Source organism: Nocardia sp. NPDC049190, from assembly GCF_040648115.1.
Taxonomy (GTDB): Bacteria; Actinomycetota; Actinomycetes; order Mycobacteriales; family Mycobacteriaceae; genus Nocardia.
The window spans coordinates 230,686-288,356 of sequence record NZ_JBEZDE010000005.1; the positions used below are offsets into that span (position 1 = coordinate 230,686).

Annotated in this window: 1 protein-coding gene (running past both ends of the window); it reads right to left on the reverse strand. The window is 67.2% G+C overall.

All 57,671 nt of this window come from inside a single coding sequence — locus tag AB0B25_RS07320, alpha/beta fold hydrolase (RefSeq protein WP_357176029.1), on the reverse strand. Of the gene's 151,173 coding nucleotides, 1,575 precede the window and 91,927 follow it; the stretch shown corresponds to coding positions 1,576–59,246, spanning codon 526 (complete) through codon 19,749 (partial); reading right to left, the first codon wholly in view occupies positions 57,669 to 57,671. Both codon boundaries (start and stop) fall beyond the window edges.

Genomic DNA, 57,671 nt, shown 5'->3' on the forward strand with positions numbered 1-57,671 from the left:
ATGATCAGCAGATGACCGCTGGTGGAATCCAGCAAAGCGTTCCGCAGGACATCGGAGACCTCGAGATCCGAATCGCCCCTGTTCGGTCGGCAGTAGCTGTTCGGCGAGTTGCGATAGAACTCCACCGGCCGGTCCTGGACCGCACCAGCGAGTATCGACTGTGCCTCGGCGACATCGACCAGTTCCCCGTCGGCGAACCAATACTCGGTGTATTTGGTTCCGTCCTGACAGGTCACCTCCGTTCGCCGGTGCATCGTGGTATTCACGTCATTGTCGCGCTTGGCCCCGGAGTCGAGTCCGTCGCGGATTCGCTGCGCGAATGTGCGGTTGTCGACGATCCGGTTCACCAGACCGCCTGTTTCCGAGCCGAGGTAATGGTCCCACCCGGAATTGGCTTGGGGGTCGGGATGTTCAGGGTTGCCAGTCAGCTCCTCGATCTGCCGTGCGCCGTACCGGTCGACCCAAGCCTGCTTATAGCGGATCGTAATGCCCCGTGCGGCAAGTTCCTCGGGGCTCAGACCGAGCTGCCGACGGACCAGCAGCACCAAGTCCGCGGGCTTCCCGGCGATGATCAGCTGCCCACGCAGCGCGTCGAACCCGACGCATTCGTTGAGCGGGACCGCGCGCTCGGCGGCCAGCTGATTGCGGGAAACAACGAGTCCGGCCGCGTCGAGCAGCGCGGTCAGCTCCTTCTCGGCCGCCGCACCGATTCGCCACACCTCATCCGAATCAACACGGTTCGCCAGGGCTTCGACACGTTTTATCTCTTGCCAGTCAGAGTGATTCGAGATGTCCCGATAGATCTCGAGGACCTTTTGTTGCACGACATCCCGAACCTGGTCCTGGTCCATCCCGGTCGCGTCGACATCGAGTTCGGCGCACCACCGTGCGATGTCGGCATGGAATTCCCCGACCGCGCGCACGGCAGCATCGATCCGCGTGCGCGCACTCGCCGGAAGCTCGCCGGTCGGGGTCGCGGGATCCAGTCGCCAGGTCCGCCAGCCGGGCAGCTCCGCGACACGCTGGTCGAGCTTCTCTTGCAGCTCCCGGCTGAAGTCGACAGCTTCCAGTTCCAGTGCGGACGTGTCTGTTTCGATACCCAGATCCGCGGTGCCGTCGCTCAGCAGCGCCTTGATGTCGTCGACGAGTTTGCGGGGGCTGTCGGCTTCCCGGCCACCGAACCGGCCCGACACGACACCGCCCGGATCGCGGGCGATGCCAGGCGTTTTCGCGATCGCGTAGCGAGATGGCCCGAGCTTCACCATCTGGAGTTGGAACTCGAATTCATCGAGTTCGACCACCCGAGAAAGCACCGCGACAGGTGTGACCGTCGCCGCGTCTGCGTCTTCGGCGGAGTCGACGTCATAGTGCAGGTCCGCGAGGGTGAATTCCTTGTCGACTATTTTGCGCGCGGCCTCCTTCGCACCGAAGATGTCCAGCACATCGTCCGGATCGGCGTCGGCAACGGCCCGCGCCAGGTCGTCGAAGGTGGGATCGGGACCGAATCCGCCGCGCGACAGCCACTCCGGGAATCCGATCGGCTCCGGCAGCAGCCCGGCGGAGCGCGCCTGGAGATACAGTTTCAGGAAGGCCGCTGTGATCTCGGTCGAACTCAGCTGGTAGTGGCCACCGACCGGAGTGACCGGGTTCGAGTTGGCCTCGGCCACCGCACCGTCGGGACCCAGCTCCACCGCGACCCGGATGATCCGGTACCGCTGCGGCCGCCGCGGAGTCGGCGGCAGATGCACATCGGCGAATTCCGCCGGATCCCGATGCGCCAAGTCGATCATGGCGCGCTCGTGCCTGCCCGCCAACGCCACCACATACAGCGCGGGAATCTCCGCGCCCGGCGTCTCGACCACAACGGCATGCGCACCCACCTGCGTGCCACCTGCGAACCGCGCCGCGATGTAGCGGTTGGACACCTCGTCGTCGAGTGCCGCGACGGCGCGGTGCAGTTCGTCGACCCGCGCAACCAGCTCGCCGATCAGGTGGTCGCGCCGGACGATCTCCGCGCGCCGGGCCTTCCACGCCGAGAAATGTTGCGCCCATCGGTGCAACGGGTCATCCGCGGCCATCTCGTCCGGATCGCCGAACACATCCAGCATGGCATTCGAGACGTCCGCCGCATCGACGCGCAGCTCGTCGGCCAGTCCCAGCCAGTCACGCCGCACCTCGTGGAAAAGCTGGTCGAACACCGGCGCACCGGGCGCCAGACCAGCCGGGTCCGTGAGGTCCAGCTGCGCGGCCAGATCATCTCGCCGCTGTTCCAGATCGCGGATTTCGGCGACGGCGGCAACGATTTCCGACTGGTCGACCAGCCGGGTCCCGGCCAGCACCTCGGGCTGCGCGATAGCGGGCTGTTCCTCCGGGCGCGGCACAGTGCGGCGCTCGATTCGGTATTTCTGCCCGTCGTGTCTGGGCGTGGCATCCCGCACACCCGCGAATCCTTCGTGCTCCATCGCCAATCGCATCAGCGCGCGCTCATGCCCGCCGTCGAAGGCGACCACGATCAGACGCCGCTGCACCGGGAACCAGACGATCTGGTTGCCGCGGGGCTCACCGTCCGGGCTGCCGGTCAGTGCCGCGTCCCGGATGATCCGTTCGACCACCGGACCGCAGGCCCGCGCCTCCGCGTCATCGGCCGCCCGCACCATGGCCGCGGTGTCGGCATCGGTCAACTCGGCGGTCAACTCGCGATGGCGTTCCACCACCGCCGCCAGCAGTGGCAGGCGTTCTTCCCGGTTCAGGACATCCGTGCGGCGGTCGTCCAGCACCCAGAACGCGGCAAGCTCGCGGGGCAGCGTCAGGCGCTTCAGATCGATCTGCTCGGGTTGGACACCCAACTCGGTCGCGAGGTCATCGAGCAGCCGCTGTCGATCGTCGGCGACCCCCTGTTGGAGATTCGCGAGTGCACCGTCGACCGTCCACGGTTGCTGGTCCGCGTCCAACCGGCTCGGATCGGACACTCGCAGTTCGCGCGCCAACTCGTCACGCCGCTGCTCCAGGTCGCGAGTTTCCTTCAATACCGCGACCGCATCCGCGGGTACTCCCGCGATTTCACCCTGGAGGCGAACACCGTGCGCCTCGCTGTCGCCGACTCCGCCCTCGCTGCCCCCGGCCGCGACGTTGCCGGCACGCTCCGGATCGACGGCCTCGCGACCGTTCTGCCGCAGCACATCGGACCGGGACTTGTTCGGCGCCAACGGATCAGGACGCCCGCGAGGCGGCGCGAACGCGTGCGCCCCATCCTCCGGTGACATCCCAGGGGTAGCCGCGAACACCACTTCCGGCCCATACCGCCGACTCGCCCGACTACCGCGCGGCGCAAGTCCCAATGCCACACGCTCATTCACCGGCTCCCAGAGCGCGTCGGGATCATGTCCCGGACGACCGGTCGATGGTCCGCCCGCGCCACCGCCACCCGACGAATCCTGGGGAGACTTCCGTAGCGAGCGCAGAAACTCTCGGTCGACGCCCTTCAGTTCTCCAGTGGGACTGCGCAGCTCCTCGGCAGTCGCGGGCAACTCGCGCCGGTCGATCGTTCCAACCAGCGCAGGTCTGCCACCGTCTGTGGGCCTATCGGCTGTCGGCGGGAAGAAACGTGACTGCCATGGTGCCCGGTGCGGGTCCGGCTCGGAAACCGGCCCGGTGCCGTTGCGGATCCCGATCGCCCAGGTCGCCAACTCCTGATAGGAGATCCCCCACCGCACCGCGTCTATTACGAACGCTGGATGAGTCGGATCGTCCAAGTGCTCGTACTCGATCTGGACCGGGGCCTCCGACCTGGCTTCGTCCTCGTTGACCAGAAGGTGCGTATTCTCCGCCCCCTTGTCTCGGCTATAGGGGCTGAGCAGACCCACCCAATCCTCTATGGAGCAGGTCACCAGACCACGGTCGACGAAATGCTCGTACGCCTCCCTCAACCAGAAGTTGATGTTGACGTAGGCGCGTTCGGAATCGGTGGCGTAGGTGAAGGTGTGATTGACCTCATGTTTGGCCAGGGCCTCGAGCAGGTTGTCGAGGCCTCCCGCGCGGACTGCTCTGCCCTGCGCTTCTAGCCGACGGCGCCACCGCTCCAGCCCTCGACGGGTGAAGTACCAGCTATTGACAATGACCGCCGGACCCGTAGCTTCGGCAACCGCCTCCTCTGGGCCCAGGTACTGGACATTGATGCTCCGCAATATGACGTCGAGCGACGGCCGGAACCGCCTGACAATGGAGAGCTCCTCATCGATCTTGCCAATGAAACGCAGTACCGCCCTGAACGAGATCGACTCGTCATCGCACCCAACGACATCGATACCGGTTCGCGCGGTGAAGTCCGCGAGATAGGCAGCCTTCGGCGCTTGCTCTTGCGCCGCCGCAGCTCGCTCGGTCCGCAGCATCCTGGCGGTACGGCCCGCCGTGGCATCATGCAGGGCTACTCCGACGGCGTCCGCGTCGCCCCGTACCGACTCCGGGACGATCGTTCGCACCGCGATCGACGTACCCGTGTCGGGGTCGAGCACCTCCATCCGCAGCGTCGGAATGCGCCCTGTCCTCCGCGACCAGGAAGCGGTCAACACCACCCGTCCGGATGGCATGCCGTCGAACGCCTCCGTGAGCACCGTCGACAGTGCTGGTTCCCACCCCGGAGCCACCGACATGACAGCAGACCCGTCGTCTCTGTTGCGGGCGACGTAGCGCGTAACTCCCTCGACTACGGCCCGTGCAATCGGCTGGACTGCTCCTCGCTGAGCATCCGTGCGAACGGGGAATTCCACCCGCAACACCCCTGCTAACGGCTGACCGAAGGAGTGCGCGTCCACGACAAGCTCCGAATTCTCGCCATCGCTCAGCACCGCCCGGAAATCGTCCCGGGATTCGTCGCTGGTGGACACCGTCAACCGCGCCGGTGCTGCGGACTGCGCATGACGCAGGTACGCGGCCAGCACGCCGTCTGCTATCCCCTGCGGCGAATCATCGAATGGCTGACGGCCGATGGTGAAATCGTTGACTGGCGTCCCGAGATTCTTTCGGTCGACCGGCACCACCACCGTGCTGGTATCGGGGCTGAACAAGAAGAAACCCGACCCTCGGGGACCGCCCGACACCCGGCCTCGGCAGCTCCCGTCGGCTGACCGGAGCGTCATTTCCACCGGGCGGCCTGCGCCCAGGAAACCGACCATGTTGCCTGCAAGCAGACCCATCCAGACGCCAGCGAAACCCTTCTTCCAGTTGTCCTTCCACTTGTCGTCCGCCCAGACCGCGACAACGGATCCGAATACCTCCCGGAGTCGGTTTTCGACCTCCCAGGGGTCCTCGCCCGCATCGAAACGTTCCACCACCGTCGGTGACCCGACCTCCACAGACCTCGCAGGACGAACATCCTCGACCGGTGGCTGCTCCGTGGCGGCGAACGTGCGCTCGTGGATCGGTACACCGCTGTCGTCGACCGCGGTCGCCCGGAAGATGGCCTGCGCGCTGTCATAGACGAACAGCACCGTGCCGGTTCGGATCGCACGTGGACCACCATCTACAGCGAATACGTCATCCAGGAAGTCGCGGGCCTCGACCGCGCAGGTGCCTGCTCTGAATTCCGGGTCATCCTGCCGGAATCCTCGCTCCAAGCCCACGCGGGCCCGCCATCCGGCCTCCACCGCCGTCTGAACGACCCTCAGATCCGCACCCTGCTCGACCGGCACCGCCACCTGCCACACCGACGTTCCCGCCACAGCAGAACCGTCCGACACTTGCGCCGACAGCTCGACCGTGACTGCCGTTCCCAGGCGAGGATCTGCCACCGCGGCCCGGAATCCGGTCACCCCGGTGCCCCGCCGATACGACTCCATCACCAATCGCACCGGCGACGTGCACAATTCGTCGCGCACACCGACCGTCGACGCCGTCTCGAAAGCCGTCGCCAGCACGTACGCCGCCGCCTCGTCCGCGCGCTGATGACCTGCCAACTCCTGCACCAACCACTGCAGCAGCGCGGACCGGCACTCCGGCATCGCGCCCGTCGCGGACAGCACCACAGCCGCGTCGAGTTCGGCGCCCTCGGGATCAGCGCCCTCCGGCACGCGAAATTCGACGGCAGCCACGTCGTTCGCATGACCACATATCTCGATCCGGATGCCCCCGGTCGGCAGTGGCAGGGCACAGATCGCCCCAACCGGATCACCGACCATCTCGCCATGCACGAAGCGGGCCAGCAATGCGGTGATCTCACGCGCCGCAGCACGCCGATCCGCTGACCATTCCGACATCGCTTCGTCGACCGTCTCGTCCGCGTACACCATCGCGCTCACCGGCTCCGCGCCAGCGGACGTCGGCTGCCGGTCGGTCTCCATATTTCGCTCGAAGGCCCTGTCCAACGGCAACTTCGGCGTGCGGATATCAGCAGCCAGCCGGACGGCGCCCATGCCACTCGAGGCCTGCGGGGGCGCTGCCGGAGTGGTGCCGGCGACCACATCCGTCGGTACCTCCGCGATTTCACCGCCGGGCAGGACGGTGGTCGCGTCGTTGACACGGTTCGGTCCGGCGGTGAAGGCGACGGTCCAGATGCGCCGCAGGGTCCGCGCCGACTCGACTTCCCTCGGCGCGCCGATGCGGCCGTTGCCCACATCTTCTTCCAGGATCGTCCCGTTGCGGCCCTCGCTGTCGCAGATGAATTTCCACAACCGGACGTGGGCGTTGACGCGGCCGCGGGCCTGGTGCAGGCCGTCGATGACCAGCAACGCCGCACCATTGCGCGCGGTCGGAGCCAAGCCGTTCACCCAGGCCAGGAAATCCGCTTCGACCTGCTGGTGCGGCTGCTCCGGGTCGACCTCGAACTGCTGTGCGGTCCACCCGTGCTCCTGCACGGCTTGCCACACCGGGGTGCCGCCGAGTCCGTTGTTGCGCGCCGGGAAACCGAGCATGCCCAGGGCAATCGCCCAGCACTGGTTCCGGGGGTCGCCCACTTCCGCGAGCACATCAGCCTGGTCGATGGGTCGGTGGTAGGCGCTGTCGCCGTCCGTTGGGGAGATCTCGCGCCGGTTGCTGACGAACCGGGTGTCATCGAGGGCGATGGTGACGACCGGTCTGCCGGCGAGTTCGCCGTGCTCCACGATCGCACCGGTCGCTTCGGGTTCGACCGGTGGCGCAGGTGTATTCGCGCCTGCCACGGCCTGATCCGGGATTCCCGCCGCCCGGTCCCGCAAGACCTTCTCATTCGCGAAGAGTCCATCGTGCCGGGCGAGGCAAGTGCGGATGTCGTCGCGCACCGAGTCGTCGGACACCTGCTCGGCATGCTCGCGCAACGTCTTCAGCGGCGTCGCCACGTCGACATCGAACCGCTGTCCGCGCAGCAACTCGACAACTCTGTGGCGCAGCTCGATTCGCTCCGCGATCAGCGCCGCGATCTCGGCGCGCAGCTGCGCCGGCTGCGCTTGATCCGGCGACTCCGATCTGCCGTCCCCATTGCCACCGCCGACGGCGGGCGCTGGTACGGGCGGCGCGACCCCTTCGGCGGCATCCGCGAGATCGGCCACATGATCCGGACCCGGCTTCCGACCACTGCCGCGTTCGCCGCTGCCCGGCTCATGGCCCGGTAGGGCGTTCGCCCACACCGCACCGTCGACGCGGACGCGGCCGCGTCGGAACACACCGAACGGATCGGCCACGGCCAGATCCCGCACCCGTGCCGGGTAGTCCAGTGCCGCACCCAAATCCGTCGGCATGGCGGGCACACCCGCGGACAGCCACGGCGGCCGCCGTTCACCGCTGCCCTCGCTGGGCACCGGGTCCAGCGCCGGACCCGCCTCGGCGGTTTCGGCCATGACGTACCAGATCACTTTGCCTTCGGGCACGTGGTACCAACCCCAGCGCCCGTTGGTGTACCCGTCGGTGACCCGTCTGCCGCGCCTGCCGTCGGGCCAGTTCAGCTCCCACTCCACCGGGTCGACGCCGGGTGGGCATGGCGGCCGCGGCTCCAAGGGGGCTTTGCGACTGGTGTCCTTGATCCTGACCAACACCCAGCGCGAGCCCAGGGCTTTGTCGTGCAGGTCCACCGTGACGGTCACCGGGCCCTCGGTGTATTTGAGCCCATTTCCGATGTTCTCCGAGCCGACGACTACCGTTTCGTAGATCATCGTGGCAGGCAACCCCATTGCGGCCAGACGCGCGTTCAACCAGCTCGTTCCGACCTGGTTGTCGGCCGCACGGGCCTCGGGATCGGCAGGCTCGATCAGGCCGAGGGTCAGCTCCGGCCGCCGGACGCCGCCGCGCTGGAAGAATTCCAGCCGGACCGTCTTGCCATCGTTCAAGGGCTCCACGCCCCAGTTGCCGGTCAGCACTTCCAGCTGCGCAATCCCCTTGTCGAGGTTGCGCTGCAACTCCAGTGCCACATCAGGATCCGGGCTGGTGGCGACGACGTCGATCTGCAAGCACTGCGCGTCGATATCGCCGTCCACCTGGGCGGTCAACTGCACCCGGACGTCGCCGAGCCGGAAAGCCTTGTTGACCAGGGCTTTGATCAGTCGCGCCGCATACCGCTGCTGACGCGGATCGCGCCAACCGTGCCAGCGCATCAGATCGCCGATCTCCTGGCGCAGTCCGCCCTTGCGTCGTCCCCAGTCCTCGCGGGTCATCGCGGTCGGGTCGACGTCGTGATCCGCTTCTGCCGCGCCGGCATCGGCCTGAGCGCGTTCCTGGGCGCGGATATGGGAGTACACGGCCGCGATGGCGGGACGAGCCCAGATCTTGTTCTTTTCCTGATTGAGCTTGTCGAGGCCGTCGCCCAGCGGATCGTCATAGTTGCCGCGCTGTTCCGGCAGCACCTGTCCGCCCCGCACGGGCAGCAGCCAGGCCTCGTGCACCATGGCGGCGACGTACTCGACCGCCAGGAAGTTGCCCAGGTCGACCCCGTGGTCGTGGGCGTGCGCGGCGGCCTGCAACGCGGTTCTCGCGCTGGCCCGGCACTGCGCCTTCCAGTACGGCGGCAGGTCCCAGAAGGTCCTACGGCTGTTGATATCGAAGCGCTTGTGCGTGGGAGTCTCGTCGGTCACCGGCAGACCGTCGATATGCTTTTCCAGCGGCGTATACGTGCCGTCGGGCCCGCGGTACAGCTCGCGATACCGGGCATAACCTTCGGCAGCGACCGGGTCGATATCCGTCCGGAGGACGGTTTCCAGCGCCGTGGGGCCCAGCAACCCCGCGACTTCATTGCGGAGTTGCTCACCCGCCGGTTCGATACCACCACGGCCGAGCGGCCTTTCGGTGAACACCATCGGTTCGACGAAAGTCGAATCAAGCGGACCGCGGTTGTAGACCGGATCGGATCCGGTGGCCAAGTCGACGATCAACCGCCGGGTCCCGACCACACCACTCACCTGCGCACGGAGCACGCCATTTCCGTCGGTCAGGCGATCGGAAATCTTCCGGAACAACTCCGAGAGCACCCGGTCGTGCTCTTCGGCGGGCCAATCACCCATCATTTCCGACAGCGCCCGCATCGCCAAGCCGACTCGCCACGGATCTTCTTGCCGCAGTGGCGCTTCCATGCGAACCCGGGGGATCAGCTCATCATCGATGGTCACCGACAACAGGTCGATCTCAGAAACGTGCGCCACCCGCAGCGTTTGCACCGGGAAATCCTGGTCATCGATGAATTCCGGTTCCAGCCAGGCATCCTCGGCGTCGTCCAGCACGACCCCGACCGTCGCGGCGACCACGTTCGCGGTGGCGTCGTCGATATGCGGGAACAGTTCCACGACCTCGTGCACCGCGACGGCCTCATGCACCGGTTCGTGGTTCTCGTCGTCACGTTTCGTGCCGACCCGCACCCACATCACATAGCGGCTGCCGCGCGGTTCCCAGCCTTCCCAGGCGGGGGTCCTTTCCGGCATGCTCCGCACCATGGGCCGAGCCACGACCGGCGGCTTGTCGACCTCGGCTTCCAGTACGAACATCGCACTGTCCGGCGGCCCGTCGGTTGTCGCCCGCAATTTCAGCGGACCGTTGGTCAGCCGCAATACCTTGGTTACGAACGGAATACAGGTCGCGATCGCATGGTCGATGTGACTCACCGGCCAACCGTCGCGGTCCAACTTCTCGGCCACCAACGCGCTCACCTGATCGAGATCACCCCGACGGCGGAGGAAAGGCAGCACCCCGACGTACCACGGCCGATCGATCGTCCACGACTCTGTCCGTCGAGTCGGCGACGGCTCACCGGACGGCGGCGGCAGTTGCTCCTGGTGGATCGGCGCCTCGTCGACTGGCGTCGGGTCCAGCAGCTCGGCGACTTCTTCGCGGAGTTCCGCGCCCGCCGGTTCGACGCGCCTGCGGCCGACCAGCTTCTCGGCGAACACCATCGGTTCGACGACAGTCCGATGCAGCCGACCGCGATCGTCGGACGCACCGCCCTCGGCCGCCAACTCGACGATCAACCGCCGGGCCCCCGCCACACCACGCATCTGCGCCCGGATCATGCCATTGCCGACGGCCAGCAAATCAGAAATACGCTGGGACACCATGCCGAGCGCCCGGTCGCGCTCTTCGGTGGGCCATTCGCCCATCAGCTCCGACAGCACGTGCACGATCAAGCCTGTCGGTGCCGAATTCTCCTGCTGAAGTGGCGCTTCCAGGAAGACGCTGGGGATCAGATCATCGCCGACGGTCACCGACAACAGCTCGACGCCCGAAGCGTGCGCCACCCGCAGAGTTTGCACCGGGAAGTTCCGGTCATCGGTGAATTCCGGCTCCAGCACGGCATCGTCGACGCCGTTCAGCACGATGCCGACCATCGCGACGACCAACTCCGCGGTGGCTTCGTCGATATGCGGGAACAGCGCTTCGACGCCGCTGCGACCGACCAGCCTTTCGGTGAACACCATCGGTTCGGCGACAGTCTCGTCCTGCGGACTGTGGTCATCGACCGGATCGGCATCGCTGTCCAACTCGACGATCAACTGGCGAGTCGGCATCACACCACTCACCTGCGCATGGAGCGCGCCATTGCCGTTGGCCAGCCGACCGGAGATCTTCTGGAACAGCGCGCCCAGCACCCGGTCCTGCTCTTGGGCGGGCCAATCACCTATCAGCGCCGACAGCGCCCGGACAGCCAACCCGGCTCGCCACGAATCGCCCTGCCGCAGTGGCACATCCATGTAAACCCGAGGGGTCAGATCATCGAAGACCGTCAGCGTCACCAGATCGAGGCCAGAAACGTGCTGCACCCGCAGCGTGTGCACCGGGAAATCCGGGTCATCGCTGAATTCCGTTTTCAGCCCCGCGTCATCGGCGCCGTCCAGCACGATCCCGACCGTCGCAGCGACCAAGTCTGCGGTGGTTTCGTCGATATGCTGGAACAACTCCAGGACCTGGTGCACCGCGACGGCCTCGTGCACCAGTTCGTAGTTCTCGTCACGTTCGGTACCGACCCGCACCCACACCACGAAGCCGTTGCCGCGCGGATACCACCCTTCCCAGGCAGGGGTCTGTTCCGGCGCGAACTGCACCGACGGTCGAGCGATAACAGGCAGCTCATCCACCACGGCTTCCAGCACAAACGTCGGATGCTCCGACGACCCGCCCATGGTCGCCCGCAATTGCAACGGACCATGTGTCCACCGGAATGCCCTGGCCGCGAACGCGGCACAGATGATCACCGCATCCTCGACCCAGTGCTTCGGCCAACCCTGGGTGTGCAGCATCTTGGTTATCGGCGCGCTCGCCGGGTCCGCGCCGCCCGGGCGGATCAAGGAGGACACCCGCAGCCACTTCAACCAGGATCGCCGATCGATCGTCCACGACACCGCGAGATCCGATACCAACCGCAGGTGTCGCCGCGCTGCCGGTCCGTCCTGTGGCGATACGCCGCGGATCGCGCCGTCCAAAACCGCACCGACGGTCCGCACGCGCCCCTCGACGTCGCGGATACCGGCGAGCGCCTCCGCACGGTCTTCGACACGATCCCGCAACACCCGCCCCTGAGCATCGCGGCCAGCGGCGACCACCTCCACCACACCGGCATCCAGCCCCGCCACCCCCGCGGCCAGATCCGCGCCCGCGAACTCCCGCCACACCCCGTTCTCGTCGACATGCCGCAGCACGACCACGAACCGGTCATCGTCATCGGCATGCCGGAGGAACTCACCGTCCGCACCGCGGGCGCACTCCAACCCGACCGCGTGCCCACCCGATTCGCCGCGCCCCACCACCAGCATCCGTGACCCACCACGCCGCTCCAGGTTCGCGACCGCCTCGGCCACCGATTCGAACCACAGCGCCCACTCCCCCGCCCGCGCGGCTTCGACCAGTGCCAGCTCATCCACTTCACCCCGCAGCGCACGGTGATTCACGTCCAGCCAGGCCGCTTCATCCAGCGACTCTCCTGCCCTCGCGGGGTCGTGCGCCGCCATCATCCACGCCACCGGCGGGGCACAGAACCCTACGCCCACTGGATCATTCGGCCGGACATAGCGCACATAGGCGGCCATGCCTTCGGCAGCGGCGCGCTCGTCCTCGCTGTTGTGGTGGCGGTCGAGTTCAGCGCGAATCTCGCGGTCGAAGCGAGTCAGCCATTTCTGGTAGGAGTCTTCGACCGGGTTGCGTTCGACGACAGCGGGTGGCACGGGCGCGCTCTGATTCGTCAGCGGCCGTTCCGAATCCGGCAGGCTATGTCCGACGTCACCTTCACCGACCGGGTCGAGGGCTTTCTTACGCCAGATCCGACGCAAGAACCTGCCGGCCGGTCCCGCGCTCGACTCGCCTCGGATTACGGGTGCGGCCGGTCCCGCGCTCGGCTCGGCTCGGCCCTGGGTTTGGGTGTGTGCGCGAGCGCGCCCTCCTTGGACGCGCGGGATGAGTGGGCCCTTCTCCCTGATGGCGAAGTAGGCGACCCAGGCCGCGCTGACGCCTTCGTCATTTTCGCCGTATTCCGCTCCGTCGAGGGTGCGTACGCGGGGGTTGTCGGGGTTCTCGATGATGAGGCCGAATTCGGCGCCGTCCTTCTGGACGACCAGCATGATGAGGTCGATGAAGTTTTCTGGGTCGCCGACGGTTTCGACGGCAACGGCGATAGGGCCTTTCCCGTTGGTCGAGATGGGTCGGAGGTGAGCGCGCAGAAGGGTCTCGATGTAGTCGGATTCGAATGAGATGTCGCCTCGTGCTCGTATATGGGCGAGTTTGTTGGCGCCGTTCCTGACAACGACGGGGTCGGGCGTGCCGGCGTCGGGGTGCCTTGTCGATGCACCGGCTGCCGGTGGCAGTCCCTTTTCCTGCTTACGGATGGAAACCCCGAGCGCAGCCGCTCCGGCGGTCAGCAAACCGAACATTCCGGCGGTTGCCATCCCGATCCCATAAGTACCCAGCACCGGCAGCACAGCGAAGGCGGCCACGCCGGCGGATATTCTGCCGGCAGATTGGAATATGGTGAGCGCCGATTGCGCACCACCGAGGGCATTTTCCGGAATTACGCGGCTCAGATGCCCCTGGTATGCAATGTTGTTGACATAGTTGGACGAACCGACGGCAGCCATGGATCCCAAAAGGACATACTCGTTCGTTGTGTTCGCATACGCGAGCAGAAGGCCCGCCGACGTTGCTACCGAGGCCGGGAATGTCCATGACAGTTTGGCGCTTTCAACCCACTTCCTCGGCACCAGGAACTTTGTCGCCACCATCCCGGTGGCGATCCCTGACGCGAGAAGCCCCGCGGTGGGTATCGAATAATCCCCGTTGCCGATTACGTCGGCCAGAAGTAAGAGCCCTACCGCCGATCCAGCGTTCGTCAAGGGGCTCAGCAACAGGTAATACTTCATGAACCGGTCATTGAACATATAGCGGGGCCCATCGAGCAGAGCGGGCTGGCCCGCCTTATCCGGCGGCATCGAGGGAAGCCCGCGCAGCACCGCTAGATTCACAAGGTGGGATGTACCACTCACGCCGAGCGAGAACGGCCCGAGAGCGGGGCCCGCCGATTTGCCGACTGCGCTGGCGAGCGCGCCCTGCAGTACCGTGTATCGGTTGGCGGCTTTGATGTCTTCCGCTATTCCAGCCGCCAATTTCTTACTGTAGGCGGGACCGGTGTTATCGATAATGGCTTTGGTCATCTCAGCGACGACAGTCGCTGAGATGAGGACCATTGTGGCTCCGGGCAGCTCGAACAGGAAAAAGGCGCCTGCGGTGTACATAGCCGCGACCTGGGCTCCCGACGCCAGTTTCAGCGTCGTAAGATTATTGCCCCTGTCTGTAATCGGTCCGGCCGCCAATCCGGCTACCAGCGCGCCCACCTGGGCTGCAGATGTCGCCAGGGCGATTTCTCCCAACGGAACACCCATGTGGACCAACATCAGCGGCGCAAAGGACGCCACGGAGCCGTCAGCGACGGCGGCCAAGATACTGGCTTGGCCCCTCCTGGCGATATCCGGGTTCGTGGACTTATTGCGCCTTGGGCGGAGCCATTTCCAGAAGGATTTCGAGGGTTCGTCGGGTTGCGCGGGCTCGTCCGTGCCGCGGAGCTTGCCTTGTAGCGCCTTGGCGTTACGGATCGCCTTCGCCCGGTCGTCCTCGAGCACCGGCGCCAACTTGTCCCCGTTGCCGTCGACACCCGCGACGATCACCTCGGTCGCATCCCGGTCCAGGCGCTCGACCTCGTCGATCAGGTCCGCGCCCTTGAACTCCCGCCACCAGCCGTCGTCGTCGACGTGTCGCAGCACCACCGTGTAATTGCCTTTGCGGCCCAGGCGTTCCAGCCCGACGACATGCCCACCCTTGTCACCGAAACCGACAACCAGCGCCCGCACACCACCGTTGTGCAGCACCTCCTCGACCGCCTCGGCAAGCGGCCCGCCCGCCTGCGTCGAGTCCGCGCCGCGCTTCGTAAACCACAGCGCCCAATCGCCCACCATCGCCGCGGAGAGGAACACATCCTCGGTCACATTTTCCTTAGCGGCAGCATCCTCGAGCACCACCTGCGGCAGCACGGACAGCAACGACCCGGTGTCCGCCCCGACATAACGTCGGGTCATCACTGCCACCGGCGGAGCGCACTGTCCGACTCCGACAAATGTATTCGGCGCGATCACGGCGCCGTTGTCCGTTGCTGCCTGCTCGGTGGTGGCGGTATCGGGATCGGTAGCCACTTCGGCGAACAGGCCGGGCAGCGCTGCAAGCCGCTCGTCCAGGTCCTCGATGAGCCGGCCGACCTCCGCGTGCCGCGTGACCCGGGTCCTCGCCACCGTGGTCATCGCGCCGAGCACTAGCAGCTGCTCCGACCGTTCCCGAGCAGTCCGCCGCTCCAGCTCGGCGACCAGCTCCTGGCCGTCACCCAGCCCGCCCAAAGACATCTCGGCCTCGTCGGCGAGATCTGCCAACTCGGTCCCGGTCGCGTTGAACGCTGCCACGGCGGCCTGCAACTCCTTGACCGCCGTGACGATTTCGTCGCGCTGGACATGGAGCAGGCCCATGCGTACGGCCCAGCGACTCGCTGCACGCGAGTCGGCGGGCAATGTCCGGATCTGCGCATATGTCTCGCGCAGACCATTTTCCAGCAGATCGACGGCGATGATGTGTGCGTTGGCGCGGACCAGCGAGATCAGCTCGGCATTGGCGATATCGAGGTCGTGCAGCGCCAACGCGTCCGCCAGCAGTTCCTGGTCCGGTACGTGCTCTTGCCGCAGATGCTCGACCAAGAGCGTCACCTCGTCCGGCGACAGCGATTGCTCCGGCTTCGGGATCGACCGTTGTCGATACAGCAGGTCGGAGAAGGCCTCTGCCAGCTGCACGCGTCGGACCAGCAGGTCCTGGATGGTGGCGTCGGTCACCGCTTCCGCGGCGACACCGACCCGCGCCATGACATCGCGCCGGGCTTCGCGATGCCGCAACGCGTCATTGCGCAGCCGAACCAGCCACTCGCCCAACACGATATCGGTGCCGGTCGGGTACTGCTCCGGCAGTGTCGCGGTGGCGGCCCGCACCGCCTCGGCGAACGCTTTGCGGCGCGCGGCGAGGGTGGTCTCGCGGGCGTGGATCCGGTCGATCGCGGCTTTGAGCTGGCGGGTCTCCTCGAAGGCCACTCCCAGCGTGGCGAGGGTCAGCTCCACCCCACCCGCGTGTTCCGGCCGTACCTCGACGTTCCCGGTCCGCCGGGCAAGTTCCATCGGGTCGAGGTATGCCGGATCGGTGCCGAGCGCCGCGGTGAGTTTCTCCCGGGCATCGGCGAAGACCTCCCGAATGTGGAGTTCGGTATCCGGTTGCGGCAATTCGTCGTCGGGATCCCAACCGTAGGCGCTCATGACGCTCTCGATGGTCATCCCGCGCACCTCTGCGGGCCGTTCGCTCTCGTGCTCGACATCGAGTACCGCGGCGGCCATTCGGTTCAGCCGCGCCACCTCGGCGTGCACCTGGTCCAGTTCCGCCTGGTTGGCGAGACCGTGCCGCACCCGCGCCCGGGTGTAGTGCGCCAGCGCGTCGACCCGATCCACCAAGGCCGTGGCGTCGGCATGGGCGTCGTACGCGGCGAATCGCTGGGCGCGATCATGCCATTCCTCGAACGTATCGGCCGCGTCGGCCACCTCGTCGGACAGGTTCACCCGGCGGCGCAGCCGCGCCAATACCAGCCGGGCCCGCAGGTCACTGGCAAGCTCGTCCGCGGTGGCATCGGTGAGGAAGCTCGCCAACGTCGCCCGCGCCGTACGGAGTTCGCGGGTGATGGTCCGCCTAGTGACCGATCCCCGGCGCACCGACACTTCATGGTGGTGCTCGGCGACCAGCGTGTCATACAACCGTTCCCCCGCCATGTGGGCGTGGCGGCGCATTGCCACCAGCGCCGTGACGGCTGGCCGGGGACCGGTAACCAGCGCGCCCTGGTCACGCAGTGCGCTATCCGGTCGCTGATGGCCGGTGACCGCGTCACCACCGGCCGGAGTCCCGTCGAGCAGGCCATGGACCTTGGCCAACGCTCGCTTGACCACACCGACCGGCTGCTCGACGACGGGCGGCGGGTGCAGTGGGCGGGGCGGCAGCGTCGCGGGCGCCCGCTCGGCCAACAGAGCGTCGATCCGGCCTTCGACACCGTCGAGCAGGACATCGCATTCGTTGAACTCGACGGCCGCCGCGTAGGCCGCGTCGATCCGGTACAGCGCCTCGACCGCCGCGCGGGCCTCGGTGTTCGCCACCTGCGAGTACCGCTGCAACTCCATGAGCAGCTGCTGCACCGCTTCGGGAGCCAGCTCCTGCGGCGACTGTCCGCCGAACCGCTGGGCCAGCCAACCCGGATCGAGCGCGGCGAGCAGCTGGTCGTGACGCTGTGCGCGCAGGCGCCGGAGCACGCCGGGGCGCCGGGTCGGGCTGCCCCATTCCCGCCACGGCAATTCCTCGTGGCGAGCCACCGCGCGGATACGCTCCCGCGCCTCGGCCCGACGGTTGCGCAGCATGCGCTGTTCGTCCAATAGCGTGTCGAGTCGACTGGCCAACTGCCCCAGCCGATCCTGCGGCTTCGGCGCCATCGCCTGCCGCCATCGGTAACCGGCGGCCTCCAGGTCACGCAGTCCGGTGAGCCGGTCGAGTAGCGCACCGGCCCCTTCCGCCCTCTGGCTCGCGCCCAGCGCGGCGACGCGACGACGCAATACCTTGTTCGTCCACTTCATCTCCGCCAAGCCGAGCAGCCGCGCCAGCTGGTTACCGACTTCGCCTGCCCGGTCGCGCACCGGGGCCGTCTCCCGCGGCGCGTCGGCCAGCACATCGGCGTCCTCGCCGAACACCGCCAGGTGAGCCTCGCGCAGCTGGTTGAACTCCGTCTGCGCCGCAGCCTGTTCCCGCTCCAGTTCCGCCAGATCCTCGAGCAGCGACCGGATGTCGCTGGCCCGGGCCCGCGCCCGCGCGAGATCGTGCGCCAACCGCAGAATCTGGTGGCTGCGCAGCAGCCTGCCGTCTGCCGCGGTCTGTGGGTCGCCCGCCAGCAACTCCAGTTCCCGAATCGCCGCCGGGTCACCGGCCAGCACGGTTTCCGGCGCGACTCCGAGTTCCACACAGTCGGCGGCCAGTGATTCGATCGCGTCCCGGGCATTGGCGGCGCGGGCGTCGGCATCGGCCCATCGCGCGCGCAGTTCGGTAGTGCGCGTCGTCAACGGCACCCGCACGCTACGTTCGGTCTCGGCGGAACGGACGTGCGACTCATAGCTCGGCCGGAACGCGACGATCTGGTTGCGCAGGTTCACCGTCGGCGGTCGGGTGTCGAGATCGCGTTGCGCGACCGCCGTGATCTCGGCGGCATTCAGATGCGTCCGGATATGGAACGTGCTGTCCGCCGTGTACGGACCCCGATCCCGGTAGTAATTCCAGGATTCCACGACCCCGTCGAGGTCGCGGGCGAGCTCGTGACCCGCCGCCGTCGGCGTGGTCTCGGGCGCCAGCCACACCAGCGCGCCGCGAGTGTCATCCCGATCCTTCAGCAGCCTTCGCGCGTACCGCAGCGCCCACGACGATTCGGACTCGGATCCCATTACGGTGGCGGTGATCTCGTTCACATTCGGCCTGCCGAGGAACAACATCAGCGCGCCGTCCGGATCGCTGGGCCCGTCGGTGGCCAGCACATACGCCTGACGCGCGGTCTTCGCCGCCCAAACGTCCAGGTCGTGCAGGTCGAGATCCCGGGTTTTCAGGGTCCGCAGCCGTTCCTGTTCGTCGACGCGCAGCTGCCCTCGTTCCTGGGCTGCCAGCAGATCAGCCAGCTCCGCCGCGAACAGCGCCCGGTTCGCCCGGTCGCGCGCATCCCAGGACACGCCCGGTGTCGTGGCCACCCACCCCGGGAGTTCGGCGATCAGCAGGTTCTTCGCCTGCGGGGTCAGCAGCCGCCACCGTCGGTCGACCACCGCGGCGGACCGGCCCGGCTCGATGCCGGCGAATAGACCCGCCCAGATCAAGATTGCCTGTTGCCGCGCACTGCGAACCGTCTGCGCCAACATGGCGTGCCGAGTGTGGTCGAGCACGACCAGGTCCCAGGCGAGCGTGTCGACCGCGTTGACGACGGTCTGGACGGTGATCAGGAGCGCCAACTGTGCGGCCGCGTTCGCGAAGTGCACCAGTTCCGCGTCGTGCTTCAGCGCATCCTCGACCTCCTTCAGCTGGGTATAACCCCAGATCCCGGTAGGCACATGGCCGTTGAAGACCACAGCCAACAATTCCTGGTCGGTCTGGGCGATCTCGTCGATCAGCCGCTGCTGACCGTCCCGGCGGATGTCGAGCAGGACCGCCGACCGGTCCCCCAGCGGCGCCAGTCCACCCAGATCGATCCCTAGGTCTTTGCTGTACGAGAGGATCTGCGATTCCCGCATCGCGATCTGCTTGCGGATCTCCTCCTGCTCCAGCGCATTGGCCTCCAGCCGCTGGGCGGTGCGGTGCAGTTCCCCGAACCTGAACGAGTCCGTGTGCCGCAGCGCACTTTCCAGGGACTCGATGGCCTCGACCCAAGCCCGGGCAGCGACGGAGGCGCCCGCGTGGTCGATGGTGTCGTCGAGCTTCCGCAGCCGCGCACCCATCGGATCATCAGCCGCCGAGTCCAGATCCCGGACCAACGCCGGGGTCAGCAACGCCGGATTCATCTGGTGCGACTCAGCGAACTCCGCACCAAGGCGGCCACGCAGACCGTGCAACCGGGCCAGATCCTCGGGCGCCGAGGTCGCCGAGTCGAGTCCGAACTGCTCGCCCTGCGCGATGATCGCTTCATCGACGACATTCCGCTCCATCGCCGCGATATCGCGGGCGAAGGCCACCGCCGGACCCAGTTCACCACGCGGGATGTCGGGCAGCTCCGCGTCCCGCTTGCCGGCTGGGGTGAACCCGCTCGGATCGGACGGGGTCGCACCGACCCAGAATTTCTCGCTCAGGGTGAGCTTTTCCGAGCCGGGCAGCCGGAAGGACCTGCCCACCCGGTCGGCGGCCATCACCCAGACACCCGTGAGGTCGATGCGGTGTGTCCGGCGAGTCCGGTACAGCGCCCACGGTGTTTCGACACCATGCTCCTGGACGGTGACCGCTCCGTCGTTGTACTCGAGCCGCAGGGTGTGGCCGCCGACCCCGTACTTGTCGGTCACCGCATAACCGATGACCACCAACACCGAGGCGCCATCGCGTTTGTCGGCGTCCAGTGCGCCGACCTGGCGGCGGAAAGCGTTCACCACCGGCTGCAGCGGGTGCAGCGCCCCGACCGGGAACTGTTGCACGTCCGCCCAGGTCATAGCGGCGGCGGCGATATAGGTGTCGAGCCGTACCCCTTGTGGGCCGACGTATTCCGGCACAACGATATCGGTGTTGCCGGTCCGCTCCCGGTGCACCGTCAGGGTCAGTTGCACACAATCGTTGCGGCCCTCGCCCGAGTCCGGGAGGTGGTGCGCACGGTCGCCATCCTGGAGTTGCTCCGGGCCGGGTGCGGTCAGTGCCTGCGCCAAGGCGGCGTCGATCCGCTCGTCCAGGTCGCGAATCGAGTGACGCAGCACATCGCAGGTGTTGTCCACCGCGATCATCGCGTCCAGCAGCCGAAGCCGGGCGACCGCCGCACGCAGTGTGTCGGCCGCCGGCGTCTGCTGGGCCTGCGCCGCCAGCTGCGGCAGTTGCGCGGGTCCCACGTTGTCGACCCCGATCAGCCACGCGAACTTGCCGACCAGTCGCAGCTGCCGATCCCACTGGTGCGCCAACCCGGCTCCGGTGGCCCCGACCCCGCTGTCGCGCAGCGTCTCGTTCGCCGCGTCCAACTCCTGCTGCAGGGCGTGGCGACGGCGAGCCAGCTGTTCGATATCCCGGACCCGCGCCACCAACTCCGGTGCGGGATCCGCATCGCGCAGATGCGCCTGGCGCAGAGCATCGGCCAGCATGCCGATCTGCTCGGCGCGCGCATCGGCGGCGTCGAACTGCACCCACAGTCCGATCACCGCGTCCAGTTCACGCAGCGACTGCACCACCCCGACGACCGCCGAATCAATCCGCTGCGCCTGCAGTTTCGCGATCAGCCCGGTCAGTCGCGCCGGCTCCAGATCCGCCAGCCCGGCACCGAGTTCGCCGCCGAGCACCGCGACGAAGTTCGCCGCGATCCGAGCGCGATCACGGCGCAACTCCCGCAACCGCCCCGGTCCGACCGTCGGGTCGACCCGGAACGGCACTCCGGTTCTTTCCCCTACGCCGGCAGCGGTGGCGGGGAACTTCGCGTCCTTCAGTGCGGCGCGCAGGTATTCGCGCTCCAGTTCCGCTTCGTCGCGGATCCGGAGCAATTCCGTGTCCAGTTTCGGCGCGGTCGCCTCGGCCAGTGCGACGTCCAGTTCGGCTTCCAGTCGAGGCAGGATGACGTCCCGGGCGTGGATCTTGTCGTAGAACCGGACCAGTTCACGCAATTCCAGGTATTCGGTGAGCGCCGTGGACCGGTCGATGGCCGACTGCTGCCCGCCTGCCTCCACCAGCTTGCGCCAGTCCTGCCGGGACAGCCGTTCCCGCGCGCGCTCCTCGTCGGTAATGCCCGCGGCGCGCTCCGCGGCGGTGAGCGGCTTGGCGAGCACACCATCGAGCCAATCCAGCTGCTTCAGGTCATCGTCCACCCGCAGCCGATGCATAGCCGGCGCGGGCGCGGCGGCTTCCAACTGCTCGTCGGCGATCAGATCCGGATCCGCCCGAAGTCCCAGCAGTTCGGTCACCCGGGCCTTGGCGCGCCGGAACCCGGCCCGGATCTGCGCCTCATCGAACTGCGCGCCCAACAGCACATCGCTGAAGTGGTCCTGCATCGTGGCCTCGGCGTACGAGACACTGTCCGGCGCTAACGGCGCCGCGTCCCGGCGGTACTTCGCCACGTCGACGGCCTTGCCGCGAACCCGCCCCAAGGACAGGTCCTGCAGCTCGATGTCATGGATGCGCTGAGCCAACTCCGACAGGCGCCGCACCGCGCGACGCAGCTCGGTCGTGTCCAGGCCATTCGACTTCGCCTGGTGCAGCAACGTTTCCAGCTGCGTGATCCGGTCTGCCCGGCGGCGCAGCCAGTCGGCGCGCCGCACTCGCGTCACCAGCTCGTACGGGAAGTTCTGCCCGTCGCTGTCGCGTTCCGCGGCGAACAGCTGCGCTCGCTCGTCGGAATCGGCCCGCTCGTCGGAATCGGCGGGCAGCAGCGGTCCCAGCACCCGGTCCTTCTTCAGCGCGCCCCACAGCCGCAGGTCCCCTTCGCGCATGCTCAGCAGCGCGGAACCGATATCCGTCGAATCCGACGGCGGCGCGGTAGGCGACGCGGTCGCGGGTACCGCGGGCGCCGAGACCGCCCCCGCGCCGGTCAGCGAGACCGGGTAGTCCGCGCCGACAACACCGTCCGAACGCTGTCCCTCGACGAGCGGGCGGGCCGCCCGACCCGGGTCCCCGTTCTGCTTGCCCCACAGCAGCACGATCGCGTAGCTCTTCTCGATCAGCGGGCGCGTGCGGGCCAGCCACTCGTCGAAGAACTCCAGCTTGCCGCGGTCGAGCACCTTTACGTGACCGTCGAGTTTCTTGACAGACACCGAATGCGATCCGGTCTGGTTCGGCCGATCCCGGCCACGCCAGGTGACGGTCAGCACCACCGAGGCGACCTCGTTGTCATCATCGTCGACCAGGTCGCGGGCCTGTTCCGGAGTGAGACCGTTCTTATGCCAGTCGGCGCGACCCGATTCCGCGCCTGCCGCGCCTTCCACCCCGCCCGCGCCTTCGACCAGATCGTCCAGCGCGCCCTCGGGTTTGCCGCCCGCGGTGGCCCAGCCGTCTTCCATCGACTCCCGGAAGCAGGTCGGCGCGGCGGTCGCCGGGATGGTCACCGCTGGGCAGATACCCTCCCCGGCGGGCGCCATGCGCGCGTTGGCCGCCTTGGGGTACGAGGCGGCGGCCAATATCGCGTCTCGCACGGCCGAGTCCCGGCGATCGAGCGCATCGAATTCGGCGACCGCATCGATCAGGTCGTCGTACCGCATCAACTGTGCGGCCGCCTTCAACTGCCCGAGCTGGTTTTTGGTGTCGAACCCGATCAGACGGAGGCGCTGGTCCTGCTCATCGAGCAGTGCCTGCCGAACCTGTTGCACCTGAGCGGGATTCAGCGCGTCAGGTGGGTTGCCGTCGAAACATTCGACCAACCACCGCTGCCCGAGCCGATCCATCAGCTGCCGCTGCGTGATTTCGCGCCCATGCCGCAAATCGGCGAGCCGCTTCGGACCATTCTCCTGCGTGATCGAGCGCAGTCCGCTCTCCTCGCGCAGCCGGTCTATCCGGTCGCTCAGCTCGGCCTTCTTGGCGTGGACCCGGCGCAGTTCGACCGCCAGAATGTCGTGGTTGCGAGCGCGAGCCACCAGCTCGGCATCGGTAGCGGACTCGGTGGGTAAACCTCGCACACCCATCTTCGCCAATGCGCCGCGGGCGGCTATCAGGACAGCGAGACCGTTACCGTAGCCGACAAGTTCGGTGACCGGCCGGACTCCGGGCCGGACCCGCCTGCGCAGCTCATGCAACGACGTGACCACCTGAGTCACCATGTCGGCGTCGGCCTGCACGGTCTGCGGCGGCGCGCCGTCGACCTCGTTGTGCCGGAGCATGACGAACATCGCCTCGGTCGGGCCCAACTGCCGCTTGACAGAGGTCCAGACCGCCATCTTTATAGCGCCGTGCCGATCGACCTCGGTCTCGGTTGCCGCCGCCACCACCCCGAGTACCCGGGTAGCGCTCGCGACATCACCCACCACCAGCCCGACTCGGCCATTCGGGAAGGTCACCAACCGCACCGGCCGGTGGATGCTCCACTCCCGGAGTGCGCCCTCGGCGTCGCGCAACGCGCCGCCCATCGACTCCAACTTCGCGAGCCGCCGGGCTCCGACGGTATCGAGAGTCCCATCTTTGGCACGGTCGCTCAATTCCGCATGCCGTTCCCGCCAGACCTCCTCCCGCCACAATGCCGACGAGAGGTCCTCCGGCACCTCCGAGACATCCAGCACCGCGGCCATATCGGCCAATGCGGCGTTCCACTCGGCGGTGACAACGGGGTAGAGCGCGTCGAATGTGGCCAATTCCTGCGCGATCGGCATCATTTCGTCGAGCCGCACCAGATGAATGGCCACCTCGCGACGCAGGGTGGCGTCCGGTGTGGTGTCCTCGACGAGCAGCAGTTCGATATGTCGGGCCTGCTGCGAGGTCAACTCGGTCGGCAGGTCGCCACCGATGTGCGTCTCCCACCACCGCTGTCCGAGCAGCCGCAACAGCCACTGCGCTTGTTGTAACCGCCTGCGGCGCACAATTCCCGGTCGCCACGACGGCGAGCCCAACTCGTCCGGCCGCAGGTGGCTGCGCGCGATCAACCCGGTCAGCTGCTTCTCGGCCTCGACACGCCTGGTCCGAAGATCCTGCCGCTGCAGGGCCGGAAGCGCTACCCGGTCCGCCAAGTCGTTGAGCACCACCGGCGTATCACCACGCCCGACCAACCGGAACTGCGGCACCCGGAGACCGCTGCGCCGGAAGAGGACGGCCAGCCCGAAAATCTCCTCAGCGAGTTGTGTTCCGGTGCCCTGCACGACCAGAACCGGTGTGACCTGTCCCGGCGACGCCGACTCATGTCGGCCCAGTGCCTGCTGCCGCTTCTGGTGCTCGAAACCTCGGAATATCCCGGCGCGCAGGGTCGCGGCATTCGGTTCCCCGTCCAGCACCAGCACATCCACCTCGGTGGGGGCGGAGTCAGCGGAGACCGGGTCGAGCAGTCCGAGCGCGATACAGGTCGGTCGCGCCCGGTCGCCCTCGAAGTTCAGCGCGAACGGCTGCACCGGCAGTCGATCACCCCAGTGCAGCGCGAGACCGAGCACATCCGCGAACGTCTCCAGCCGTGCCAGCCGCCGCTCCCGCACAGCGGTCAGCGGCTTATCGGCGTTGCGCAGTCGATCGATTTCCCGACGCAACCATTCCCGGTTCGCCAATTGCCGGATGTGCGGCGGGACACCTGCCAGCTGGGCGACCTCCCTCGGCTTCAACCACACCAGCGCGCGACCCAGGCCGTCATGCGCATCCCACCATTGCGCGACCTCGGGTGCGGTGCTGCCGGTCAACCGCCGCCACTCCGCCAGGGCAGTCCGGGCTTCCACGTCATTGGGTAGCTGGAGCCACAGATCAACGGCGTTCGGCAGCGGATCGGCAGGCGTGACGGCCACAACATGTGACTGCACCTGGTACCCCAGCCGCGCGCCCACAGCCGCCTGCAGCTCGAGCCGCTCATCGGTGTACGGGGTCCGGTCGGAGTAGTAGTAGATCTCGGTGACCGGTTCATCGTCGAACGGCGCCGAGAGCCGATCCGCGTTCCAGATCTGGACGGTGTCCACCAGCTCGTCGGCGTCCGCCCGCACGGCCGCGTCGTATGTTTCCGCCCTGGCCTGTCCGCTCTCGATGTCGTCGATCCGGAACATCGCGAACATCGCACCGCGAGTGCCCGACCGCCATTGTTCGGCGAAGGTTTTGACAACCTTGTCCACCGTCTTGCCCAGTTCGGCAATGGTCATCACGATGACCGGCACGTAGCCGGTCAGCACGGCTTCGTCTTCCGGCACACCGGCCACCATCGTGATCCGACCGCGCGCACCCTTGTCGCCCTGGTGGAAGGACATCAGCCCTGCCACCTGGTCGATGCGGTGCTCGGCGAGGGCAGCGTGGAACCGGTCGTTCACCAACTGGACGATGTCGAGTTCCCGTCGGCGCTCGATGTCGGCGTCCGAGACAGCGCCGTCCACATCGCGCAGCTCATCCCGCTCGGCCTTCAGCACCGCGGAGTTCTCGCGGCACTGTCGCACTGTCGGTGGCGCACGTTCCGGCGGCAGCGCGCCGATGAAGTCCGGCGGGGCCTCGCCTGCCGCGACCAGTGTCGACCAGACCGCGTCCGGGTCGAACGACACATTCGACACGGCTTTGCCATCGGGGCCGATCATGTAGCCGATCCCCCAGACCTTGTCGAGGCCCATGCCGACCCGGGATTCCAGCCATGCTGTGACGTCTTCCCGTCCGCGCCAGTACCGCGTCTTCCCGTATTCCCGCTCCCACGCCACCACTTCGCCGTTCTCATGACGGAGTCCGGCGCCATGATGTCCGCGACGACCCTCGAAGCCCATGGCCAGTTCGAATGCCCCGCCAGCTTGCGCCTGTTTCATCGCCTTTTTCAGCGCTGTCCGGCCGCGCCCCAGATACTCCCAGCCTGCCTGCAATGCCCGCGACCGCTCCCAGCCCTGGACACCCCGCATGTCGATGCGGACGCTGTCCTCCAGCGGTGTCGTGGACAGCTCGACGCCACGATCCGCCAGCCACGGCCGCAATTCCCGGTCGACCACCACCGCGCAGTTCAGCGGGCCGCGGGCCAACAGATCCGGCAACGGCCCTATGGGGCGCCGGTATTCGACCACCGATTCGGCGCCGTCGGCCGGGGGCAGCGCCGCCAGCAGCCGGTTCACCTCCGACTCCAGGAAACGCAGCTTCACAGTGTGACTGCGGTCGGTACCCGCCTCGCCGAACACATGCGCGCTACCAGCGTGGCGGACACTCGGATCCACCCCGAGGCTCCGGAGCAGCGCGGTGACGGCATCCTCCCCGGTCGACGGGGCCTGCGCCGCCGCGGCGACCATCGGTGCGGGCGCGCCACGCAGCCGCTGCCGGGGCATCGGGCCGGTGGGGATCTCACCCTCGCCGAGCGGAAGACGTCGATGGCCGTTCTGGGATTCGATACCGAAGAACGCTTCTGCGTCGGCCAGCTGCCGCTGCGCCCACGCCCGGACGTCCGCCATGCCCGAGTAGAAGTTTTCCGCACCGTCGTCTCCCCGCTCCAACACCATGATCGTGTCGAAGTCCCGGTCCCAGGTGAGGGTGGCGGTGTGCGCTCCCCGGTTGCGGGTGTAGTCGACACCGACCGTCACGGTCAGCTGAATATCCTGCTGGCCGAGCTCCTCGACCTCGGTGATCACTCTCAGGATGTCGTTGCCATAGTGAATCCAGTGGCCGCGCCGGGCGATGGCGACATCGACCGGATCATCGCCGTCGAGCGAGAACTCCCGCGGCTCGGTGGACGGCTCCGCCGGCGCCTCGTTCCGGGCGCGGCGGTCCGCGGCCTCGGAGGTCTGCACCGCGTACGACGAGCAGGCGCCCGTCAGCCGGATCGATGCCGCGGTGGTCGGCCGCTGCGGTGTCGTCACCGCCGGGTCATCGACCAGCCCGAGCACCTGGTCCGGTGACTGGGCCAAGCCGTCGTCCAACACCCGGTCCATCGAGCGGACCTCGATGGTGCTGGTGTAGAACGTCTGCTCGGCCGCCAGCATCCGGTGAGCCCACGCAATCGTCGCGAGGTTCGCGCGTTCATCGTCCGTTAGATCCGAACGCAGCAACAACTCCCGCACCCGGTCGGCGGTCAGCTCGGATCTGTCGGCTATCCCCCACTCCGCCAGACGATCCGCCCCGACCAGGATCTCCAGCATGTGCTGCTGATCGTTCAGCTCGTTCTGAAGGCCCCTGCGCACGGGATGGTCGCGGCGACCCGGCTGAAGTTCGTTCGCGTCGGGAAGGTTCCCCAACGGATACTTGTCATTTCGACTCGGCGGCGGCTGGTCGGCGAGCTCCTTCAGCGCTTTCTCGGCATCGTCGCGCAGTTTCTCGACCCGAGCCCGCTCACGCAGCAGGTAGTCGAACCGGCGCACCCGCTCGTCGAGGCAATTGGTCTGCGCGGCCCAAAGCTGGTACTCCTCACCGAGTTTCCACAGTATGGCCAGGTCGGCAATCCGACCGATGAAGTCCGGCCCGTCCGAGTCGGTCGAGTCGGTCGAGTCGGTCGAGTCGGTCGAGTCGGTCGAGTCGGTCGAGTCGGTCGAGTCGGCCGCAGCGAATACCGCCTGGTCGAACAGTTCCCGCAGCCCATCGAGTTCGAGCGGGTCGAGCGGCGCAACCAGCACCGTCGGCTCGTCCTCTGGGAACCGCTCACGGTGCTTCGTCACATACGCCGCACAGGCCTTTTCGAACCGCTCGCGTGCCACCGCACGACCCGCATGCCAACGGCGCAGGTTCGTTTGCTGCGCCTCGATCGCGCGAACACGCCGCCGCAGTGCGAGCAGCTCGGTGACAGCCATCTCCATGGCGTGCCTGCGCAGCCACTGATCGGCGAGATCACGCTGGCTGTTCGCCTTACGCCCTTGGCCGAGACTGTCACGCCACTGTTGCACCCGTTCCGGAGTCAGCTCGACGTGTTTCCAGAACTTTCTGTCCGTCGTCTCGATCTCTTCGCCGAGCGTCGCGCGATGGCGGGACAACGTTCGCTCGGTCTTGGCGCCGACCTTCGCCGGGTCGACACCGAACTTGCGCAGCGTTTCGAGCAGCGCCACCTGCTCACGCTCGGCCTGCGCACTGTATCCCGGCAACTGCCCACCCAGGGTGTATCGGGAACCCGCGACCGACGCTTCGACGACGCGGAACAGTTCGTCGAGTTCCGCCTCCCAGGTACGCAGCTTCTGGTCACGTCGCTCGACCCGGGCGTTCCAGCCCAACAGTGCCCGGCTCTGGACGGCCTTCGCCGCCAGCTCGCGTTTCGCCGCCCTGCCCACACCGATCGCCGGCGCCGCCGCCTGGTCGGCGCCGGCGCGCAGCCGCGCCACCATCCGCTGCCCGAGCCGTGGCTGGAAACCGCCGTCCAGATCGCAACCGTAGTTCCTGGCCACGTCGTCGAGACCCTGGCCCGGGAGTATCGGTTCGGCGCGAAGTTCGCGGATGTTCAGCGACAGCGTCGCGATTCGAGCAGCCTGCTCGGCCAACCGACGGTAACCGCCGATGGACCCAGCAGACTGCTCGAACAGCGCGTACGCGTCGAACAGCCGGTCTTCCAACGCATCGACCCGAGCGCACCACTCGATCAGACGACGCAGTTCGCGCACCTTCCCCACCGACCGGTGCTTTCCGTGGAACCGCGCTTCCGCCTCGACGATGACGTCCCGCAACTCGTCGGAGAGCGATTCCTCGGCGAGCCGGACCCGCAGATCCGCCCGCTCCTGCTCGACCCGGATGTCGTCGTCCAAGTCCTCCGTCGACACACCGATCAGCTCCGCCAGCTCTGCTTGGCGGTTGGCAAGATGCCACTCCAACGCCCGGAAAGCCGGTCCGCCGGCCACCAGCTCGTCGACGTTCCGCCCCAACTGCTTACGCGACTGCCGAATTTCAGCAAACACAGTGCGGCGCAGGGTAACCAGCGTCTCCGGCAGCGAGCCCGCCTGCACCTGCTCAGGCGCGGGCGTGCCGGCCAGCTTCCGCAGGAATTTCCCGACTCCGCCTGGTCGGCCATGCGCGTGCGCGGCGAAACTCTCCGGTCCATCGCCGCCGAAGGCATCGAACACCCCCTGCTGCCCCACGTCGAAACGAGCACCCTTGGGCAGCTGTTCGGGGACGAACGGCAGCGCACCTGTCGCACCAGGTGGTTCAGGCGGCGGGGGTGCGAGGTCCGCCGCTTCCTTGTCGAAGTGCTGGATGAGATCGCCGCTGGTCGCTGTGGTGACGGTCAGGTGGTCGCCGATCAATTCCATGGTCACGGTGCCGTCGACGTCGACACGCAGTTCGCTGGTGCGGTGCGACACCTCCGCCAGAACCTCGGTGGCCTGCCGACCCCAGTCGAGCAGCAGATCCGAGATCAACCGCATCGCCAGCGGCGCCCGAGTCAACCGTTCCCGCACCAGATGGGTGCGCACCGTGACCACCAGCTCACTGTCTACCCCGCGAGTCACATCGACATCCACCAGCGGACTGCTATCGCTGTCCAGCACCCGGATCTGGCGGCCGTTGTCGAGGTCGACCATCGGCGCGAGCACAGCACCATTGCGGCCCAACGCCGCTCGCAGCACCGCGAGCACCCGGGCCTGAGTGGTGGCGTCCGGGCGCAATTCCTGCGCCAGAGTTTCCTGGATCCGGGCAAGCTGCCCGGCCTGTGCCTGCGCTGCCGGGGCGGTCCGCGCGTCCGCGGGCCGCTGATGCGGGGTGGCCCCGTCCGAGGCCTCTGGGATGGCTCGCAGCGACCCAGGATCAGGAGCTGCTGGCGGCGCCGTTGGTTGGGGATCGGGCACGTCCGGCGGATTGTTGACTGAATCCCATGCCGCACCGTAGAAGTCGTCCCACTCGGTCTGCAGGGCACCAAGGTGCGCGACAACCGCTTCGTGGCCGCCGAGTCGTTCGGCCCGCTCCAGCGGCAGTTCCGGGATCACCTCACCCGCGGCCCGAAGCTGCTTCGCCGCAGTGATCTTCCGCACGACAATCGCGGTCTCTTCTTTGGACATCATGTGGACATAGCCGCGCCGCGACAGCTGCACCATGCCCGCGATGGTGCCCCCGTCGCCGCGCAGGTGGTGCTGCTCGACATGTTCCGCACCGGCCACCAGCTCGAGCATCACCTCGGCATCGAGCGCCCCGGAATCGATGACCAAGACGTTCTCGTCCGAGTGGTATCGGGTCGCGGCATGCGACTCGAAGACAATGCGGACCTCGCGGAACCGCAGTACCTGGTTCGCCTCTCGGCCGAATGCGATACCACCCAGCGCTTGTCGGATTCTCGGCAGACGCGCGAGGGCCGGCTCTTCGATCGCATCGGCTGCCTCCGGAACTTCGGGTGGCCTGGCCCTCGGGTCATGAAGCGGATACCCGGTGCGGGTGACTCGTACATTCCCCTGCCTGTCGACATTGAGCAGAAGGTAATCCGTTTCGATGTCCGAATCCGCGGCCAGGTCCGGGTTTTCCGGGTCGACCGCGGCTGCCTCCGCCAGGATCTGCAGATGATCCCGGAATATCGATGCGACGATCCGTTTACGACCGGGGACAAGCAGGATGTGATTGCCGTGCAACTGTCCTTCCGGCAGCTGCCGCAGCCGCGCGGTCAGGACATCTTGGGAGGCCACCTCGTTGAGCGCCCAAAACGCATCCCGCTTGCGCGCGGCTTTCTCCAGCGCGGTTCTCCCGGCCTCATGCGCAGTGACCTGGTTGTGTTCGATGCGCTGTCGCTGCGCCATCGCGCGACGGATCGTCTCGATCATCGGGTCTTGTTCGGCGTCACCGGGCGCCATGACTTCCGCAAACGCGGATTCCTCCATAGCGGTCCGGACGTATGACCTTTTCGCCTCGTATTCGCCCCGAGCGGTATCGACCTCACGTGTGGTGATCGTCCGGTCCAGCGCCAACAGCCGGAGACGTTCCGCGATATCGTCTTCGGTCGGCCGATGCATCTCATCAACGCGGCTGAACCGCCGGTACATCAGCTGGTAATTCTCGGTGTAGAAGCTTGGATGGCCGCCGGCCAGTGGCGCTGCCAATGCCTTCGCCAGTTCTCCGATACCAGCCTCGTGTCCGCTTGCCTGGCGGTAGATGTCGAAGTATCGCTGATCGATATCGACGATGCTGAACCGATAACCGAGTTGCGCCAACTCCAGGGCGAACCGGAACTCCGCGGCGAAAGCCTCGGCTTCCTCACGGATACCCAAGCGGACGAACTCGGCCTCCGTGTGCTTTGCGGGATTCGGGCTCCGACCCTCAGCGAAGGCTTTGGCATGAATTATTTCATGGATCAATGCCAGCACCTGGTTTATCAGGTCGCGCTGTCCAGCCAAGACATCGATCGAGAATGTCTTCTGGTCGAAATGGCCGAGGATGCTCGTTTCCATGACCGCCGTCATGGCCGGCAGGTAGTTCACCTGCACTGGGCTGGTGTCCAGGAACTTCGCGAGTTCACGGCCGAACGCGGTCCGCCGCAACAGCGACCGCGCCAGCCGATCGTGGTTGTCCAGCGCATAGCCGACCTGCAGCGGCCGGTCCGCGATCCGCGGTTGCTGGCCCGGCTCCAAGCGCTCCGCCGGGCCGCCGACGAGTACCGGCGTGCCATCCGGGCGTTGCGGGTTGCCCTCGGCCGGCCCGCGGAACACGATCGTCTCGATCCGCACCGCATACTGCGGCTGCTCCCACTCCGCCCACTGTTTCAGCACACCGACCCAGCCGTCGTGCTCGAACACCCACACCCGGCCGTCCGCGCCCTTGAACACCTCGATCTGGTGCCCACCCTGGTTCCCGGGACGCTCGAATCCCACGATCACCAGGCCACCGTGGTCCGCCACATGCTTGCGGACCTTCTCGAACGACTCGAACTTGCGTTCCCGGGTGTTCGCCTCCACCCCGACCGCGATCCGACCGAAATCGACACCCTGCGCCGCGATATCCACGTCATCCAGCGGCAGCGGCGCAACCACCTGCACCCCGAGCTGCTCGGCGAACCACATCCCGATCGGACCACAGTTCCGGATCGCCGGACCGGCCTTGCGCGCCGCCACCGCCGCCGGATCCGAGCCATCACCCACCAGCGGAACCGGCGCCCCGGAAATCCTCCGCCCCAACGCTTGAACAACGACACCCATATCCGACACCGCATCGGCGTTGCGACCAGCATCCGGCCGCGTCGACGGCGGCGAGTCGAGCTGAATCTCGGCTTTCTTGTCGAAGTACAGCCCCAGATTGCGGCGGGCGCCCTCGTGGGTGCCGTGGACGACGACGTCCAGGTGACCGTCGACCAGTTCCATGGTCAGCGCGCCATCTGCACCGACCAGCAGGCCCCGGGTGCGGTGTAGCACCGTGCCGAATACCCGAGTCGCCTGCCGCTGCTCCCAGTCCGGCAGGAACACCGGCACCAGCCGCTGCGCGAACGCGGCCCGGTCCGGGCGATCCCGCTCCAGGTGCGTGCGCACCGCCACCACAGGGTCCGGCCCGCCGGACACATCAACATCCAGCAGCGAACTGCCGTCGCCGTCGAGCACCCGGATGTGGTGGCCGTCGTCCTGAACATCCACCGGCGCGAGCGCCGCACCGTCGCGACGCAACGCCTCCGACAACACCGCGGCGATCCGATCCCAGTTGTCGGGGTCCAGGTTCAGGGCCGCGCCGAGCGTATTCCGCAGCCAGTCGAGCGGATAGGCCTGCACCGACGCGGCCGGCCGCATCGACGGCTTCGCCGTGATTCCATAGTCCCCAGCCACCGCAGCGCGAGATCCGGAGCCTTCCCCGTCCACCTCGACAGAGGAAGTTCCAGCCACTTCACGCTCAGGCCGCTGGACGGTGATCGAGCCGTCCTTACCGATGTCCACCAGCAGAAGTGGGTTGTCGTATCCATCGACGACCTGAAGGCGGTGAACGGGTTCGGTAGTTGTCCCCAACCTCCTCGGCTGTCCGAGGTAGGCGCCGGCGCCCAGCGTGTCGCCGATCATCTCGATCAGGTCAGCCCGGTCGGCGTCGTCGAGATTCGGTACCCAGGCGACCATCTCCTGCAGGCGCGCCAGTTCGGCGGCCGAGGACTCCGTCAGACCATGAGGCGGCTGATCCAGTCGCCGGCTTACATCTTCCTGGTCGTGGAACGCTCGGATCGCGAAGTCGGCCTCCACACACTGTGTGCTCAGTTGGCGCAACCGCAACGCATCTGCCGGCGACAGCGGACTATCCAACAGTCGTTGTGCATGCCCCAGCAAGGCGGCGACCTGGCTCGGGGTGATCCGATCCGTCGTCGTGCCGAGGAACTCCGCCAATGCGCCATAGGCCTTGTCACGCTGGTCATAGGCACCAATCACCCCGAGCAACAGGTTGACTCGGGCGTGCCACCGGTTGTAGGTGTCGATCCGCTCGACCACCATCGCCGATTGCGGGTCGACCGCGCGGCGCAGCAGTTCCAACGCCGGCGAGGTCGGTTCATGCTCGAGCAAGGCAGCATCCGACATGCCGGAGAGAGCGGCCCGCGCCTGAGCCAGCTGGGCCTGCGCCTGGGCGAGCTCCGCGACCAGCACGTCCGCCTTGACAGGTTCAAACGGCAGTCCGATGGGCACGCCGCCATGTGCCTTGTTCCAGAACCCGCGGTAGAACTCGGTGACGGTTTCCCCGGAGCCGCGCGATCCAACGGTCTCGATAAGTGGCCGCACCGCCGCACGTCCAGCCAGGAAGGCCGCGAGGTTGCCACCCGATGCCACCATGTCCTGCCACGGCATCCGATGCGTGCCGTCCGGCAGGGTCCCCGAGAGCAGCACATCGTTGCCGCCGTGTGCGGTCGCCTCTTCGAACGCCATCCGGTAGGAGTGCTCTAGTGGGCTCTCTTCGAAGTTGTGTCCCGCCGCTCGCAGCTGCCGGACCGCCTCGGCCGCCAACGCCCGAACATCCCACTCCCGTTGGAACATCGTTGCGATGAACTCCGGCCGAGTCGAGTGCATCAGCTCCTGGACAGCCTCCACTCTGGTGCGTTCGAGTTCCAGCTGAACCTGCCCCGCGCTACGCACGATTGCCACCAGCAGTTCGATGTCGGACTTTCCGACATCAAGTACCACTAGCCCCTCGGTCGGGTAGTACCGATCGTCCGCGACATCGAGGCGGATGCGGATTCCGTTGTCGATCAAGAATTGATCGACCTTCTGGCCGATCTTGGTCGCTCGCAGCAGTCGCAGCACCCCTCGCACTCGCCGTTCGGAGGCGTGTCCGGCCAGATCCAGTACTTCGATCTCGGCCGGCGGGGTCCAGAGAGTCGGTTCGGGCAACTCGCGTGGGGCGACCCACATCCGCCCGCGGACATCGACATGTACATGCAGGCATTCCACGGTGATCCCTGCTGCCTGGTGATCACGGATCAGAGTGTGCAATGCCTGGAAATCGTCGCCCTCACCCCACACGACAACCAGTCGATTGCCGCCGATCAGCGCGGCCTGATCACCTGAACGCTGCCCGGGCTCCCGCTGGAGCAGACCGTCCACCACGTCACGGGTGACTCGAGCGATGAGCGCCCGCTCGGCGGCGCGCACCCGCGCTTCGGCTCGACTAGACCATGCGGTCAGGTCCCGAACAATCAATGCCCTGTGCGTGCGGCGACGTTCGTCCCACTTCGACGCTGGGGCAGTCGGCCCCGCAACCAATCGTTCGATCTCCTGGTGGGCCGTTCGCTGAAGATTGCGCAGGTCCCGGTCTGCGGCGTTCAATTCCAACGCCTTCAGCCGGATTTCGGTAGCCGCTTCGGTCGAGGTCGCCCGCCGGATGTTCTCGATGGGATGGTTGTTTACCCAGGTCCAGTGCTCCAGGTACTGCGCAGTCAAATAGCCGGACGCCTCGAGCTCTCTCTGCAGCGCACGGACACCCTCCTCGTGACCTATGGCCACCAGTTCTTTGTTGGTGCTTTCCGGATTTTCAATCCGTGCTTCGTCGATGGCCTGGTTGCGGGCGTCCGCGTAGATCGGCACATACCACTCGACCGGAACGTCGTAACCACGCGCCGCCATCCGCACATCGAAAATCGCATTCTCGGCGAATGCCTCGGCTTCCTCGCGGAGAATTTCGTAGAGGAATGCGGTTTGCGTCAGCGTTGCGGCATCCGGAGTCTCGCCGGCGAGGTACTTCGCTCTGTGTTTCCTGTTCTCGTGACGCTGCGTACTCCCCTGAGCCAGAAGACTGAGTCCACCCGTGGCAATCGTGGTCGTCGCTTCGCTCGCCTCGAACAGGCCGCGGTCACCCTGCTCCCTGCCGAGAACATAGCGGGTCTCGATCAGGCCGTCACCCGGCAATACCACGGGTCTCTTACCGTTATCGGCCTCGTCGTGCAAAGCCTGGATCAGATCGCCAGGTGCATCCGCCACCAGCGCACCCAGCATCCCCGAGCCGGCGTTCACCGGCTCGGCGCCTTCGGCGAGGGCCAACGGCGCAATGCCGTCGCGACCGATGACAATCCTTCCCACCACACCGGCGTGGGCGCCGACCTTGTGTTTCCAGACGGCGATCTCCGCGCCGCGGATCAACCGGCCTTCGGCGCCGCCGATGACGATCGGAATCCCGAGTTCGTCCTCGGAAGGGTCGAAGACCGCGTTCTCACCGAGCTGCAGGTCCTCTATGTCCCGATGTGCGGTGATGAAGCGTTCATCGACCTCGAAATACAGCGCCGCGTGTCCGAGCCCCTTCCAGTGGTTGATCGCCAGCGCGGCTATCCCGCCGTGCTCGCGCACCTGCCTGATCGCCTGCTCGATGCCATCGACCCCGGTACCGAGCGGACCCTCGTCGAAGTCCGCGACAAAGCCCTTGGCGAACTGTTTCGCGGAGATCCCCTCGCGCTCCACCTTTTTGGTGCGTCGAGTCGCCTTCATCCGCGGGTCGGCCTTCGACCCCAGCAGCCAGATACCGGCCTTCTGAACCTGGATACCGCAGATCTTCGGAGTGTCGTCCCGAAGATGTTTCAGCGCACCGGCATCCGATTCAGATACGCCATCCGTCACGGCTGTCCCGGATCGGCCGGCCAGCGCGTCCCGCGGCGGGTCGGGTTCCGCCTTTCCGACGTAACCGGTTTCGGCGATGATCTGCCGAATGCGCTGTGCGGTCTCATCGCTTACCACGGTGTCGGCATTGCGCCACACCCGGTAGGCGGCTTCGGTACTGCAGCCGGCCCTCCGCGCGATTTCCTCGATCGTGATCGGGCGCAGCAGACCCCGGCCAGCGTAATCGTCCCGAAGTTCCGATGGGAGTTTCTCGAACACCGCCGTGGCGACCCGGTTCAGGATCTTGTCGACCATGGCGCGGTGCTTGTTTTTCAGCTTGGCGATCTGCGGGGCCGTGCGACCCGCCACATACAAGTCGAAGCATTCGATCTCGACGGGATCGATTCCGTCGAGATGCGGCTCGATTACGGCTCGGTCGGTTTTCCACACCGCGGCCGCCAGCTCCAGTGCGTCGCGGTTCGCACCGCGACGCACTGCCGCCAGCGGAGTTGTCGGATCAGGCACCTCACTGACCTGCGCCTGCCCCCCTGGATCGCTGAGCAATCCGTCGACGACCACGGTCGGCCGGGCGCGTTCGGTATCGCCGGGGACAAAGCCGACGCGTTCCGGGATTTCGTCGGCGGGGACCATACGGTCTTTGCCGGTCAGGAACGGGACTTCGACGCTCCCGTCGGGATACGCGCCATAGCCGAAGATGCCGCGCAGGCCGCGGCGGTTGTGGCGCATCAGCCATTCCTGGGCCGCTGCCCAGCCGACGATGGGTGGCAGTTCCTCCCCGTTTTCGTCGACATCCCAGATGACCGGTCGATCCTGTTCGTCGACCTCGGCGTAGAACACGTGACCGATGCCTTGGACGCCGCGGTAGAGCAGCAGGCCCATCATCGCGCCGCGGGTGGCCTCCTCTTGCGCGGCGGGCACGTCCTCGATGCCCTCGCGCACCTCGGGCGAACTCGTCGAAGGACGGCCTCCCCTTGGTCGGAGCGGGGGCGCGAGATGTTCGAGCAGATCACGCAGGGATCGGAACCGCTGTCGGTCCGCGTCGCCGGCCCGGGCGACCCGAACCTCGGGGACCCCGGATGCTTTGACTGCCTTGGTGTCAGCCAACGCGGTGTTGGGTGGCAGCTCCTGTCCTCGGTCCGCACGGTAGGTCCGGAACCGTCTCGTCGCGTGCACGGCACAGTTCAACGGACCGGCATGCGGCGGCGACAAGGGGACCTTCGCCGTGTCGCCGTTGCGCGGAGTTTCGAGGCCGTCGGCGAGTTCGGCTGTGATCAGCGCGAGCTGCTCGTCGAGCCGTTCCCGCTGCTCCGATGCCGCCGCCGCGCGGACGTCGATCAGCTCTATCAGCCGCTCACCGCGGCTCAGCAACCAGTACAGACGCTTGTCCGAGCGGTCACGAGCATCGACGGCATGGGTCAGCTCGCGCACTGCGAGATACTGCTTGGCACGCTGGACGCGCGGGTCGGTCCACCTCAATTGTGCGATCTGCCTCCGCAGGAACCTCGGGCTCAACTCGGAGGGGAGCACGCCGAAGTCTTCGGCCAGTTGGCGGTGCAGCGTGGTGCGCCGCACCGCCAACGGCCGCAGCGCCGGGTTGAGGCCGCGCGCCTCGCGCGGGAGCTGGTGGAGCTGGTTGTCATGGGTGCGCCGCAACTCCATCACCTGCCGCCGTTGCCGCACCTGCCTGGCGTGGACGTCGCGCAGCTCGGTGAGCAGCGCATCCTGTACCCGCCACGCGTCGGGCACGGCGGTCTCCCGGTCGTCGACCATGCGGCGGAAGAAGCGGGTTTCGGCGTCGGCGATCTCGAAGTTCGGGACCAGAAGGTGCAGCCGAAGGATCTTTTCCCGCACCTGCTCACCACGCTCCGCACGGCGCAGCAGCAGCTCGTTCAGCTTCTCGATCAGCGGCCGATTCACCCCGTCGATATCGACCACCGTGTCCACCATGTCCAACTCCCCGGCAAGCTCCGCGATCCGGGCCGCCAGCAGCTCGCGGCGCAGGACAGCGACACGCAGTTCCCGCAGGACGTCCAGGTTCGCCCAATGGTCCGGGCCGCGGGTGATCAGGGACTTCAGGTACCTGTCGAACCTCTCGATCCGGGCATCGTCGAGGGTCCGTGTCTGGCGTGGCTGCCGAGTGCTGGCCGCGGCGGTGCGCCGCCGCTGGATCTCCCTGGCGTGGTTGGGGAACCAGAAGTAGTCGTCATTGTCGGCGGCCGAATCGATCTCGGCGGCCACTTCGCCTGCCGCGATGAGATGGTGCAGCGCCGCCGCGCCGGCGCCCATGCCGACCAGGTTGTTTTCCAGGCGTTGCGTATCCGGATGCAGTGTTCGCTCACCGGCGACGGCCGCCGCGATCTCGCGGGCCAAGGCGTTGCCGTCGGCCTCGGCCGTATCGACTTCGATGCCCGCGGGACCCAGTCGGACGACAGCGAACACCGTCGTTTCGCGGTTCCGCTCTTCCACATACTCCGTGACGATCTTCGTCGTGAGCGCGCCCAGAAGGGCCTCTTTGCGCACGGTCTGCGTTTCCAGCAGCTTCCGCTTCTTCGCAGTGGCCGTGCCTTTGATCGCGAATCGGATCTCCACTCGATCATCCGACAGCTTCCGAACACCCAACAGGAGCGCTGAAGTCCCGGGCGCGGTGGACCGCAGCGCGGTTTCCAGGATGCGAATTTGACGTTCGGCCAGGAGGAATTCGGTGTTCGGACGGTTCAGTGCGGCGCGTCCCGCCCCGTCCCGCACCCACTCCGGCCAGCCGACGAAATGCAGCATCTCCCTCGGGCAGTGCCGCCGGAACGCCGAACACACATAGCCCGGCAATCGACGCCAGATCGCGGCGTTGCGCGCCCCCAACTGCCGTGCCTGTTCCACCGTCATGTCGTCGTGCAGGACCAGGTCCCGGACGCTCGACAAGCCCTCCCAGCCCAATGCGGTCTGCACGATCGTCGCATCGTCACCGGCCTGCGCGGGCGCCCGGTCGTCGACCTCTTCGGTGGCCGCGACTTCCAGTGTGTGCGGCGGCAACTGCTCCAGCAGAGGGCGCGCGTCCTGCACCATCTGCGCGCCACCCTCGTGCACGACCAGGACGAGATCCAGTTCCGCCGCATCGAGTTCCGCGATCAGCCGCTCGATATCCCAGAGGAGGGTGGCGCTGTCCGCCCCGGACCACCACGCCGAGACGATCGGCCGATCGGGTGTGGCCTGGGTCAGATCGGTCAGCACCGTGTCGACGGAATGTGCGGTACTGCGGTCGAAGACCACGTCGAACCGACGGTTCTGGTCGACATGCACGATCAGCTTCGCCCGCTGCCGCTTGACCCGACGCCTATCGCCCGCGATGAACATGGTGCGGTCTTCGTGGCCGAACAGCCGGTGTCCCCGCAATGTCAGCGTCGGGTTACCCAGGTGTGTAGCCCAGCGCTCGGCCATCTGCAGCCGATGCTCCCAGTCGGTGATTTCCCGGTACTGCCACCGTTCCTCGTCGGTGAACGCACCCTCACCGCGCCGCAGAGTCTTCGCGATCTGCGTCCGAGTCAGCGCGTCCGCCATCGAATCCGACAGATCCGCCGCGACGGCCACCGTCTCGTACCCGGTGTGGCCGGACAGGTAATCCAGCAGCAAAAGCTGATCCTGGCTGGTCAGGCCGTGCCATTCCCGGTCGAGCAGCGCGGGGCGCTGCCGCTGCGCCTCGTCCGGTTCCAGCCCGACGACCGCGGCATCCACCCGCTGAAGCAACTCCAGCCACAGTTGCTGCGCCTGGTCGTGCCGCTGCTGACCATCGTCCTCGGGCAGCAGTTCGGGCAGCGCAGGTCGAGGTGCGACGTACTCCGGCTGCGCGACAACCCGACCCGCGATGGCGACATTGTCGTAGTCCAACCCGGCGACCGCCTGGGACTTCCCGTCGACCAGCGGTCGGCGCGCCTCGCCGCCCTTCATGATCTCGAACCCGGCGACAGTGCGGATACCGTGCTGCTTGGCGGCCCATTTCAGGAACGAGGTCCATTTATCGTCGTCGAAGACCCACACCTCGCCATTCGACGAATCCGGGATCAACGTGCCGTCTTCGGATTCGGTCCAGGCTCCCTTCCACACCAAGCCGACCGCATGCTGGCCTGGCTCGGCGGCCTCGACGAGACCGCGCTGCGCCAGCAGCAGCACGACACCGTCACCGGTGCTCACCACATGCTCGGCGGCCTGATAGATGTCCCGATATCCGGATCTGCGGTAGTCCGCGCGCAGCACCAGCGGAGCCCCAGGGGCGAGCACCCCTTGCGTCTCCACCTGGGCGTGGCGCAGTTCTTCCGGCACCGCGTCGGCGCCGCCTTGCTTCGTGTACACCTCCTTACCTGATTTGATCAGGCAGTCGGCAATGCCGTTGCGCAGATGCCGCAAGGCTTCCTCGGGCGGCTTCTCGTATTCGACCAGATCTTGGAGCGAGTTCTTCTCGATCAACTGGTCGACACACTCACCCAGCCCCCGGGTCAACGCCGCGTCGATGCGGGCAAGTTCACCAGTGAGCCGGTCGAATTCATGGACATCGGCGATCAGCCGCTCCACATCACCGAACCGGTTGATCCGTTCGGTGAGCCCGTCGTCGAATCGCTGCTCCTCCCCCAGTTGCTTCAACTGTTCGCCAGTCAATTCCGTTGCCACAAGACCGGCTCCGACCAGCACATCGCGGCCGATGTCGTGCGCCAGGTAGCGCCGCTCGTTGCGCAGGAATCGGCGCAATTGGTCAGCACGCTCGGAATCCGGTCCCAACCAACCGAACTCGAATCCACCGCGGCCGACTATCTGCTGATTCAGCGCATCGCGTTCGCGTCGCAACCTGAAGTGCTCGCCCGCCATCATGGTGAACCGGAAGGCGAGTTCCTCCAGCCACTGAAGCCGCCGCTCCCACAGCTTCTGCTGGTCGGCCAGCTCGAGCAGGTCGGACAGGATGTCCACGACGATCGCCATCTCCGCCGCTTCGGCGTCCTGGTTCCGGCGCCCCCGCGCACGGCTCAGAAGAGCTGCCAGCTTCTCGGAGTTCGGTAGGCCGTCCGGCACCTCATATCCGAATGTGGTGAGCAGTTCCCATTGATTCTGATCGATATTCGGGGTGGCCAGGGACCGCATCGCCACCTGCAGATGCGCATGCGCACGGGACAGTTCCGCCCGCAACCGCTCGATGCCTGCGATCCGCTCGTTCGCGGCGACATAGGCGGCCGCGGTGTGGAGCACCTGGTCCAGCTCGAGCACTTTCGTCGCGGCCGCGAGGTGGTCCGGGTCGTAGGGACGTTCGGTCAACATCGCGTGCATCCGCGCCACGTGGTGCGGGGTCAGCTGGTCGGCATGCCCGCCCACCAGCGACGCCAATGCCTCAGCGGCCGTTCGCCGAAGGTCCCGAAGCACCGCCAGCCGTCCAGCGTCCAACCCGTCGGGCTGGACTTCAACGCGGTCCTGCGCTACCAATGCCTGACGGGAGAATGCGCGCCGGGCCGCCTCCGCGTCCGCGAGCGCGAGCAGATCATCGCCGACGATGACCGGAACGCTGTCTTGCCCGTGTTCCCGAAGCTCCCGAAGTTGGTCGAGTACCTGCGCCAATTGCGCGTCGAACTCATCGTTGTCTTGATGCTGTCTGTCCGCGATCAACTGAGAACCTGCGTCGCCCTGCTCCTCCAGGGCGCGGAGGGTCCGAGCCAGCTTGCCCAGCTCGACGACCTGCTGGATGAGTTCCTCGAATTCCCCATCCGCGACCGGACCCTGTTCGTTCAGCGCTCGCGTGAAATGCAACAGGATTTCCAGCTCGTCGATCTTCCCAGGCCGGGTGTCAGCCCGCTCGACGTCCTCGAGCATCGCCATCGCGTCACGCAGATCGACGAAATCCTCGGCGAGACGACGCAGTTCCGCGGTGGCCTCAGGTTGCTTGCTCACCCGTTGAGCGAAGTGCCGGAGCGTTTCGTACTCGCTGCGCGCCGCACCGATGACATCGCCGGCCAGCTCGATCAGGTGGTATCCGAGCCCGTCCAAAACGCCGACCAGGTGCTCGCGCAGCAGGCCGGGCTGCTGCAGTGCCTCGGCGGTCAGCCCGCGGTTGGCCAAACGGTCGTTCAGCGCCGTGATCAGTTCCGGACGCCGAGCCCGAGCCAGATGCCGCATGGTGTTCAGCTCGCTCAAATCGACCACGGCAGCGGGCCGAGCGACCGGAGTATTGCTGGGCTGCTTGGGCTTGCCCCGCCACACCTGTGGGGCATGCTCACCGAACCAGGCCATGCCGCGCTGCAACGTCTCGTCCGGCGTCGTCCACTTCGGCGGCAGACCCAGGAATGCGGCCCGATGCGGATCCAGCCGTTCGTCATCCTTGGCGAGAGGCCGGACGAGTGTGGGTTCCGGCTTCGGCATGATCAGCTGGATCTTACGCTGCGGATCAGTGCTGTCCGGACGCTCTCGCGCCAGTTCGACCAGGAAGTCGGCCAGCTCGCGCGAGCTGTCGCCCTGCCACACCACCACCGCGACCGACCGGTCGTGGCGGTGCCTGGCCGCGAACTCGTCCACAGCCCTGCGCAAGCCGCTGCGCTGTGTCTCGGGCTGGACACCGCGGTAGATCAACGCCACGACCTCGTCGGCGGTGCGCGGGTCACCGATCCGGAATTGCGTGGTCGGCACCAGCGACCGAGTCTCCAGCTCCGGTGTTCCGGGCAGATCCGCGACCCAGTCCTTGCCCCGCAACAGCACTTCCGCCGCGGCCAGTCGGTGCGCCACGACGACCGGGACGAGATGCACCGTGTCGAGGCCATGACCGTCCAACAGCGTCGCCGCGGCCTCCCATGCCTGAAGGACGGGAGCGTTGCCGCGGCACACGAGTTCGATATTCGGCGGCTCGTCATCCTGCCGCGCTCGCGAATCCCGGGCCCCGCGGAAAGCCGAAATTCCCTGCACCAGAGCATCGCCCGCAGCCGTCTCCCGATCGAGCACGGTGGCGGCGGCGCCGTGCCGGTGCCACACCCTGGTGGGCGCGACCCGGCTGGACCGGTTCTCGGCGGCGGCGAAGTCCGCACCGCCATGCACGGACGCGGCCAACTCATCCCAGGTAGTGGTGGGTTCCGGCACCAGCGTGACCGCATCCTGGGCGAACAGCGCCTGGTCGCCGTATTCGACCACGGTGCAACCCGGGATGCCGAGCCCGGACCTGCGACGGGGGAACGACAGCAGATGGAACGGAACGCCCATCTGCTCGGCGCGCTTCTTGCCGATCTCGTTGATCCTGTCGACGGCCTCGAGTTCGGCCAACCGCGCCTGGTCGACCTCATTGAGCGGGCCCGCTGCCGATAGTTTGCGGTGTTCCCGGCGTAAGGCGTCCTCGTTCAGCTTGTGCCGGATCGAACCCGGAATACCTTCGGCTTCACCGAGAATCATCGACAGTTCGGCATCGGCCAGCAACGCGGCACGCTCAGCGTCATCGGAGAAGTCCCACAGCCGCGCGATGACCCCTCCCTGCGCATGCGCCGCATCGATATCGGGCGCCGCACCCGCCTGATGCACCATTCGGGTGAGGCGTCCGGGGTCGATACCCGCTTTTCGCAATGCCTTCTGCACCAGGGCGCCATCGTCGGCGGGCTCGGCCGCGCCATCGCCTGCCGGGACGGCGCCGACGAAGATCTGCTGTTCCCGCGGCGGCCGGGCTGCCACGCCATCCGGATCGGCGACCGCGTAGCCGTCGCCGCCGACGAACACCGCCACCGCGATCTGGCCGTCCGGATCCCCCGCGGGTGGCCGGAAGTCCCGGGTGATCTCGTTGGTCTTCGGATCCAGCTGATCGACCCGGATGGTGTCGCCGTCGACGACCGCCACCCAGAGCACCGCGTGCCCGAGACCCTGGGTCGGTGCGGTCGCCACGACCATCTGCAGGCCGTTGCCGCTGCCCTCGTGGGCGGCCACCCACGCCGTGAATCGCTCGAATCCGTCCCGCAGGCCGTGCAGTTGATGCGCGCGCACCGGTTCCTGACCGGGACGGGCCAACCACTGCTCGGCGTCCGCGAAGTCCACGCCCATTCCCGGGGTGGCGGCCTGGATTCCGGAGCGGTCGCGCTGCGCGCGGTAGGCGATGTCCGCCGCGATCGCGGGCCAGCACTGGTCGGCCCACAGCGGCTTCGGGTCTCGCCGTACGAAGGTGGCCGTTCCCTCCGCCTCCGGGGCCGGCGACTGTGGCCGGGCGAGCTGGTCGGGCACTACCTCGATGCCGTTGGTCCGGCCGGTCGCAGGGTCCGGTCGGGTGGCGACCGGTCCCGCGGCGGCCCGCCGGGCGGCGGCGGCCAATCTCTCGCGGAACTGTCGTTCGAGCGCCTGGAAGGCACCGGACAGCTCGGCGTACTCCACATCGGATCGGGCGATGTCTCGCAGGAAATCGATCTTGCCACGCAGTTCGGTCGCCACCTCCTCGAGCTCGGTGGCGTATTTGTTCAGAGAGTCGAACTGCTGCTGCCACTGATCATGGCGTTGTGCGATGGCGATCAACTCGGCCAGCCCGGCGGCCCGGTCCGGGTCGCTGCCCACCGCCGCGGTGTGCTCACTCTGCAGCTTCGCGAGCGCGTCCACACCCGGCGCGACAATGCCGAGCCCCCTGCGGGTGTCGGTGAACTGTTTCCGCGCGTTCAACCGGTTTACGTGCGCTGCCTTCAGTGCGTCCGCGAACACGTCCAGCTCGGCGAGTACGACGCGATCGGGGAAGAAGTCGCCGGGCGCCATCTGCAGAGCAACGGCATCGATCCGAAGTTCGGACAGGTTGTGGTCCAATTCGACTCGTGGCGCGGGCGGCTTGTCCATGGCGGCCTGGGCGGCCCGCGCCAATGCGTTGTCCAGCCGCTTGCGCCGCTTCAACAGTTTGTCGGTGACCGCGGCGACCCGGTCCAGTTCGGCGCGCAGCGCCCGGATCTCCAGCACCGCTCGGGCCACCGATTCGGTGAGCGGATCCAGCTCCAGCTCGTCCCACTGGCCGTCGGTCAGATCGGACGGGTCGACGTCGTCGTACAAGGCCGTCAGCAGAGCCCGCGCCTCGTCCTCGTCGGCGCGCAGCTGCCGCACCACCGCACGCGGCTGGAACCACTCGCCTGGCGTGAGACCGCGCAGGTTCTCCACGATCCGCCCGCGCACCCACGGTGGCCGGAAACCCGCCTCGCGTTCGATCTCGGTCACCATGCGAGCCATCTCGTCGAGATGGTGCGCACGCTGCGCGAACCCCTCGAACATTTCGCCGGTGTCCAGCATTCGTTCTCGCCGGGACAACGTGTCGCGCAGCGCATCATGCAGTGCGATGATCCGGTCGATCTGCCGCTGGGCCCGTCGGACAACCTCGATCCGGTTCAGCAAATCGTGCGCTTCGACGAAATCCCGCTCCGCCTCGGTGAGTGCTTCGCGCTCCCGCAGATCCGCCAACTTCTGCCCGATAAGCAGCACATTGGGTACCACCATGTCCGGCAGTACCTCGTCACACGCCGTCTGGTAACGCTGGTTCCAGCTATCCCACTCCGGGGAAGTCCGTGTGATCAGCCGATCGACCTTCTCCTGCGGCAGCGCGAATGCGGCTGCCAGGGTGGCTTTTTCGAATGCGCGCGTCACGACGGCGTTGCCGAGCAACGTCACCAGCCAGCTGCCCAGTTGATCGCCATCGCTGGCGCGATCACCGTGCGCCTTGATCTGGACCGTGGGCAACGTCCAGTTGTTCTGTTCACCGGCGAGCAGGCGCAACTCCAGAACTGCGGTCAGTTCCTCGACCATCCGGTGCAGGTCCGCACCTCGGTACATCAGCGACGCCACCGTCAGGCCCGGGCTGGTACCCGTGAGGGCCTGATACCGGTCGACGGTGCGCTGCAGCCCCTCGTCCAGCGTCACCGGACTCGCCTCGCCGACAACCAGATTCACATCGATCAGTGCAGCATTGACGCTGATGCCGATCGCGACGAACGGATCCTTCAGCGACAGCACCGCCGAAGCCGGTGATTTGAGCAGATAGTCGACGGCCGGTGGTTTGGGCAGAAAGGCGACCGAACGGCGGAACCGCTTCAACGCCTGCGCGGTCCGACGTAGCTGCGTCAGCTGCTGACTTGCCTCTGGTGGCGCGACGTCATGGTAACCCTGTTCTACCTGGCGGACGCGTTCCTCGGCGGTGCGAAGTTCTTCGGCGAACAGCATGATGGTAGCGATGTGCCGCGAATGGTCGTCGGCTCCGAGTAAGCCGGCGATCGCGGCCGGGTCGACCACAGCCAGATCGGTGACCTCGTCGCCATACTCGGCAAGCACCGCGGCGACCTGCCGAACCGAGGGGAACCGGCCGAGCTCCGTCAACGCCTGCTGCAGTCGCTCCGCGGCTGCCGCGTCCTCCTCCGCGGGGTCGCTGAATCCGATTTCCGCGAACACGTCCCACGGAGACGCCTTGTCGAACTCGAAATCGACCTCTTCGGTCACCTCGGGTAGCGCATGGACCGCGCGAACAACATCGACCCAATCGCCATCGGCGTCCAGCATCACATACGGTGCGTCGCCTGAGCGGAATCGGCGGGCCGCGTTCAGCGCCAAGACCAGTTCGGCGAGCATCGAGACGTCGGTGCCGTGCCGGTCGTCGAGAATCGCGGCCCAACCGACCGTGGGACTACGCAGATCGAAGGTGACGATCACGATCATCGATACCGCACCCTGCGCGGCCAGTTGATGACGTTTATGCACCCCCGCGATGTGGTGGAAAAGGTCAGGCACTTCGTCCAGGCTCGACACGGTCTCCGCCGCATGCACAACTAGGACTTCCGCGGCTTGCGATCCGATCCGGAACTGCGCCTGGACCCGCCCGCCTTTGTCCGCCGGTCGGCCGTGCGGACCGATGTCGGGCAGGTGCGCCACTGACAACCGTCGCACCAGCACACCGTTCATCGCTGTTTCGAGCATGCCGTGCAACTCTTCCGCGATTTGCACCGTGGACAGTCGCTGGCGCTCACCATCGTCGGGGAACTCGACCCGGTCGAGCGCTGCCTTCTCCTTCTCCAGCGCGTCGTGGGTCTTCCGGTGCAGCTCCTCATCGGGCAGCGCGCCGATCACCCCGGCCAGCTCCGGATGCCGGGCCACAAGCGCCTGCCACATCCACGGTTCCCGCGCCGCCTCGTCGAACAGCTGGGCCACCACCCGCCCACGCTGCCGCGCCAGTCCCAGAACACCGCTCCCGCGCAGCGGCTGCAGCAGCGACTCCAGACTTTGCAGGCCATTGCGCTGCAACACATCCGTAAGCAGCGGCATCGGGTCTGGTTGGGTCAGCCTGAACCAGACAGCCTTGCGCCAGTTACCGTTCTCTCGCTGCACGCCGGAACTGCGCCACGCCGCACGATCGGCGGCGCCGGGCATTGGTACCGATACCAGCTCGCGGTCGGTGTCGTACATCGTCACCCGCAGCCGCCCCTCACCTAGAGACAGTTGCGTATAGATGACCTCGTTGTTGCCCGGCCGCTGCACCATCGCGTCCAACTCCGCGATGACATCCTCCGGCTGCCAGACGAACCAGCCAGTCATCCGCGGCGACAGCCATTCGCGCACCTTCGCAAGGGTGTTTTCGATGCCGATCGCATTGGCAGGAAACGCCATCACCGTTTCCTGCGTGGCCGCCCACTCGACCAGAACAGGCTGTGGCCCGGCGTCGTCCGACTCGCCGATCACCACCCCCGACCGAGCCAGCCACTCGGCGGTCCGCTCGGTCAAGTCCAGGTAAGCCGGTCCAGTCCGCGCCGGTTCCGGCCCCAGATCGAACTCGCGCCAATATGCCGTGGTTTCACCATCGATGGTGCGCAGTTCCAGAACCGCCCGGCCGGGCTCGCCACGAACGGGTTCGATCCGCAGCGTGATGAGCATGCCGTGCGGTGTCGACTCCACCTGCTCGATATCCACCGTGAAGTCGTCGGCGTCCGCGACATCGTCGTCGCCGCCCACATCACCGAACCCGGTGAATATCTTGTCCAGACCGCGACCGTGCCACTCCAGCAACGCCGGAACCGGCCATCCCAGGGCATCGGCATCGAACAACGCCCCTTGGTATTCCACGTTGACGAACAACCCGGGTTCGGGGTCGATGCCATTGCGCCGCAGCTCGGCACGGAGATTGGCGATATTCTTCGGGTCTGATCGATCCCACCGGAACGCCCCACCATACGGTGAGATCTCGACCAACCTCCCCGCCTCGATCTTCCAGATACCGAAGGCCGCAGGTCCCCACTGCTCATCGTCATACGTCATGCACAGATCGGTGTGTGTCCCCTGCCCGTCGGTGCGGAAACCGTTCCCAGGTGTCGCGTCCATCGTGAAGCAGTCACCGCTCGCGCGTGTCGTGCTGTACGGCTCGCCGTCCGGTCCGACGAACAATGGCCTGCCGTCGACCTGGATGATCCGCACCCGCCGCGTCGTGTCCCGATCCGCCGCGGCCTCTGGGGTGGTGACCAAAAAGTCGTCATAGGTCGGCTTGCTCGGCTCGACCAGGCCGAGGCGGATGTTCGTCTCGCGGGCCGGGCGTCGGACGAGCCCTTCGGGGTCCGCGACCGCGAAGCCGTGTCGGTTGAACAGCCCGAGCACCGGTTTCTCCGGCTGGGGGTCGCCGTTCTCGTCCATAACCGGCGCGGGCGGCACGAAGCCGCGGATGACCGTACCGCGACCTTCATCGATCCGGTCGACTCGGGGAACACCGTCCTCGACAACCAACACCAGCTCGACCAGATGCGCCATCTGGTTCTCCAGGTCCTCGACGAGGAACACCGCCAGGCCGTTGCCTGCGTTCTCGTCCTCCGGGTTCCGGCGTTGAAGTTCCTCGCGCCAGGCCAACAGCCCGTTGAATGCCTCACTGATGCCGGTCAGCTGCTGGAACAGCACGGGATCCTGGTCGGGACCGGCCGCCCACTCCTCGACGGTGCTGAGGTACGTGCCGACATTCGGGTCGGCGGCTTCGATCCCCGCCTGGTCGCGACGGTTGCGGATCGCATTGCCCAACATGGCTGCGGGCGCGCACTGATTCGCCGACGGCCGCTCGGAATCCGGCAGATCGTGCCGGACATCGCTTTCACCCTGAGTCGGTGCGACGCCTGTGGCCCGCTGCGACATCTCGCGCAGGAATCCGCCGACCGATTCTGCCGTCGGATTCGCCAGGACCCGTGTCGGCCGCGGCAATTCCTCGGTGCGTGGCGGGCCGTCGGTCACCTCCCGTAGGGCGGCATCGACCCTGCCGTCGACGCCGGCCAGCCGCACCGTGATGTGCCGGATCTGGCGAATGGCCCCGCGCATTTCGTCGATCGCGGCGATCCGGTCGGCTGCCTCACCTTCCGGAAGCCCCTGCGACAGCCGCGACTCCCCACCCAGCGCAGCCGTCTTCTGCGCCCAGGTACCCCGCAGGGCCAGGTCGGCGAATTCATCTCGGGCGGCGACCGAGTCGAAAAGCGCCTCCAACCGGGTCCGTTCCGCTTCCAGATTCCGCCGTTGCTCGACCAAGGCGGTGAGCCGATCGGCCAGCCTCCGCAGCCGGGTGGCGTCAACGGCGGCCGCGTGGTGCCTGCCCGCGATGGCGTTCAGCTCGTGCAGTCGGCGAAGTCGCTGATTCGCCTCGCCGGTGTGCGCCCCAGCGGCCCCTGGCCTGTGTGGATCGAGGGTCGGGTCGAGTGCATCGACCGCGTTCCGCGCCTGTGCCAGCCGACTGGCCACATTCGCCATCGTCACCGCGTCGGTAGGAAGGTGCGCCCGATGGGCTTGGAACTCGTGCCATGTTTCCGTGGCAAGGGTTTCGGCTTCGGCGAGAGCGTATTCCAGCGCGGTGATACCGTCGCGGCGCGCATCGGCGCGGGCGACATCGAATGCCCGCACCCGCTCCTCGGCATCAGCACCCAGATCCGCCAGCCCCGCCGTGACGGGCCGCTGATACTCCGCCGTCGGCGACGCATCCCCACCCGTCACGCGGATGTTGAGCGTCCCCAGGGACCTGACCTCCGGCCGACTCGAGTCGGCTAGAACGCGTTCCGCGGTCGCGATGATCGCCGAAGCGCTGCCATGCGTGACGAATTCGATGGAGGGAGCAATGTCCCAGCGGCCCGGGGCGTTCCAGCGATCCCAGGCGCCGACCAGGCCGTGGACGATATCGGCGGCGAGTAGCAGTCCCGCAGCCTCGAGCGGTCCCTCCGGCGCGAACCACACCACTACCGCATGACCCGGATCCTGCAGGTCCAGCCAGTCCATGGCGGCGCCGAGCACAGTCGACACGGATGCCTCGACCCCGCGCCCAACGGTCTCCACTCGGACGGTGTGCGCATCAGGCGCACCGACGATGGCCATCACCCGGCCATCCGGACCACGCGGCACATCGGTCAGCACCGCCAGCGGCCTGCCGTCCGCCGCGGCCCGCCTTCGCAGCCTGACCAACTCCCAGGTGCGGTCCGGCACGAGCACAGGCCAGCGTGGGTCGATGTCACTGCCGCCCTGGCCTGCCAACCGGGTGCGTTCGGCATCGACCGTCCGGGCATCGGCCCGGCTCCGATCCGACCACGCGATGCCGGGAGTCGCCGCCACCCAACCAGGCAACTGCTCGATCAGTAGCGCCTGCTGGATCGGCGACAGCAACCGCCACTGGTGATTGACCTGACTGCCTCGGATGTCGGGCAGGTTCCCGCCGAACACCTCAGCCCAGGTCAGGAGCGCGGCGTCGCGCGGTTCGGCAATCGCCGCCAGCAACGCGAGGATGCCGTCCTCAGCAGCGTCGATCCTCCGCCCCCCGGCGGCTTCCCGCTCACGTGCCGCGAAGATGATCGAGCTGAGCAGGACGACCTGGAGGTGCAGCCGGTCGTAACGCTCCCGCCATTGCTCCCAGTCCGGATCCGCCGGGTTGTACCCGCGCGCGAACGCCTCCGCACGATCGAGTTCCAGCGTGCCGATGGCCCGGGTGAGCGCATCGACACGGAGGAACGTCCGCGCATGCCCGAGCACATCGTCGAGGTCATTCAGGAACTGCTCGGCCGAACGGCCGTGTTCTCCACCGGCCACCAGGTTCCGCACTCGCTGCCAGGCGAGCCAGATCGGCGGTTCGGTATTCCCGGCAGCGATATGGTCGGCCACTTGGCGGCGCAAAATAGTCAGCTGCGCGATCTCTTCCGGACCGATATTCGCCGGGTCTCGCAGGAACTGCCGTCCCGCCGTGGTGAGGACGGTGAGCAACTCCGCCCGCTGCAGCAGCGTATCGCGGTACAGCCCGCTGATTTCCAGTCCGAGTCCCTCGCCGGGGGCGGCGCCGACGTAGATCTCCCCCTGCGGGATGGTCGCCGGGTCGATCGGGTTCGGGTTGTCGTACCGGACCGGGACACCGCGCCGGTCCATATGCAGCACCATCACCGGCGGGCCGCCCACCGGCGGCTTCCAGTCCCGGATGAAGCGGCCCGTGATCGGGTCGCGGTATTCGATGCGCTCGACGCCCTGGACCATGTGCCGGATCAGCCAGACCGCATGATAGCCAGGCGATTGCGACTCGTTTGTCACTGCCTGTGTGGGGAAGGCCACCAGCATCTTGATCCCGTTGCCGCCCGCGTTCCAGGAATTCGGGTCCGCCCGATCCAGGGACTTGCCGCGGACCCGGAGACCTGCGTCCGCGGCGGCGAAATTCGCCCACCACTGGCCTTGGACGGGGTTGTCACGCTGTTCGGGTGTGAGCAGCCCCGCCGCACCCTCGTTGAAGGCGATGCCGCGCACCGGATGGGCGGGCTCGATCCGCATATCTGTCCGGCCGCCGACCGCCGCGATATCGGCCTGCACAAATGTCATGCACTGGTTGGGTTCGTCCGACCACATCTCACGCGGCCGCGTCCACAGCATCGCGGCGTCCGTGGTGCCCACATTCAGCTTGGCATCAATGTTGTCGAGCTGATCGTGATGCTCGTGGTACTTGTCCACGACATCGGCCATCGCCCTCAGATGACGTGCCGCATCGGGTTCCGCGTCGCGCGCCCAGGCCCGGAAATCCGCCGCCCAGCCTCGAATCGGCCCCAGGTCGTCCACATTGATACCGCCATAGCGGGCCATGACCTTGAGCTGCCTGCGAGCGTCGCGAACTCGCGCCTCCAGCCGGTTGCGTTCCCGGAGCTGCTCATATGTCTCCGGCCTCAGCCGAGGATCGATCGGCGGCCCGACCGGTGGGTGCACCGGCGCGGTGACCGCATTGGCCTGCACCGGCAGCAGCACACTCTCGTCCGCGGTAGCGAAGCGCGGCGGATGCACCAAGGCCGCGACCGAGAGGTTGTCGCCGCCGTCCTTCGCCCGCGCCAAACCGGCCAGGCTGATGACGATCCGCTCCGGCTGTTCCGGATTCTGCTCGTAGATCTCCTCGACCTCGTCGGGGTCTCGGCTGTCGGTGAAGCCGTCGGTGCCGATCGACACGATGACCTTGCGGTTCGGGTCCAGCTCGACTTCCGTGCTGTAGACCGCCTTCCCCTGCGGCCCCAGACCTTTACCGATGACGTGCGCGGGCTGGAATGCGTTCCTGCCGAAGCCCTCCAGCGCCTCGGCCGCCGACATTCCCCTGGTGTCGACGTACTTGTTGAGGTTCGAATGATCCTTGGTCACCTGCTTCGTCCCGACGAAGCCACGACTGTCCCCGGCCCAAGCGAAACTGACCTTGCCGCGCTGCACAATGGCGATCACTATCGTGGTAGCAGGCGGATTGCCGCTCGCCGGCGTCGCATCCGCATCGGCCTGCACCGCGTCGACCGCGCCCTCGGCGACCTGCAGTGCGTTCAGCCGCTGCCCCTGAGCGGCGTGGATACCGGCTTTCACCTGGGCGAGTGCCTTTTTCGCCGACTGCTTGGCAATCTTGTGACCCTGCTCCGAGGTGGACACCCCGTCGCAGATAATCGCGATCTCGATCGGTTCGCCGTTGTGCTCGTCGACGGCGATCTCGGCCCAGTCCTGATTGCCGTGCCCATGTAACCCGGGATCACCGATATGGGTGACGGCGGCGACCGACCCCAGGTTCAGCAGCTTGTGCGGCGCATTGCCGGGCAACGCCTTCCCGAACAACGCGTGCGACACATAGCCTTGGTCCCCTGGTCCCGGCGAGAATCGTTGCCGGTCGGGGGATTCCAGCGGCAGCGGATGCTTCGACAGCACCCATTCGCCGGGTCGCGCCACCGGTGGCGGAAATGCCGCGACCCCGCCGGTGGCGTTGTCGCGCCCACCGTTCGCCAGAGCTTGGTCGGCCATCGTGAGCGCGACCGCCTGCAGATCATTCGGGTGAGCGGCAACCGCATCAGCGAACGCATACAACGGCATACCGTCGGTCAACACCCCGATGACCCGGTTGCCCTCGATGGGGAACGTCTTGATGTAGCGCGTCACATCCGCGGGAAGGTCTTTCTCCGCGGCGAAATAGTGCAGCCCGGTATCGGAGGGATCCCACGGATCCAGCACCTTGGCGCCTGCCATCGGATCATCCGGATTCACCGAAAGCACTTCGATGTCACCGAATCTCCCGACAATGACCAGCCCCGGCAGCATGATCGCCGCCGCCGCGGAAACCCCCGGTGCGCGCTCTCTGCGCGGCATGTTCGAGTACATGTCGCGGATCAGGTGCCTGATCTCGACCATGCTCTCGCGAGCACGCTCACCCGGCGGCAGGTTCAAGTACGTGTCGAGGGTCGGACGCAGGTGCGGCGGCAGGTTCAAGTACTCGTCGAAGGTCAGACGCGTCACCTCGACCAAGCCCTGCTCGAACGCCAGCCGCATCGCCTCCTGGGGCGCGACCCCCGCCTGCAACAGGTCCACCAGAGTGTCGCGAATCGTCTGCACGACAAGCTGAGATCCCTTTGCGCCATCCTTCCGCGCGGTGACCCCATCGCCGGTCACCAACACGGTCGCCGGTTGGTTCCCGGCGATTTGGCCGACCGCGAACGCCATCGCGTCCTCATTGCCGTGGCCGTGCGCAGCGGGATTGCCGTTGTTGGTAATCAGGACAGCCGCATCCGGCCCCCACCGCGATCTCGATTCCCATCGCGAGGGCACCTCGATGACATGCCGTTCCTCCCACGGCGCGCCGAACAGCAGGGTGCTCTCGGCGGGCATGTGCACGCCGTGCAGCGCGCTGGGTTCCTCGCCCGGCGCGAGCGGATGCTCGAGGACACCGTTCTGGGATTTGATAAAGGTGACCTGGTGCGATTCCCCCGCGAAAAGCCGGAGGAATAGATCGACCGCGTCCGTGCCCTTGTGGGTGTACTCGCCGTCACCGTTGTAGCACTGCCGCAGCAGGTACGCGTCGAACGGGCTCATGCCCTCGTGGGGATATCCGCCGCCGCTGTAGCTGTGCTGGATCACGACCTCGTGTATCGGGTCGTGGCTGATGTAAGCGGTGTGTCCGAAACCGTCGCGGTATTCGATGACGAACGCCGCTCGCATTCCGGGAGTGTTGCGCACCTGCTCGATCAGCTGCGCCGCCGTCAGCTGACCGTGATGGCGGCGGTTGAAGTTACCGCCCACCTTCTTCGCGAGATTTACCGCGGTATCGCCGGCCAGCGGGTTGCCGCGCGGCGGCTTCACCGGTTCCGGACCGACCCGGCCGGTGGCATCCCAGTTCGCCCGTGCGAACACCCACTCGGCGTAGGTCGCGCACCGTCCGACCAACAGCGGCTCGACCGCATCGCCGTCGGCGGCGCCTTCCTTCGAGACCGCGCCATCCTGCGCTTCCCGCTCGGCGAGGAACTCGACGGTCTCGGCCAGCTCGGCCGCAAAGTTCTCGATTATCCGGATCTCGGCCTGCAGAGCCGCGATGACGGCGGGATCGGCGCCGGGCTCATCCGGCTGGTTCTCCCGGTCTTTCTCCCGCTCATCGCCGAGCTCGACCCGCCTGTAATCCAACGCGGTACGGCACGCGAGCGTACGAACCACCGCGGGCAAGCCCGCCGCCGCCAGCACCGTGTCCGGATATGCCGCAATGAACGCGGCCCGCTCGTCCTCGGTCATTCGCGGCCACAGCACCCCGAGTTCCCGAGCCCGGGCCCGCCGGTCCGCCTCGACATCCCGTACCCGGCCCGCACCCGGCACCAGGTCCGCGAGTCGCAACCCTTCGCGCTCCAACGCCTTCGCCACCACCGTGCGCGAACGCCGCACCGCACGCGCACGCTCGGCCCGCATCCGGGTCCGGCGAGCCGCTCGACCGGGCAACGCACCACCGGGCGCACCGACCGGCGCGGGCCGATCGGCGCCAGTCGCACCGGGTTCGGCCGCACCGGTCTCGGCCGGCGGCTGCGGCAGGCTGGCCAACGCCGCCGGATCCGGTGTCGACAGCGCCGTCGACTCACGACCCGGAATCGCCACCGGCGCGACCGCGGGCGCCGTCGGACGCTGCGAGCCCGCATCGGCGGCGGGTGGTTTGCCCGACAGCGGATCTTTGACCGTCTCGGCCTTCTCGGCGGTCGACGCATCATCGCCCACCGCGCGGTCCGACCGCGGGCCAGCCCCACCGTCCAACGCGGCTACCGCGTTCTGCAGGATCTCGATCTCGGCCTGCAGGGTCGCGGCCAGCGCGCCATCCGGGTCCGTCTCCCGCACGTCACCGAGTTCGATCCGCTTCGGATCCAGTGCCGCATGAGCCGCGCGCAACCGAATATCGCCAGGCATATCGACCGCGCCCAGCAGCGTCTCCGGGTACGCCGTGGTGAAGGCCGCCCGCTCCCGCGGGGTGAAGCCCTGGTCCCACACCTCCATGAGCAAGCGAGTCCGTGCCCGGAAGTCCGACCACACATCACGCACTCGCCCCGCACCCGGCACCAGGTCCGCGAGACGCACCTCTTCGCGCGCCAACGCCGCCGCCACAGTCGCGCGAGCATCCTGCACCGCCTGTGCGCGTTCGGCCCGCAGCCGAGCCCGACGAGCCGCACGACCAGGCAGCGCGGCACTTGGCGCACCAACCGCCGCAGGCCGATCAGCATCAGTCACATCGGATTCCGCGGCACCGGGCGCGTCAACCGCTGCAAGCCGATCAGCATCAGCCACATCAGGTTCCGCGGCACCGGGCCGCGTCGGAGTCTGGTGCTGCACACATGCCAACGCCACTGGATCAGGCGTGGTCAGCGCCGTCGACTCACGCCCTGGAAGCAGAACCGGCACAACAGGATTCGCGGCAGCAGCCTGTCGCGACCCCGGTGTGTCGACCCGAGCCGGCGCGGAATCCACCGGCTCGGCGGCCGCGGCATCGCCGACCGGTGTGCTGTCCGATTGCGGTTCGTCCGCCTCGGCGAGCGCGGCGGCCAACTTTTCCACCCGCTCGATGTGCGTCTGCAGACCTGTGACCAGCGTGGTGTCCGGGTTGTCTTTCGCTTGTTCGACGCCGAACTCGATCCGGATCAGGTCCAGCACTGTGTGGGCTGCGCGGAGCCGAGCCTCATTCGGCAGACCCGCGGTCCCCAACACCGTTTCCGGATACGCCGCAATGAATGCCGCCTGCTCCCGCTCGGTCAAACGCGGCCACAGTGCGACAAGCTGCCGGGCCCTGGCCCAGGTGTCGGCCCGCACATTACGCACCCGGCCCGCGCCGGGCACCAGATCCGCGAGCCGTTCTCCTTCGCGCGCCAGCGCGGCGGCCACCACTTCACGCGCCTGCTGGACCGCTCGCTCACGTTCGGCACGCAGCCGAGCCCGACGGGCGGCACGACCGGGCACAGTAGCTGCCGCCGGTTGTCCGGTGGCGCCGTCGACCGCGGTCGCATTCCCGTCCGCAGCGGGCTGATCGGCGAGCGCCGTCCTGAGATCGATGATCTCCACACCGTGTCCGAGGCTGTCTCGGGGTGTATCGGGAACTGTCCCGGTCCGGTCCGGCAGCTGTTCGAACGCGACGGTCAGCATCGCAGGGTCCGGCGTGGTCAGGGCAGTGGACTCCCGACCCGGGATCGCCACCGGCACAATGGCATGTGCCGTCGGGCGCGTGCTGCGCACAGCCCACCCCCACGCACCAGTCGGGCCGGTAGGGGAATCCGCCTCGGTGGCAGTGTCGGTGTCGGTATCGGTTGCTGCCGTCGACACCTCGGGCTCGGGCTCCGATACCGGATGTGGCCGGGGTTTTCGGTCGGGATCGAATCCCGGATTCGCGACGAACACCTGAACGGCCGGCATGTCCGCGATGGCAGGCGCGGCCGGGTCATTCTGGAAACGCCCCAGGAAGAACTGGGGAGCGATCCCACCCGCGAACACGTGCATATTCCCCCACACGAACCTCCCCCGCGGTCCGTCCACCACATACATCCGAGCCGTCGCACCCGCCGGCCCCAACGCCGCCCGCGCCTCGTCCGGTGAGGAGTAGGCCACCACTACGTTGTCGATCCCTGACAGATTCGGCATCGCATCCGGATGCGCACCATCCACCAATGGCGCCACCGGATCCGCCTC